General features: G+C 56.8%; 53 protein-coding genes and 7 tRNA genes (2 of these 60 cut by a window edge). 10 read left to right on the top strand and 50 right to left on the bottom strand.

Features of this window, described 5'->3' with window-relative positions; genetic code table 11:
* Nucleotides 1-1,125 carry the 5' portion of a sugar ABC transporter ATP-binding protein gene (locus L2I46_RS13995; RefSeq protein ID WP_236947962.1) on the bottom strand. It extends 378 nt beyond the left edge of the window, so the window shows 1,125 of its 1,503 coding nt (coding positions 1-1,125); it begins with the start codon at nt 1,123-1,125; its stop codon lies off the left edge, out of view.
* 44 nt (nt 1,126-1,169) lie between these two features.
* On the bottom strand, nt 1,170-2,150 hold the full coding sequence (locus tag L2I46_RS13990) for a sugar ABC transporter substrate-binding protein (protein ID WP_023288813.1): 981 nt from the start codon (nt 2,148-2,150) through the stop codon (nt 1,170-1,172).
* Between the two features lie 408 nt (nt 2,151-2,558).
* Here L2I46_RS13990 and L2I46_RS13985 point away from each other — a divergent pair, with 408 nt between their 5' ends.
* A complete protein-coding gene (locus tag L2I46_RS13985) occupies nt 2,559-4,868 on the top strand; it encodes a molybdopterin-dependent oxidoreductase (RefSeq protein WP_236947954.1) in 2,310 nt (769 codons plus the stop codon).
* A 107-nt stretch (nt 4,869-4,975) separates the two neighbouring features.
* On the opposite strand, the gene L2I46_RS13980 is transcribed toward L2I46_RS13985, so the two are convergent.
* Together L2I46_RS13980 and mtnC are read right to left on the bottom strand one after the other, a co-directional pair.
* Entirely contained in the window at nt 4,976-5,518 is a 543-nt protein-coding gene (locus tag L2I46_RS13980; protein WP_023288815.1) for a 1,2-dihydroxy-3-keto-5-methylthiopentene dioxygenase, read from the bottom strand.
* Nucleotides 5,515-6,204, bottom strand: a complete 690-nt coding sequence (gene mtnC, locus L2I46_RS13975) for an acireductone synthase (protein WP_236947953.1) — start codon at nt 6,202-6,204, stop codon at nt 5,515-5,517. Before mtnC ends, L2I46_RS13980 begins: the two co-directional genes overlap by 4 nt.
* 141 nt (nt 6,205-6,345) lie before the next feature.
* Here mtnC and L2I46_RS13970 point away from each other — a divergent pair, with 141 nt between their 5' ends.
* The gene (locus tag L2I46_RS13970) at nt 6,346-7,491 is read left to right on the top strand and encodes a pyridoxal phosphate-dependent aminotransferase (protein WP_074186690.1); all 1,146 of its coding nucleotides are present in this window, start codon (nt 6,346-6,348) and stop codon (nt 7,489-7,491) included.
* On the opposite strand, the gene L2I46_RS13965 is transcribed toward L2I46_RS13970, so the two are convergent.
* The 4 genes from L2I46_RS13965 to dsbG all read right to left on the bottom strand — a co-directional run bounded on the left by L2I46_RS13965 (nt 7,492) and on the right by dsbG (nt 11,302).
* On the bottom strand, nt 7,492-8,118 hold the full coding sequence (locus tag L2I46_RS13965; protein WP_236947952.1) for an IbrB-like domain-containing protein: 627 nt from the start codon (nt 8,116-8,118) through the stop codon (nt 7,492-7,494).
* On the bottom strand, nt 8,103-9,326 hold the full coding sequence (locus tag L2I46_RS13960; protein WP_101861807.1) for a phosphoadenosine phosphosulfate reductase: 1,224 nt from the start codon (nt 9,324-9,326) through the stop codon (nt 8,103-8,105). The genes L2I46_RS13965 and L2I46_RS13960 overlap by 16 nt, the downstream gene beginning before the upstream one ends.
* A gap of 113 nt (nt 9,327-9,439) precedes the next feature.
* Nucleotides 9,440-10,372 carry a DNA-binding transcriptional repressor CitR gene (gene citR, locus L2I46_RS13955; protein WP_139620555.1) on the bottom strand — a complete coding sequence of 311 codons (933 nt, stop codon included), beginning with the start codon at nt 10,370-10,372 and terminating at the stop codon, nt 9,440-9,442.
* A gap of 180 nt (nt 10,373-10,552) precedes the next feature.
* Nucleotides 10,553-11,302 (bottom strand): thiol:disulfide interchange protein DsbG, encoded by a 750-nt coding sequence (dsbG, locus tag L2I46_RS13950; protein WP_023288821.1) that lies wholly within the window; start codon nt 11,300-11,302, stop codon nt 10,553-10,555.
* A 410-nt stretch (nt 11,303-11,712) separates the two neighbouring features.
* On the opposite strand from dsbG, the gene ahpC reads away from it, so the two are divergent.
* Nucleotides 11,713-12,276, top strand: coding sequence for an alkyl hydroperoxide reductase subunit C (ahpC, locus tag L2I46_RS13945; RefSeq protein ID WP_002894394.1), 564 nt, complete (start codon nt 11,713-11,715; stop codon nt 12,274-12,276).
* 369 nt (nt 12,277-12,645) lie between these two features.
* Entirely contained in the window at nt 12,646-14,211 is a 1,566-nt protein-coding gene (gene ahpF, locus L2I46_RS13940) for an alkyl hydroperoxide reductase subunit F (protein WP_017899084.1), read from the top strand.
* Nucleotides 14,212-14,287: 76 nt separating this feature from the next.
* Here ahpF and uspG read toward each other — a convergent pair whose 3' ends face one another.
* The 4 genes from uspG to dcuC all read right to left on the bottom strand — a co-directional run bounded on the left by uspG (nt 14,288) and on the right by dcuC (nt 17,753).
* The gene (gene uspG, locus L2I46_RS13935; RefSeq protein WP_002894401.1) at nt 14,288-14,716 is read right to left on the bottom strand and encodes a universal stress protein UspG; all 429 of its coding nucleotides are present in this window, start codon (nt 14,714-14,716) and stop codon (nt 14,288-14,290) included.
* 185 nt (nt 14,717-14,901) lie between these two features.
* Nucleotides 14,902-15,312 (bottom strand): nucleoside diphosphate kinase regulator, encoded by a 411-nt coding sequence (gene rnk / locus L2I46_RS13930; protein WP_032455114.1) that lies wholly within the window; start codon nt 15,310-15,312, stop codon nt 14,902-14,904.
* A 177-nt stretch (nt 15,313-15,489) separates the two neighbouring features.
* A complete protein-coding gene (gene rna / locus L2I46_RS13925) occupies nt 15,490-16,287 on the bottom strand; it encodes a ribonuclease I (RefSeq protein WP_064794473.1) in 798 nt (265 codons plus the stop codon).
* A gap of 92 nt (nt 16,288-16,379) precedes the next feature.
* Entirely contained in the window at nt 16,380-17,753 is a 1,374-nt protein-coding gene (gene dcuC, locus L2I46_RS13920) for an anaerobic C4-dicarboxylate transporter DcuC (protein ID WP_085551134.1), read from the bottom strand.
* 335 nt (nt 17,754-18,088) lie between these two features.
* Between dcuC and pagP the strand changes: the two genes are divergently transcribed.
* Both pagP and cspE read left to right on the top strand, forming a co-directional pair.
* Nucleotides 18,089-18,610 (top strand): lipid IV(A) palmitoyltransferase PagP, encoded by a 522-nt coding sequence (gene pagP, locus L2I46_RS13915; protein WP_223171797.1) that lies wholly within the window; start codon nt 18,089-18,091, stop codon nt 18,608-18,610.
* A gap of 194 nt (nt 18,611-18,804) precedes the next feature.
* Nucleotides 18,805-19,014, top strand: a complete 210-nt coding sequence (gene cspE / locus L2I46_RS13910) for a transcription antiterminator/RNA stability regulator CspE (RefSeq protein WP_002439184.1) — start codon at nt 18,805-18,807, stop codon at nt 19,012-19,014.
* Nucleotides 19,015-19,081: 67 nt separating this feature from the next.
* Here cspE and crcB read toward each other — a convergent pair whose 3' ends face one another.
* Nucleotides 19,082-19,465 (bottom strand): fluoride efflux transporter CrcB, encoded by a 384-nt coding sequence (crcB, locus tag L2I46_RS13905; protein WP_002894459.1) that lies wholly within the window; start codon nt 19,463-19,465, stop codon nt 19,082-19,084.
* A gap of 89 nt (nt 19,466-19,554) precedes the next feature.
* Between crcB and L2I46_RS13900 the strand changes: the two genes are divergently transcribed.
* Complete coding sequence (locus L2I46_RS13900) at nt 19,555-20,343, top strand: deaminated glutathione amidase (protein ID WP_236947951.1); 789 nt, start codon at nt 19,555-19,557, stop codon at nt 20,341-20,343.
* A 242-nt stretch (nt 20,344-20,585) separates the two neighbouring features.
* A complete protein-coding gene (gene tatE / locus L2I46_RS13895) occupies nt 20,586-20,792 on the top strand; it encodes a twin-arginine translocase subunit TatE (RefSeq protein ID WP_023288827.1) in 207 nt (68 codons plus the stop codon).
* A 190-nt stretch (nt 20,793-20,982) separates the two neighbouring features.
* On the opposite strand, the gene lipA is transcribed toward tatE, so the two are convergent.
* The 15 genes from lipA to leuS all read right to left on the bottom strand — a co-directional run bounded on the left by lipA (nt 20,983) and on the right by leuS (nt 36,340).
* Nucleotides 20,983-21,948: a lipoyl synthase gene (lipA, locus tag L2I46_RS13890; RefSeq protein WP_236947950.1), complete on the bottom strand. Its 966-nt coding sequence runs from the start codon at nt 21,946-21,948 to the stop codon at nt 20,983-20,985.
* A 180-nt stretch (nt 21,949-22,128) separates the two neighbouring features.
* A complete protein-coding gene (locus tag L2I46_RS13885; RefSeq protein ID WP_071997598.1) occupies nt 22,129-23,088 on the bottom strand; it encodes a YbeF family transcriptional regulator in 960 nt (319 codons plus the stop codon).
* 129 nt (nt 23,089-23,217) lie between these two features.
* Nucleotides 23,218-23,862 carry a lipoyl(octanoyl) transferase LipB gene (lipB, locus tag L2I46_RS13880; RefSeq protein ID WP_023288830.1) on the bottom strand — a complete coding sequence of 215 codons (645 nt, stop codon included), beginning with the start codon at nt 23,860-23,862 and terminating at the stop codon, nt 23,218-23,220.
* Nucleotides 23,863-23,966: 104 nt separating this feature from the next.
* On the bottom strand, nt 23,967-24,230 hold the full coding sequence (gene ybeD / locus L2I46_RS13875) for a DUF493 family protein YbeD (protein ID WP_002894474.1): 264 nt from the start codon (nt 24,228-24,230) through the stop codon (nt 23,967-23,969).
* A 112-nt stretch (nt 24,231-24,342) separates the two neighbouring features.
* Nucleotides 24,343-25,542, bottom strand: coding sequence for a D-alanyl-D-alanine carboxypeptidase DacA (dacA, locus tag L2I46_RS13870; RefSeq protein ID WP_023288831.1), 1,200 nt, complete (start codon nt 25,540-25,542; stop codon nt 24,343-24,345).
* A gap of 139 nt (nt 25,543-25,681) precedes the next feature.
* Nucleotides 25,682-26,713 carry an endolytic peptidoglycan transglycosylase RlpA gene (gene rlpA / locus L2I46_RS13865; protein ID WP_236947949.1) on the bottom strand — a complete coding sequence of 344 codons (1,032 nt, stop codon included), beginning with the start codon at nt 26,711-26,713 and terminating at the stop codon, nt 25,682-25,684.
* 11 nt (nt 26,714-26,724) lie between these two features.
* On the bottom strand, nt 26,725-27,837 hold the full coding sequence (gene mrdB / locus L2I46_RS13860; protein WP_004885876.1) for a peptidoglycan glycosyltransferase MrdB: 1,113 nt from the start codon (nt 27,835-27,837) through the stop codon (nt 26,725-26,727).
* Nucleotides 27,837-29,738: a peptidoglycan DD-transpeptidase MrdA gene (gene mrdA, locus L2I46_RS13855; RefSeq protein ID WP_023288833.1), complete on the bottom strand. Its 1,902-nt coding sequence runs from the start codon at nt 29,736-29,738 to the stop codon at nt 27,837-27,839. Before mrdA ends, mrdB begins: the two co-directional genes overlap by 1 nt.
* A 27-nt stretch (nt 29,739-29,765) precedes the next feature.
* Complete coding sequence (gene rlmH / locus L2I46_RS13850) at nt 29,766-30,233, bottom strand: 23S rRNA (pseudouridine(1915)-N(3))-methyltransferase RlmH (RefSeq protein ID WP_002894620.1); 468 nt, start codon at nt 30,231-30,233, stop codon at nt 29,766-29,768.
* Nucleotides 30,234-30,236: 3 nt separating this feature from the next.
* Nucleotides 30,237-30,554, bottom strand: coding sequence for a ribosome silencing factor (rsfS, locus tag L2I46_RS13845; RefSeq protein ID WP_023288834.1), 318 nt, complete (start codon nt 30,552-30,554; stop codon nt 30,237-30,239).
* A gap of 222 nt (nt 30,555-30,776) precedes the next feature.
* Entirely contained in the window at nt 30,777-31,406 is a 630-nt protein-coding gene (locus L2I46_RS13840) for an adenosylcobalamin/alpha-ribazole phosphatase (protein WP_072421312.1), read from the bottom strand.
* Between the two features lie 72 nt (nt 31,407-31,478).
* On the bottom strand, nt 31,479-32,129 hold the full coding sequence (gene nadD / locus L2I46_RS13835) for a nicotinate-nucleotide adenylyltransferase (RefSeq protein ID WP_032455122.1): 651 nt from the start codon (nt 32,127-32,129) through the stop codon (nt 31,479-31,481).
* On the bottom strand, nt 32,122-33,153 hold the full coding sequence (gene holA / locus L2I46_RS13830) for a DNA polymerase III subunit delta (RefSeq protein WP_032428664.1): 1,032 nt from the start codon (nt 33,151-33,153) through the stop codon (nt 32,122-32,124). The genes nadD and holA overlap by 8 nt, the downstream gene beginning before the upstream one ends.
* A complete protein-coding gene (lptE, locus tag L2I46_RS13825; RefSeq protein ID WP_236947948.1) occupies nt 33,153-33,743 on the bottom strand; it encodes an LPS assembly lipoprotein LptE in 591 nt (196 codons plus the stop codon). The genes holA and lptE overlap by 1 nt, the downstream gene beginning before the upstream one ends.
* Before the next feature lie 14 nt (nt 33,744-33,757).
* A complete protein-coding gene (gene leuS, locus L2I46_RS13820) occupies nt 33,758-36,340 on the bottom strand; it encodes a leucine--tRNA ligase (RefSeq protein ID WP_032455124.1) in 2,583 nt (860 codons plus the stop codon).
* A 228-nt stretch (nt 36,341-36,568) separates the two neighbouring features.
* Here leuS and L2I46_RS13815 point away from each other — a divergent pair, with 228 nt between their 5' ends.
* On the top strand, nt 36,569-37,051 hold the full coding sequence (locus L2I46_RS13815) for a zinc ribbon-containing protein (RefSeq protein WP_032455125.1): 483 nt from the start codon (nt 36,569-36,571) through the stop codon (nt 37,049-37,051).
* Nucleotides 37,052-37,325: 274 nt separating this feature from the next.
* On the opposite strand, the gene L2I46_RS13810 is transcribed toward L2I46_RS13815, so the two are convergent.
* The 11 genes from L2I46_RS13810 to miaB all read right to left on the bottom strand — a co-directional run bounded on the left by L2I46_RS13810 (nt 37,326) and on the right by miaB (nt 50,496).
* Complete coding sequence (locus L2I46_RS13810; RefSeq protein WP_236947947.1) at nt 37,326-39,104, bottom strand: filamentous hemagglutinin N-terminal domain-containing protein; 1,779 nt, start codon at nt 39,102-39,104, stop codon at nt 37,326-37,328.
* A gap of 63 nt (nt 39,105-39,167) precedes the next feature.
* Nucleotides 39,168-40,838 carry a ShlB/FhaC/HecB family hemolysin secretion/activation protein gene (locus L2I46_RS13805; protein WP_236947946.1) on the bottom strand — a complete coding sequence of 557 codons (1,671 nt, stop codon included), beginning with the start codon at nt 40,836-40,838 and terminating at the stop codon, nt 39,168-39,170.
* Nucleotides 40,839-41,138: 300 nt separating this feature from the next.
* A complete protein-coding gene (locus L2I46_RS13800; RefSeq protein ID WP_032455128.1) occupies nt 41,139-41,864 on the bottom strand; it encodes an amino acid ABC transporter ATP-binding protein in 726 nt (241 codons plus the stop codon).
* Nucleotides 41,864-42,538: a glutamate/aspartate ABC transporter permease GltK gene (gltK, locus tag L2I46_RS13795; RefSeq protein WP_002894707.1), complete on the bottom strand. Its 675-nt coding sequence runs from the start codon at nt 42,536-42,538 to the stop codon at nt 41,864-41,866. The genes L2I46_RS13800 and gltK overlap by 1 nt, the downstream gene beginning before the upstream one ends.
* Nucleotides 42,538-43,278 (bottom strand): amino acid ABC transporter permease, encoded by a 741-nt coding sequence (locus L2I46_RS13790; RefSeq protein ID WP_032455129.1) that lies wholly within the window; start codon nt 43,276-43,278, stop codon nt 42,538-42,540. The genes gltK and L2I46_RS13790 overlap by 1 nt, the downstream gene beginning before the upstream one ends.
* 164 nt (nt 43,279-43,442) lie before the next feature.
* Nucleotides 43,443-44,354, bottom strand: coding sequence for an amino acid ABC transporter substrate-binding protein (locus L2I46_RS13785; protein ID WP_023288842.1), 912 nt, complete (start codon nt 44,352-44,354; stop codon nt 43,443-43,445).
* Between the two features lie 355 nt (nt 44,355-44,709).
* A complete protein-coding gene (gene lnt / locus L2I46_RS13780; RefSeq protein WP_065804702.1) occupies nt 44,710-46,248 on the bottom strand; it encodes an apolipoprotein N-acyltransferase in 1,539 nt (512 codons plus the stop codon).
* 128 nt (nt 46,249-46,376) lie between these two features.
* A complete protein-coding gene (gene corC, locus L2I46_RS13775) occupies nt 46,377-47,255 on the bottom strand; it encodes a CNNM family magnesium/cobalt transport protein CorC (protein WP_004197606.1) in 879 nt (292 codons plus the stop codon).
* A gap of 146 nt (nt 47,256-47,401) precedes the next feature.
* Complete coding sequence (gene ybeY, locus L2I46_RS13770; RefSeq protein ID WP_023288844.1) at nt 47,402-47,875, bottom strand: rRNA maturation RNase YbeY; 474 nt, start codon at nt 47,873-47,875, stop codon at nt 47,402-47,404.
* Nucleotides 47,872-48,918 carry a PhoH family protein gene (locus L2I46_RS13765; RefSeq protein ID WP_004176871.1) on the bottom strand — a complete coding sequence of 349 codons (1,047 nt, stop codon included), beginning with the start codon at nt 48,916-48,918 and terminating at the stop codon, nt 47,872-47,874. The genes ybeY and L2I46_RS13765 overlap by 4 nt, the downstream gene beginning before the upstream one ends.
* Nucleotides 48,919-49,071: 153 nt before the next feature.
* Nucleotides 49,072-50,496, bottom strand: a complete 1,425-nt coding sequence (gene miaB / locus L2I46_RS13760) for a tRNA (N6-isopentenyl adenosine(37)-C2)-methylthiotransferase MiaB (RefSeq protein ID WP_004885906.1) — start codon at nt 50,494-50,496, stop codon at nt 49,072-49,074.
* A gap of 179 nt (nt 50,497-50,675) precedes the next feature.
* Between miaB and ubiF the strand changes: the two genes are divergently transcribed.
* On the top strand, nt 50,676-51,851 hold the full coding sequence (ubiF, locus tag L2I46_RS13755) for a 3-demethoxyubiquinol 3-hydroxylase (protein ID WP_101861814.1): 1,176 nt from the start codon (nt 50,676-50,678) through the stop codon (nt 51,849-51,851).
* A 118-nt stretch (nt 51,852-51,969) separates the two neighbouring features.
* Here the strand turns inward: ubiF and L2I46_RS13750 are convergent.
* The 11 genes from L2I46_RS13750 to nagA all read right to left on the bottom strand — a co-directional run.
* Nucleotides 51,970-52,044 (bottom strand) — tRNA-Gln (locus tag L2I46_RS13750).
* Nucleotides 52,045-52,120: 76 nt separating this feature from the next.
* Nucleotides 52,121-52,195: transfer RNA gene (locus L2I46_RS13745), tRNA-Gln, on the bottom strand.
* Nucleotides 52,196-52,242: 47 nt separating this feature from the next.
* A tRNA-Met gene (locus tag L2I46_RS13740) sits at nt 52,243-52,319 on the bottom strand.
* Nucleotides 52,320-52,342: 23 nt separating this feature from the next.
* Nucleotides 52,343-52,417 (bottom strand) — tRNA-Gln (locus L2I46_RS13735).
* A gap of 36 nt (nt 52,418-52,453) precedes the next feature.
* Nucleotides 52,454-52,528 (bottom strand) — tRNA-Gln (locus L2I46_RS13730).
* Between the two features lie 23 nt (nt 52,529-52,551).
* Nucleotides 52,552-52,636 (bottom strand) — tRNA-Leu (locus L2I46_RS13725).
* Nucleotides 52,637-52,645: 9 nt separating this feature from the next.
* Nucleotides 52,646-52,722 (bottom strand) — tRNA-Met (locus L2I46_RS13720).
* A 237-nt stretch (nt 52,723-52,959) separates the two neighbouring features.
* The gene (gene asnB / locus L2I46_RS13715; protein ID WP_032455135.1) at nt 52,960-54,624 is read right to left on the bottom strand and encodes an asparagine synthase B; all 1,665 of its coding nucleotides are present in this window, start codon (nt 54,622-54,624) and stop codon (nt 52,960-52,962) included.
* A gap of 278 nt (nt 54,625-54,902) precedes the next feature.
* Nucleotides 54,903-55,655, bottom strand: coding sequence for an HAD-IIA family hydrolase (locus tag L2I46_RS13710; RefSeq protein ID WP_023288846.1), 753 nt, complete (start codon nt 55,653-55,655; stop codon nt 54,903-54,905).
* 120 nt (nt 55,656-55,775) lie between these two features.
* Nucleotides 55,776-56,996 (bottom strand): DNA-binding transcriptional regulator NagC, encoded by a 1,221-nt coding sequence (gene nagC / locus L2I46_RS13705; RefSeq protein ID WP_032455136.1) that lies wholly within the window; start codon nt 56,994-56,996, stop codon nt 55,776-55,778.
* Nucleotides 56,997-57,004: 8 nt separating this feature from the next.
* A protein-coding gene (gene nagA / locus L2I46_RS13700) for an N-acetylglucosamine-6-phosphate deacetylase (protein ID WP_032455137.1) crosses the window boundary here: on the bottom strand, nt 57,005-57,038 show its 3' portion. The gene runs 1,115 nt beyond the window's last position; the window shows 34 of its 1,149 coding nt (coding positions 1,116-1,149); its start codon lies off the right edge, out of view; the stop codon is at nt 57,005-57,007.

Below are 57,038 nucleotides of genomic sequence, written 5' to 3'. Positions count from 1 at the left end.
TTTCTGCTCGGCAAGCCCCCGCCGCTCCCAGCCAAAGGTGGCGGTCTCCGGCAGCGAGGCGAGATTAATGTTGTCAGCGGTGGTGAAAGGCAGGATCAGCCCCTGATGACGGCGGTCACGCGGGACCAGCGCCATTCCGGCGCGGATCGCCTGCTTTGGCGTACGGATACGTCGCGGCTGGCCGTCGAGGTGGATCGTACCGCGCTCCGCCGGGCGTAAGCCGTAGAGTAAGTCAACCAGCACATCGCGCCCGGCGCCGAGCAGACCGGCGACGCCGACGATCTCCCCCGGGTGAATATCAAAAGAGAGGTCCTGTAGCTGCCGTCCGTCGCTCAGCTGGCGCACCGAGAGTAATGGAGCCGCCCCGTTGTCTGCCGCCGGGCGCTGGCGCGGGGTATACAGCTGGTCGATTTCCCGGCCGACCATCATGGCGATCAGCGCCTCGGTATTCTGAAGCAGGTCGCGGTCCGGGTAGCCGACCACTTCCCCGTTGCGCAGCACGGTGCCGCGGTCGCAGAGGGTGGCTATCTCATTGAGGTAGTGGGAAATATACAGAATGGCAATGCCCTGGTCGCGCAGGCGCAGAATGGCGGAGGAGACCAGACTGGCCTCCTGGGCCTCGAGGGGGGCGGTGGGCTCGTCGAACACCACCAGCCGCGCCGCGCCGTCGATCAGCGCGCGGGCGATTTGCACCAGCTTGCGCTCGGCCAGGCTCAGATCCCGCACCAGGCGTTCGGGGTCGATCGCCAGCTGCCAGTTTTGCTGGAAAAATTGCGCCGTGGCGGCCTTCATCCGTCGGCGATCCAGCGCCCACCAGCGGGTGCGATACTCCTGACCCAGAAACACCGATTCCGCGACGGTAAAGTGCGGGATCAGGTTGAGCTCCTGGTGGATCACGCGGATGCCGGCGGCTTCGATGGCTGCCGGGTTGCCGAGGGGCAGCGGGCGACCGTCGAGGGTCGCGCTGCCGCTGTCGGCCTGATAGACGCCGGCGAGGATTTTGATCAGCGTCGATTTACCGGCGCCGTTCTCGCCAATCAGGCCATGAATTTCCCCCGGATTGAGGCGCAGGGTAACCGCATTAAGCGCCGTTACGCTGGCAAAACGTTTGCCGATCTGGTCCATGACCAGACCCGCGGCGGGGCGCTCCCCGCCAGGGTGTTGATTTATCACTGCAGTTCGCCGTATCCCAACTGTTTATACACCGCTTTCGCTTCCTGCGGACCTTTCACCGGTATGACCGGGATAAAGGTTTGCACCGGCAGTTTCTGACCGGCAAAGTAGCGGGCCACGTTATCGGCGGAGGTCTGGCCGATCAGATGCGGCTGCTGCGCGACGTTAGCCACGAAGGGGCTGCCGGGCTCCGCCATGATCTCCAGTGTCTCCGGGCCGGCGTCGATGGCCGTCACTTTCACGTCCTTATCACGACCGGTCTCTTCCAGCGCCTGGACGATACCGATGGCCGGTTGATCCCAGCAGGCGACATGGATGGCATCCAGTTTGCCTTTCGGATACTGGCTGAGTAATTCGAGGGTTTTCTTCCGCGCGTCTTCCGGCGAGTTGGCGAACTGTTCCGCGAGCTCAGGCTGGATAATATGAATATCCGGATAATCCTTAAGGACATATTTCCACTGATCGTAGCGAATTCCGCAAATACGCAGCGCGCTGGAGAACGCGTTAAATACAGCCACATTACCTTTGCCGCCTAATTCGTCCGCCATGTAGCGACCGATGGTGGAGCCCAGAGTGTAGTTATCGGAGGTGGAATTGTTGACCGAATATTGTGAAACATGATCCACGGTGAATACCGGGATGCCGGCATCACGTAATGCTTTAAATTTGGGTTCGACGGCGCTGTCACCGAGAATACTAATTACCGCGTCCACCTTGCGTGACAGTAAAATATCGTGATTATTGGCATGAACCTGATTATCCCGGCCGCCATCGACGCCAATGACTTTGCCCCCCAGCTTCTCCACTTCCTCTGTCGCGCCTTTGAAAGCCTCGCGATCCCAGAAATGCTGGGTGCCTACGACGGCAACGCCAATGGTTTTTCCCTGTAAGGAAAGGGCGTCAGCGGCGGTGACGCTCAGCGAGGCAAGGGAAAGCAGTCCCAGCGCGGCAGGCAATAATTTTCTCTTCTGCGACATTGTTATTATGATCCTGTGATGAAGGTGGTTGCGGACCGGTAGCATGACAAGAAGCACCTCGCCACCTCAAATACAAAATAAGTCTAAGTTATGCCGGCAATGTTATATCGCGGAAACGCCAGAGAAAAAGTTTATTTTGTCATGAAGAACCTGAAAATATTTCATGATGCCGGGTAGGCCTTTTTATTTTGTGGTTTTATTTTTGGTTTGTTCTGTGTTTATTTAGCGGATAAAGACAATTTTCTTAATATTATGAGTGCATGGGAAATACGGCCTCTACTGCTAAAAAGAGAAGATTGCGCGGGCTAACGCTTTTTTTAGCAGAGCAATATCTGGCCGGGTAAGAAATATTACCGCATTTCCCCGCTTTATTTTAACGAACCTTAGGCTGAGAAGAACGCGGGCGCTATGAAGAAACAGCATAATTATACGGTGATGCACTGGGGAACCTGGCAGGTGGAGAGCCGCGAGGGCGAGATCGTGGCGGTTAAGCCGGTGCCCTGGGATAAAAACCCCTCACGCATCGGTCAATCGCTCCCCGACGCGGTGACCAGCCAAACGCGCATTCGCCGCCCGGCGGTGCGCGTCGGCTATCTGCAGCACGGGCCGACGTCACGAGAAGGGCGAGGCAAGGAGCCCTTTGTCGAAGTCAGCTGGGAGGTGGCCCTGGACCTGGTGGCTCGCGAGCTGCGCTCGGTCAAGGCGCGCTGCGGCAATGAGGCGATTTACGGCGGCTCCTACGGCTGGGCCAGCGCCGGGCGCTTTCACCATGCGCAGAGCCAGCTGCACCGTTTTCTTAAGGGCTTTGGCGGGTATACCGCCAGCACCAATACCTATAGCAGCGCCGCGGGCGAGCGCATTCTGCCGCATATTCTCGGGCCGCTGAGCCCGCTGCACCGTCAGCATACCCATTTTTCCGAGCTGGCGCGGGAGTGTCAGCTGTTTGTCGCGATTGGCGGTCTGCCGCTGCGCAATGCCCAGGTCAACGGCGGCGGCGCCAATGACCATATGCTGCCGTACTGGCTGGATAAGATGCAGGCCAACGGCACGCGGTTTATAAACATCAGTCCGGTGCGCAATGACCTCAGCGCGGTGGCCGACGCCGAGTGGCTGGCTATTCGGCCGGGCACCGATACCGCACTGCTGCTGGCGCTGAGCTATGTGCTGATCGCTGAGTCCCTCTACGACCAGGCGTTTGTCGCCAGCCATACCGTCGGGTTTGCCCCCTATCGCGCCTATCTGTTGGGCGAGCATGACGGTGTGGCGAAAACCCCGGCGTGGGCGGCGGCGATAACCGGCCTGGACGCGCAGCGCATCGCCGACCTGGCGCGGGAGATGGCCCACCACCGGACGATGGTGAATATCTCCTGGTCTATCCAGCGCGCCCGTCAGGGGGAGCAGGCCTACTGGGCGACGGTGGCCCTGACCGCGCTGCTGGGACAGATCGGCACGCCCGGCGGCGGCCTCGGGTTTGGCTATGCCTGTACCAACCTGGCGGGCGCGGTGCGAAAAGCGTTTTCCGGCCCGCGCTTGCCCGCCGGGGAGAATGCGGTGGACGGCGTCATCCCGGTGGCCCGGCTGTCCGATATGCTGCTGCACCCGGGAGAAGCCTATGAGTTCGACGGTCAGCAGCTGCATTATCCCGACATCCGTCTGGTCTACTGGGCGGGAGGCAATGCGTTTCATCATCATCAGGATATTAACCGACTGTGCGAGGCCTGGCGCCGTCCGGAGACGGTGGTGGTGCATGAGCAGTACTGGACCGCCCAGGCCAAATTCTCCGACATCGTTCTGCCGGCTACCACCTCGCTGGAGCGAGAGGATATCGGCAGCGGCGGTCACGACGGGTTTATGATTGCCATGAGCGCGCAGATCCCGCCGGTGGGCGAGGCGCGTGATGATTACGCTATTTTCCTCGATCTTGCCGGGCGGTTGGGCTTCGGAGAACAGTTCAGCGAGGGGAGGGACGCCGGGCAATGGCTGCGCCATCTCTATGAGGAGTCAAGACCGCGGGCGCAGGAGGAGGGCATTGCGCTGCCCTCGTTCGAGGATTTCTGGCAGCAAGGGGTGCTGGAGTACAGCGCGCCAGCGCGGCCGCAGGTCTTTCTCGCCGATTTTCGCGCCGATCCGCAGCGCTATCCGCTTTCCACGCCCTCCGGCAAGATTGAACTCTTTTCCGCTACCGTCGCCGGGTTTGGCTATCGCGAATGCCCTGGCCATCCCTGGTGGGATGAGGAAGAGGCCGCCCGGCAGCGACAGGAGGCGGCGCGCTGGCCGCTTCATCTGCTCTCCAGTCAGCCGCGCGCCCGCCTGCACAGTCAGTACGACCACGGCAGCGTCAGCCGGGCGACGAAAATTCAGGGACGCGAGCCGTTGTGGATGCATCCGCAGGATGCGCAGGCAAGAGACATTCGCGAAGGCAGCGTGGTGAAAGTGTATAACGACCGTGGGGCGATTCTCGCGGGCGTGCACCTGAGCGAGCAGATTTTGCCGGGGGTGGTACAGATGTCCACCGGCGCGTGGTATGACCCTCTGGATCCGAATGAAAAAGGATCCCTCGATAAGCACGGTAATCCCAACGTGTTAACCGCGGATCGCGGCAGTTCGCGCCTGGGACAGGGCTGTAGCGCCCAGAGCTGTTGGGTGGAGATCGCCCCGTGGCGAGAGGAACTGCCGCCGATCACCGCCTTTGACCCGCCGAAGTTTATTGCGGTTTAGGTGTCAGGGATCGCCGGCGGCGGGTCGGCTATCCCGGAGAAGGCGCGGTATGCGCCGCCTCCGGGAAAGCGCGCGCCAGGCGTTTTAAGGCTGATGACAGGGCGACGTTACGCCAGCCGTGGGTAGGCGCTGGCGATATCGTCGCCGGTAAACTGGGCGATCCAGCCTTCCGGGTTATCAAAAATGCGAATGGCGGTGAAGTTCGGTTCTGAACCCATATCAAACCAGTGCGGAGTGTGGGCGGGAACCGAAATCAGATCGTTCTTTTCGCACAGCACCTGGAACACCTCGTCGCCAATGTGCAGGCAGAACAGGCCGGCGCCCTCGACAAAAAACCGCACCTCGTCTTCGCCATGAGTGTGTTCGTTCAGGAATTTTTCCCGCAGCGCCTCTTTCTGCGGGTTATCGGCGCGCAGGCTGATGACGTCCCAGCTCTGATAGCCCTTTTCGGCCACCAGTTTGTCAATCGCATGCTGATAGGCGGCAATCACTGTTTCTGCGCTGGGGGCCGCGCCGAGATCGCGGTCAGCCTGCCAGCGCTCAAAACGGACGCCTTTGGCGTTTAGCTGCTCCTGAATCGCTTTGGCGTCGGTGCTGTGCCAGACCGGCGTTTGCGGATCTTTCACGGAAAAAAGGGTTAATGCGCTCATGCTGGGATCTGCTCCGGATGAATGTCGTCAAAACGCTGAACCTGAGGGTGACGGCTTGCCGGGTCGCGGTCGCCGCGTACCAGCTGGACAGTGCGCAACCCCGCGGCTTCGGCGGCGTCGAGTTCCTGATGGATATCCGACAGGAACAGGATGGCCCCGGGGGCGTGGCCCAGGTGTTCAGCAATATTGCGGTAGGACTGCGCTTCGCGTTTGGCGCCTACCAGGGTATCGAAATAGCCCGTAAACAGATGAGTAATATCACCTTCATCGCTGTAGCCAAATAACAATTTCTGCGCTGCCACGGAGCCAGAAGAAAATACATACAGATCAATGCCCTGTGCTTTCCATTTCTCCAGCGCCGGCAGCACGTCCGGGTAGAGATGGCCGGTAAAGTCGCCGTTGAGGTAGCCATCGCGCCAGATGATCCCCTGCAGCGCCTTCAGCGCAGTGGATTTCCGATCTTCGTCCATAAAAGCGAAGAGGGTAGCAATCAGGTCGGCGGTGCTGGCGGCGGGGGCGTCTGTCTCGCGGCGCAAGTTGTCGAGGATCGTTCTCACCGGTTCAGCGTGCTGCTGAGCGGTCACAAAGCCGGCCAGTCGTTCGCGGGCGTAGGGGAACAGCACGTTATGCACGAAGCGGATATCGCTGGTGGTGCCTTCTATGTCGGTCACGATGGCGCGGATCATGGTTTCTCCAGAGTGGGCGTAGCGTGGAATAACATTAGCATTTAGACGTCTAAGCGTCTTGATTGCCAAATATTAACATCGTGTTATAGTGGCTTCAACAACAGCATTACAATCGGTACAAAAAGAATGAGTAATAACCCATTGATTCCAGAGAGTAAACTTCCGTCACTTGGCACCACCATTTTTACCCAGATGAGCGCTCTCGCCCAGCAGCATCAGGCCATAAACCTGTCGCAGGGCTTTCCCGATTTCGACGGCCCGCGCTATCTTCAGGAGCGTCTGGCGTACCACGTGGCGCAGGGGGCGAATCAGTATGCCCCGATGACCGGCGTGCCGGCGCTGCGTGAGGCGATCGCTGACAAGACGGCGGAGCGGTATGGATATCGACCCGACGTCAACAGCGATATTACGGTCACCGCCGGGGCGACGGAGGCCCTGTACGCGGCGATTACCGCTCTGGTGCGCCGCGGCGACGAGGTGGTCTGTTTCGATCCCAGCTACGACAGCTATGCTCCCGCGGTGGCGCTGGCCGGCGGCGAATTACGCCGTATTGCCCTTCAGCCGCCGCATTTTCGCGTCGACTGGCAGCAGTTTGCCGCGACGCTGAGCGACAAAACCCGGCTGGTGATCCTCAACACCCCGCACAACCCCTCGGCCACGGTCTGGCAACGCGAGGATTTTGCCGCTCTGTGGCAGGCGATTGCCGAACGCGAGATCTATGTTCTCAGCGACGAGGTCTATGAGCATATCAACTTTGCCGAAGACGGCCACGCCAGCGTGCTGGCGCATCCGCTATTGCGCGAGCGGGCGGTGGCGGTCTCTTCGTTTGGCAAAACGTTTCATATGACCGGCTGGAAGGTTGGCTACTGCGTGGCCCCGGCGGCCATCAGCGCGGAACTGCGCAAGGTGCACCAGTATCTGACCTTCTCGGTAAATACCCCGGCGCAGCTGGCGATCGCCGACATGCTGCGCGAGGCGCCGGATCACTACCGAGAACTACCGGCCTTTTACCGTGAACGCCGCGATCTGTTTATTGAGGCGCTGCGCCCCAGCCGGCTGGAGCTCCTGCCCTGTGAGGGGACCTATTTCCTGCTGGCGGACTACAGCGCCATCTCCGACCTTGACGACGTCAGCTTCTGCCGCTGGCTGACGACAGAGGTTGGGGTGGCGGCGATCCCGCTCTCCGTCTTCTGCGCCGACCCGTTCCCGCACAAGCTGATCCGCTTGTGCTTCGCCAAACAACCGGAGACCCTGCTGGCCGCGGCGGCGCGTTTGTGCGAGCTGTAGTTACTTTATGGTCCACGCCTGAGAGAACTGGCGGTCGGCGAACATCTCTGCCAGGCCGCTAATTTGCTTCAGGCGCAGCACCTCATCGGCATCCATTCCCAGCTCTTTGCCGATCTTCTGCGGCGTCCAGCCGAGGCGGGTTAGCTCGCGGACAATATCTGACATGGCGTGGATTTGGTGGCGTCCGCGCGCCCGGTTGTGGCGTATTGTCGCTGCCATCAGCCCGTCGCGTGTGGCGTTTTCATGCGTCAGGCAGGTGACCGGTAGATAGCCTTTCAGCTTTTTTTTCAGCGACGCTTTGCTGCAGGCCAGCTCATGGCGGTGAAAACCGTCGACAATCGCGTACCCCTGCGGTCCCTGCCTGATGACCACCACCGGCTGGGTAAAGCCATCGGCCTCCAGCGAGGTCTGCAGCAGGCGCTTCTCCGGCGGCGCCACGTTATTCGGATTATAGTCGTTGGGGATAACCTGCTCCTGTTTGACCCACAGCACACAGTCAACGGGCTGCGAGCGGAAGGGGCTGTGTTGGTGGAGCACCTGGCGAAACGCGTTGATAGCCTCGATACGCGCTTCGTCATCCAGCATTTGCAGGAAATCCTCCAGCGCCTGCGTTAGTTGTTGTTGCATAATATCCCCCATTGTTGGCGATGTTTTTCCATACGTTTTCGGTAGCGCTGATAGTGGCTGCTTTTGGTTGGGCTGAAGGAGAGCTGGCGGCACCAGTAGTCATTATTGAGTAGCACTTTGCAGATCCGTCGCCAGGAGGGGATATCTTTGGTGCCAACGTCCGCGGGCTGAGTATCGGGGATCTCTTCCATGCCTTTTTTCTGGTACCAGCGCAGGTAGACGGCGATCTTATTACGGTAATGCTCGGCGGTGGTTTCCGGCATGCTGTCGAGCAGAAACAGCGCATAGCTTTTCCATGTCAAATGGTCCGGTTTGTCGATTTTTCGGTGACCGTAGAATTGATTATCATGCCCGGCATAGACGCCGCCGCTGTGCGCGCCGCTCACCCGCTGGCACATCGCGGCCCAGCGCTCCGGCTCCAGCACATGGTACAACCATAGCCCCTGGCGCTGCTCCGGACCGAAGGGTTCGCAGATGCGCATATAGCGCAGCGGCACACCGGCCTGATACATCAGATCGTAAAGCGGGTTATAGGGCTGGCCGCTTTTAGCAAACCAGGTCCAGATATCGGCGGTTTTCCAGTCATAGATCGGGTAGATGTACCAGGCGTGGCCGCCCGGCGCCGAGGTGGTCCACGGTTTATCGTCGGCGAAGCGCTGTTTTCGCTGAGAAGAGATGGTCATAAAGCGATTCAGCGACTCATCTGCCCGAATACCCACCAGCACGGCGGCGGGACGGCGCTGTGAAAACCACTCGGCAAAGTGGCTGACGAAGGCTTCAAAGCTCATCCCCGGCTGATAAAACGAAAAATAGCCCGGGTGGGTAATGGCCCAGGAGGGGGGCTGGCGGACCCAGGCGGTGCCGGGCTGCCAGCATTGCCATTGCGGCTTATACTGCGTCAGGGCATTTTGGGTAGTGAGCGGCAGGGCGACCCAGTAAAAGGTATCGATAACATCCTGATAGAGGGCGCGCAGTTTTTCACAGTGAGCGATGGTGCAGGAGAACTGCGCTTCCCAGTCAATAAACAGCACGCTGATTTTCTTACCCTGTAACCGCGCTGCCTGCGCGGTTAAATGGAGCATAACGGTAGAGTCTTTTCCGCCAGAGAAAGAGACGCAAATGCGTGAAAAATTATCCATAACCCAATCGATCCGCTGCTCCGTCGCCTGCAGCACCGATTCCGGTAAGGGATATTTGATAAACGACATGACCATTAATCCTTTAATACTAGAGATTCCCGTTCGCTCAGTATAAACGATGATGCGTGGGAAATTAATGGTCGACTTTCCCTTCCTTTGGGGAGGGGCAATAAGTCGGAACGTTATTTGCTGTTATTGAGTAGGGGGCGTGATATCTCTCTGTCATTCATTAAAATGGTGATTAATTCAGATAAAAAATGATTTTGTGCGGATGATTGATGGTAGTTAATATATATCGTAATGTCTGGAAAAAGTTCGTTTATATCGAGGACGTGAAGTTGCATGGCTGGCGAAATAAAATCATATAAATAGGACGGCAAGAAGCCAATCAGATCGGTTTTATTGATCATGTTAAGAATGGTCATAAAAGAGTCGCTGCGAAAGGCAATATTACGCGGGTTCAGCCAGGGCGTGCTGCTTTGCTGAACGCGCTGGATAACGGGATCGTTGGTAATATAGTGGGTGAAAAACTCCTGCGCCAGCGCGTCAACTGAAGTGAGCGCCTCGCGCCGCGGATGGTTCGTCCGACACACCGCGAGGGTCTGCACCGTCTGATAGGGCTGACAGATGGTGGCGCGGTTGGTGATGGGCATTCGGGTGAACACCAGGTCAGCCTGGCGATATGCCAGCAGCTCCTCTGCCGATTCGGTGGTGGTCAGGTTATGGTGTTCAATTTGCAAGTTGGCCTGATGACAAAGCTGGTTAATCATAAAGTGGCTGTTTACTGAACAGAACAGCGGGGGGCCATATATTACAATACGTTTACGCAGATCGGAGCGGTTATTGAGATTGATCGTTTTTTCCAGCTGCTCCAGATTTTGCTGCAGGTGGTAATGAAGATTCACGCAGGCGGTGGTGGGCGTCATTCCCTTCCCGACGCGCACAAATAGCGGATCGTCTAACTGCTGACGCAGACGCTGCAATGACTGACTTACCGCTGACGGGGTGATAAATAACATCGCCGCCGCTTTGCTGATGCTTAAATGCTGATAGATACATTCAAAAATAACCAATAAATTTAGATCGAACTTTTTCAGATCGTAAAGATTTGCCATTAACACAGTCCTGTTTATTGCCAGTGTAAGTTAAAATATTTCTAACGATAATATCTTGCGTCTTAGTATTTGCGGTGTGAATTTAATTGTGGGCAAATAAAATTAAGTTTTGCTTAATATATCTTACTATCGGCAGTGGCACCAGCGGTCGGATTCGCCAGGCGCCACACCGGGACGAAATTACTCTTTTTCACCCATCATAATAGACAGCTTCTCTTTATCCGGCAGGCCGACCACCTGCTGCAGCATATTATCCTTATTCATATAATAAATAGCTGGCGTGACGTTGGCCCCCAGATCGTCCATCAGCTGCTGATTGACGTTGAGCATTTTCATCTTCTCCGGCGGGATAGCCTTCGGTATCGTCAGGGCCATTTTGCCGTTCGATTGCTCGTAATCGTGCCAGGTTTTCGCCGGATCTTTACTGGCGAGGATCGCCGCGGCGGTGGCCGGGCTCTCCGGCTTGATCACGCCCACCAGCAGGGTGCGGATCTGCACTTTACCGGCCTCCACCCAGGGACGGGACTGCTGCCAGAACTGTTTGCAGTAAGGGCAGAAGGGATCGGCAAAGACATACAGCACGATGGGGGCGTCTTTGTCGCCATCCTGCAGCCAGTGGGCGCTGGCCATCTTCTTCCACATCTCCTGTCCCGCCGGCGTGTAGAGCGCTTTTTGAAATAACTGCTCGCTGAGGTTGTTGCCGTTTTCGTCGTACATATAACCGGAAATGGCATGTTTGCCGTCAGGCGTGAGGTAGATGGCGACGCCCATATCCTGGTATTTCCCCAGCCAGCCCTTCATTCCCCCCGGCGCGTCAAAGGGTTTGATGATGGTAATGCCCTGTTTTTCAATTGCTTTTACCGGGGCGGGCAGTTCTTCCGCATAGCTACAAAAAGGCAAAAGGCTGAGCAACAGCAGACGTTTTAACATGAGTATTCCTTGTAAAATCAGCAGGAAAGGAAGAAACATTGCCAAACCTATTACAGTTATAGGCAGGATCAGCAGAACGACGGATTGCCCTTTCCTGGCGTGGGTGATGTAATCCTGGATGCTGTTACATTAAGGTAATGTAGAGCGCAACACATAGCCAGTCTGACTGGCGCTGAACCTACCTTCGGGTATTTCAGGTAACGGGGCCGCCTGAAAGGGTGGCCTTTTTACTTTTGTCGCGGCAAATGATGCGAAAAACAGCGAACTGCGCTGAACGCGTCGACAGGTTCACATTGTTGTCTTGTTCCGGTTGTTAGATAACACTTATTGATTCGATAATGTAAACGCATTGGTCGGGTCAGGAAAAATTCGTTAACTTAGACCTCAACGAAAACACGGAGGAAGTATAGATGTCCTTAATTAACACCAAAATCAAACCGTTCAAAAACCAGGCATTCAAAAATGGTGAATTCATCGAAGTCACCGAGAAAGACACCGAAGGCCGCTGGAGCGTCTTCTTCTTCTATCCGGCTGACTTCACCTTCGTCTGCCCGACCGAACTGGGCGACGTGGCTGACCATTACGAAGAACTGCAGAAGCTGGGCGTAGACGTTTACTCTGTTTCTACCGATACCCACTTCACCCACAAAGCGTGGCACAGCAGCTCTGAAACCATCGCGAAAATCAAATACGCGATGATTGGCGACCCGACTGGCGCCCTGACCCGTAACTTCGACAACATGCGTGAAGATGAAGGTCTGGCTGACCGCGCCACCTTCGTGGTTGACCCGCAGGGTATCATCCAGGCGATCGAAGTTACCGCTGAAGGTATCGGCCGTGACGCGTCTGACCTGCTGCGTAAAATCAAAGCGGCGCAGTATGTTGCTTCCCACCCAGGCGAAGTGTGCCCGGCGAAATGGAAAGAAGGCGAAGCGACGCTGGCTCCATCCCTGGACCTGGTCGGCAAAATCTAATAATCACGGCGTCTTTCGCATCATAGCGGCGTTGGCTGCGCTTAATCACCCCGGTCACTTACTCGTGTAAGCTCCCGGGGGTTCATAAGCTTGCCGCCTTGCTCTAACGCGAAATACTGGTGAATTAAAATTTCCGTCGTTTTTCATGCCATAGCTGCGTTGGCGTCGCCTGCTCACCCCGGTCGCTTACTTCAGTAAGCTCTCGGGGATTCTCAGGCTAGCCGCCTTGCTCTGACGCGAAATACTTTGGAAATTACTTCAGTCATGGGCGCACCTGCGCCCATTTCATTCCAACACCATGATGCAAGCGCATTCAGGCAGCCTGACAAGGCTGCTTGCATGATGATGTTTTAAGCCCAGGAGATAACAATGCTCGACACCAACATGAAAACCCAGCTCAAGGCCTATCTTGAGAAGCTGACCAAGCCTGTTGAGCTGATTGCCACGCTGGATGACAGCGCTAAATCGGCAGAAATCAGGGAACTGCTGGCTGAAATTGCTGAACTGTCAGACAAAGTCACCTTTAAAGAAGACAATACGCTGGCGGTACGCAAGCCATCGTTCCTGATTACTAACCCCGGTTCCGACCAGGGCCCACGCTTTGCGGGCTCCCCGCTGGGCCACGAGTTTACCTCGCTGGTGCTGGCGCTGCTGTGGACCGGCGGTCATCCGTCGAAAGAGGCCCAGTCTCTGCTGGAGCAGATCCGCGATATCGATGGCGACTTCGAGTTTGAAACCTACTACTCGCTCTCCTGCCATAACTGCCCGGACGTGGTCCAGGCGCTGAACCTGATGGCGGTGCTCAACCCGCGTATCAAACATACGGCGATTGACGGTGGTACTTTCCAGAATGAGATCACCGAGCGCAACGTGATGGGCGTGCCGGCGGTGTTCATGAACGGCCAGGAGTTTGGTCAGGGGCGGATGACGCTGACGGAAATCGTCGCCAAAGTGGACACCGGTGCGGAAAAACGCGCAGCGGAAGAGCTGAATCAGCGTGACGCTTACGATGTGCTGATCGTCGGTTCCGGCCCGTCCGGCGCGGCGGCCGCGGTCTACTCTGCGCGTAAAGGGATTCGTACCGGCCTGATGGGCGAGCGCTTCGGCGGCCAGGTGCTGGATACCGTGGATATCGAAAACTACATTTCGGTGCCGAAAACCGAAGGCCAGAAGCTGGCCGGGGCCCTGAAAGCGCACGTTAGCGACTATAACGTCGATGTGATCGACTCCCAGAGCGCGACCAAACTGACGCCAGCGGCGACTGAGGGCGGCCTGCATCAGATCGAAACCGCCTCCGGCGCGGTGCTGAAGGCGCGCAGCGTCATCATTGCCACCGGGGCGAAATGGCGCAACATGAACGTGCCGGGCGAAGATCAGTATCGCACCAAGGGCGTAACCTACTGCCCGCACTGCGACGGCCCGCTGTTTAAAGGTAAGCGCGTGGCGGTGATCGGCGGGGGAAACTCCGGCGTGGAAGCCGCCATCGACCTGGCGGGCGTCGTGGAACACGTGACCCTGCTGGAATTCGCACCGGAGATGAAGGCCGACCAGGTGCTGCAGGATAAAGTCCGCAGTCTTAAGAATGTCGACATCATTCTCAATGCGCAGACCACGGAAGTGAAAGGCGACGGCAGCAAGGTCACCGGTCTGCAGTATCGTGACCGGGTGAGCGGCGATGAGCATCACGTCGCGCTGGCGGGCATCTTCGTGCAGATCGGCCTGCTGCCTAACACTACCTGGCTGGAAGGCGCGGTTGAGCGTAACCGCATGGGCGAGATCATCATCGATGCGAAGTGCGAAACCAACGTTAAAGGCGTATTCGCCGCCGGTGACTGCACCACCGTGCCGTACAAGCAGATTATCATCGCGGCAGGGGAGGGGGCGAAAGCGTCGCTGAGCGCCTTCGACTACCTGATCCGCACGAAAACCGCATAACAAGTCAGACAATAGACCTGCATAACAAAGAGGCTACCCAGGGGTAGCCTCTTTTTTTATGCGCTTTTCCTCAGCCTTACCTGACGACCATCACCGGGATATGGGCGTGACGGATGACGCTCGAGGCGTTGGAGCCCAACAGGTGGGTACTGATGGAGGGATTGCGTGAGCCAATCACCACCACGTCGGCGTTTATTTCGCTGGCCAGTTCGTTGACCATGTCGCGCACGCTGCCGAAACGCACATGCAGCTTGATCCGCGATGGGTCAATGCTGAAATGGCTGACCATGGTCTGCAGGCGGGTTTCCGCCTCGTGCTGCAGATGTTCCTCAAAACGCCGCAGGTCGGCGGTAAAACGGCTCATCGTGAAGCTCGCTGAACCGGGTAAGACGTGGAGCAGATGGATCACCCCGTCCTGCTGGGCCAGAAACTCCGCATGCCGGACGGCTTTATCGCTCAGCGCCATCTCAAAGACATCAACCGGCATAATGATAGTCTTATACATATGCAATCCTCCTTGTTCGTTTGCGTCTATATCAACATATTATATGCGGATATTGTGTCATTCAGGTCGCAAAACTGTCAGTCAGGCAGGCGCAAAGCGTAAAAAAAGTTAGCGGGGGAAGACAGCAGAAAGAGGATGTGTGGACATCCTCTGAATAAAGCGCGATACGCCTCAGGCAGCGGGGATTAACGGTGGAATTCGCCAGCGGCTTCCGGCTGGTACAGCAGCGCCAGCACTTCTAGGTGCGTCGACGCCCCGCCCGGCAGCTCCCAGTGAATGGTGCTGCCGACCTTGAGGCCGAGCAGCGCGGCGCCCACCGGCGCGAGGACGGAGAGCTGGCTGGCGCTGTCGGTCACCTGCGTCGGAAACACCAGCGTCCGCACGCGCTCTTCGCCGCTGGTCAAATCGCGGAATTTAACCGTACTGTTCATGGTGACGACATCGTGCGGCATCGCTTCCGGCGCCAGCATTTGCGCACGGTCGAGCTCGTCGTTCAGGGCATCGGCAACCGGCGAGCTGGCGAAAGCCGGCTGCTCCAGCAGCCTGTCGATACGTTCGGCATCCAGTTCGTTAATGATGATTGCGGGTCTGGTCATTGCATACTCCATGTTATCCAGGAACCTGTCCGTAAAAGAAAACCCTCGCCGAAAAAGGCAAGGGTTAAGGTTCCCCCATCATACTGAGAGTTGCCGGCAGTTTGAAGTGATGAAACGCACAATCAGCGCGCAACGCCTCCGGCGAAGGGCGTTTTCTGAACAGTATGCCGCGTTGCGCTAGTGGCCAACCTTATCGAGGATAAACTGCGCGCCGCAGTTACCCGGGTGAGGCTGGGGCAGAAAGGCGGAGGTGGCCAGTGGGGCGTTGATGGTCGCGGCGTTGAGCGAGATTTGCATCTCGGTCAAATAGGCAGGATTACCGTTACAGGTTAATTTAAACGCCTTCACGCTCTGCGGACCCCAGGCGCGGGCCACGGCGGCGTCGAAGTCGGCCCGACTGACGGTTTGGCCATAGTGTTTGGCAAGGAAATCACCAACCGGGCTGCGCTTAATTTCCCCGTTCAGGCGCACCATGGCGCCAAAATAGCTGTCGGGATCGAAGCCGAAGCAGACGCCATGTTTGGCATATTCGTAACGTTCGAGGCAGGAGGTGCCGCCCGCACCCGGCATTACGCTATTCAGTTTGTTGGCCATCTCCAGCGACAATCCCGTCTCCGCCGCCTGACATTTGCGGTTCGCCTTCACCTCCGGCATGTCGGGTACCGGGCGCGTGGCGCAGCCGTAGCGCATCCAGCGTCGTTCATCCACTCCGCGCGCGGCAATGGACTTTGGCAGCCCGGGCCACAGACCGTGCACGGTCAGAAAATCGGCTTTATTCGCGGTTTCCTGCTGCAGGCGGCACTCTTCCGGTTCGTTGCGGTTACGGTCATACATGCTCTGACAGAATCCGGTTTGCCAGGAGAGGGCCAGGACATAGCGGTCAAAATCAGCGTATCGCGTCGCGGTGAGCGGTTCAGCGCCGGCCTGAGTGGCGGTAAGCACAAGGGCAAGCGCGGCGAATTCCTTCCTGAACATGTTTATTCCTGATTGTGGATGGCAAAAGATAACGGGGAGTTATTAAAGCATAAAAAAGGCGCCTGCTGGCGCCTTTTCACGTGGTTAGACCATTAGTGGACCGCGCTGCCCGGGACGAGGATCTCGGTCGCGACAATCACCACCAGCAGGCCAACCATCACCGGCACCGAGGTGCGTTTGACCACTTCGAACGGGGAGATCTTCGCCATCCCGGCGACGGCCACCACTACGCCGGAGACCGGCGAGATCGTGCGGCCAAGGTTAGAGGCCTGCAGCATCGGGATCGACAGATAGGCGGGATTGATGCCGGAGGAGTGCGCCAGCTTGGGGATCATCTCGACAAAGGCGTAGAACGGGGCATTGCCGGAGCCGGTGGTCATCGCCGCCAGCATGGTCAGGATCACCAGCACCAGCATCAGAATAATACTGGCCGAGCCGAAGGAAGTGGCGATGGAGATCAGACCGTTGATGAAGCCGATGGTGCTTAATCCCTGAGCAAAAACGCCGGCGGCGACCAGCAGCATCACCACCCCGGCGAAGGCGTCAGCCATCCCGCGGTAGGCGACTTCCAGTCCGCTGAAGACGTTTTTGGTGTTGAACCCGCGCAGGAATTCGAGGATCGCCGCCAGCAGCATGCAGCCGACGAGGATGGTAATAATGTGCAGTTCCGGCCCCCATTTGCCATCAAAGATCAGTACGCCAATAATCGGGGTAAACGGCAGGATGGCGTACAGCGCCGGGGCATTGGTGGTGATCTCGTTGACGTCGAGCATTTCGTGGGAAATGTTCTCTTTTTTATCCAGGTAGCGCTGCCAGAAGAAGTGGGCGATCGCCATGCAGATGATAGCGGCGATGGAGATCGGCAGCGTGGTCTTGAAGGCAAAGTCGATCAGCGGCATTTCGGCCGCTTTTGCCGCCAGCACGACGTCACCCGAGGTAGGCGAAAGGATAATCGCCGCAGGGGAGGCGCAGATGGCCGCCGCCGCACCGCGGCTGATACCGACGTTTACCATCACCGGGAACAGCGTCGCCATCAGCAGGACGCCGAGGCCGGTCGCGGAGGAGACGGCCAGCGACATCAGGCAGGCGACAAAGTAGGCGGCAATCATCAGCAGATAGGGCGAATTGATATAGCGCAATGGCTTTGAGGCTAATTTCACCACCATATCATTGGCGCCAATATGCGTCATATAGGTGGCGAAGCCGCACAGCATCATGATCATCATACCCAAATCGCCGCCACGGCTCATGAGTAGAATCTTAATGTATTCAATAATGTCAGTGGCGGAGTAACCGGTGCCCTCGGTATTGCCTGGTAAGACTTTATGACCCAGCAGGGCGCTGACGATCAGCAATATTAAGCCGCCGACGAACAGCACGCCGGTGGCTGAATAGCCCTTAATGATATAGCGGGCGACGCCCAAAATGACCGCAATCCCGATCAGGATCTCAACAAACGTCAGCATTCATTTCCCCTAAGCCCAAAGAATATGTAGTTAAAAAGCGCCACACCAAATTTTAATGTGCGAATGTGCCGAAAAAACGGACGAAACTCGCTGATGCAAATCAATAAAGCGATAAGAACTACGCCCCTCCCGTCCCGCCTGGATATAATCACCAGATGGATAGTTAAGCGGTTCTGATGGTCAGCGGGCGAAAATCAGGAGTTTGCCTTATTTCGTTCAACCTGTATTGAGACTATCTTTGCTATCTTAGGTGGCTTTTAAATGAAAGTGGTAATAGAAAAGTGTTGATGTTACGTCGTTTTTCATTGTTTTCTCTTGGTTTTTTAGGATGGTTATTGGTATCCGGAAACGCCAGCGCGTCGTTTTCATCGACCCTTAGCGAAGGTTACCATACCTTAAGTAATAACGTTGCGCAGACCTGGAATGAGCCGGAGCACTATGATCTGTACGTTCCAGCCATCACCTGGCACGCGCGCTTTGCTTATGATAAGGAAAAGACGGACAAGTATAACGAACGTCCGTGGGGGGCAGGCTTCGGCGTTTCGCGCTGGGATGAGAAAGGGAACTGGCACGGCCTGTACCTGATGGCGTTTAAAGACTCTTTCAATAAGTGGGAACCCATCGGCGGCTACGGTTGGGAGAAAACCTGGCGTCCGCTGACGGACCAGAACTTCCGCCTCGGTCTCGGCTATACCCTCGGGGTGACGGCGCGCGATAACTGGAACTACATCCCGATTCCGGTGATCTTGCCCTTAGCGTCAATAGGTTACGGTCCGGCAACGTTCCAGATGACCTATATTCCCGGTACCTACAATAACGGTAACGTTTACTTCGCCTGGGCTCGCATACAGTTTTAATTCGCTAAGTCTTAGCAATAAATGAGATAAGCGATGCGTCTTGTGGAAAAACAAGGACTAAAGCGTTACCCACTAAAAAAGATAGCGACTTTTATCACTTTTTAGCAAAGTTGCACTGGACAAAAGGTACCACAATTGGTGTACTGATACCCGACACAGCATTAGTGTCGATTTTTCATATAAAGGTAATTTTGATGTCTAAGATTAAAGGTAACGTTAAGTGGTTTAATGAGTCCAAAGGATTCGGTTTCATTACTCCGGAAGATGGCAGCAAAGATGTATTCGTACACTTCTCTGCAATCCAGTCCAACGGTTTCAAAACTCTGGCTGAAGGTCAGCGCGTAGAGTTCGAAATCACTAACGGTGCCAAAGGCCCTTCTGCTGCAAACGTAATCGCTCTGTAAGCAACGCGTCAGTAGAATATAAAAACCCGCTAATCAGCGGGTTTTTTTTTGCCTGTTGATTACGCCTTTAGCGGCTGGCGGCCTGCGAGAAGAGCCAGAAGGCGACAGCCGTCATGGCAAACGAGCCCAGCAAGTTCACCGCGACGTTGAGGAGCGCCCAGCTCACTCGCCCCTGCTGCAGAAGAAACACCACTTCCGCAGAGAAGGTGGAGAAGGTGGTCAACCCGCCGCAGAAACCCGTGGTGATCAGCAGTTTCCACATCGGGTCAATGCCGGTCAGTCTATTAAACCACGCCAGCCCGGCGCCGATCACAAAGGCGCCTAACAGGTTGGCAGTCAGCGTCCCAATCGGGATAGCATGGTGCACAGGATTGAGCTTCATGCCGAGCCACCAGCGCAAAACGCTGCCGGTGCCGCCGCCAATAAAAACGGCGCAAAGAAGTTGAAACACGGTCGTTTCCTGCTATTTGATGTAAGAGAGTGTCAAGTGTAGCGCGCAACGGGCGCAATTGGCTATTCATAACCTGACGGGAGAAAAACATGCGGGTAGCGGCAGGGCAGTTTATCGTCACGCCAGTATGGCGGACGAATGCGCAAACTTGTGTGGCGATGATGCAGCAGGCGGCGCGTGAAGGGGCGGCGCTGCTGGTGCTGCCGGAGGCGTTGCTGGCACGTGATGACAACGACCCGGATCTGTCGGTGAAATCGGCCCAAACGCTGGATGGGGAGTTTTTACAGCTGCTGCTGGCCGAGAGCGCGCGTAACGGCCTGACGACGATCCTGACGCTGCATGTGCCGTCGGGGGAGGGGAGAGCAACCAACACGCTGGTGGTATTGCGTGAAGGGAAGGTTATTGCGCATTATCACAAACTTCATTTATACGATGCCTTCGCAATGCAGGAGTCCCGGCGGGTGGATCCCGGCCGGCAAATCCCGCCGGTGATTGAAGTGGCGGGTTTCCGCGTTGGCCTGATGACCTGTTACGATCTGCGTTTTCCGGAGCTGGCGCTGTCGCTGGCGCTGAACGGGGCGCAGCTGCTGGTGCTGCCCACCGCATGGGTGAAAGGGCCGAAAAAAGAGCATCACTGGGCGACGCTGCTGGCGGCGCGCGCGCTGGACACGACCTGCTACGTCGTGGCGGCAGGCGAATGCGGGACGCGTAACATCGGGCAGAGCCGCATCGTCGATCCGCTGGGGACCACCGTGGCGGGCGCGGGGAGCGAGCCGCAGCTGATCTATGCCGATATTTCCGCAGACTACCTTGCGCGGGTTCGCGAGCGTTTGCCGGTGCTGCAGAACCGACGGTTTGCGCCACCGCAATTATTGTGACGTTTTTTTAAACAAGGCTTGATTCACCTTGTTACAGATTGCTATTGTGTCCGCGCGCCAAATACCCGTATTGTTTATCCCAATAATTCGCTGTGCACGTCAGGACGGACACCCCAGCGCTCACTCCCGGAGGGGAGGCCTCGGGCTGAATCACGCAGCCCACGCACAGGTGGATTACAATATGACGGATAAATGCGTGTATGATGGCGTATTCGCAGCTTGTATAGAGAAGAAGGTTAGCTATGGGTGAGATTAGTATTACCAAACTGCTGGTAGTCGCAGCACTGATTATCTTAGTGTTTGGTACCAAGAAATTACGTACGCTGGGCGGCGACCTGGGGTCGGCTATCAAGGGCTTTAAAAAAGCCATGAACGAAGATGACGATAGCGCGAAAAAAACCACCGCTGAAGACGAAGCACCGGCGCAGAAGCTCTCTCATAAAGAGTAATTCTCCGGCTGCGTCCCCTGGCGGGATGCGGGTGGTACGGCGAAGAGGCCGCGACGTTTGACGTTGCGGCCTTTGTCGTTTTTGTCGACGCCGCGCAGGAAAGATGCAACTAACTGTTACGGGAAGGCGAAGCGAATGAAGCGGAGAGCGCCGCTGCGCCAGGACGTGACGCAGCGGGAGAAGCGGCAGGTTATTTAACTTCCATCCCTTTAGCCTGCAGGTCGGCGTGATAGGAAGAGCGAACGAAGGGGCCGCAGGCGGCGTGGGTGAAGCCCATCGCCATAGCTTCCGCTTTCATCTCTTCAAACTCTTCCGGGCTAACGTAACGCTGCACTGGCAGGTGGTGACGGCTCGGCTGCAGATACTGGCCTAATGTCAGCATGGTGACGCCATGACGGCGCAGGTCGCGCATGACTTCGATGATCTCGTCGTTGGTTTCGCCCAGGCCCACCATCAGGCCGGATTTTGTCGGGATCTCCGGGTGCGCTTCTTTAAAACGCTCCAGCAGCTTCAGCGACCAGTTGTAATCCGCGCCCGGACGCACCTGACGATAGAGGCGCGGTACGTTTTCGAGGTTGTGGTTGAAGACGTCCGGCGGGGTCACCGTCAGAATATCCAGGGCGCGATCCATGCGGCCGCGGAAATCCGGGACCAGCGTTTCGATTTTAATCGTCGGGTTTTTCTCGCGAATGGCGCTGATGCAGTCGGCAAAATGCTGTGCGCCGCCATCGCGCAGGTCATCACGGTCCACCGAAGTGACCACCACGTAGCTCAGCCCCATATCGGCGATAGTTTGCGCCAGCTTCTGTGGCTCGTTCGCATCTGGCGCGACCGGGCGGCCATGCGCCACGTCGCAGAATGGGCAACGGCGGGTACAGATCGCGCCGAGGATCATAAAGGTCGCGGTACCGTGGTTGAAGCACTCTGCAAGGTTCGGGCAGGAGGCCTCTTCGCACACGGAGTGCAGGCCGTTCTTACGCATCGCTGCTTTGATTCCCTGGATACGGGACGAGTCTGCCGGAAGTTTGATTTTCATCCATTCCGGTTTTCTGAGCAGAGCTTCACGCTCAGTTGCCACGTTCTTCACCGGGATAAGGGCCATTTTATCGGCGTCGCGGTACTTAACACCGCGTTCCATCACAATGGGTTTACTCATAGCGTGCGTGTTCCAGTTGCGAGTCACGAAGGAAAGCGAATTAATTCAATGAAATGTTGCAATTATCAACTATTTTTGAATCAAGAGCAGGCAGTATACCATTGAAAAGGGGCAGAAAGCAGCCTGCCTGCCCGGCAAATTGTAAAATAGTTGTTGTTTTATCCTTTTCCCTTCCGTGCGCTACGCCTTAAACGCCTGGATCACGGTCTCAATGATCTCTTTCAGCAATGGCTCTTTCCCGCTCTGCTTATTGAAGTGCAGCGCAACATCAATCTGCTCTTCCCGCAGGGAGGGGAAGTCCAGGGTCTGCAGCGGCCAGAGACGGGATACCATGGCGAACAGGCGCTCGGTGGTCAGCCCCAGCATGTCGCTCTCGGCGATCATTGCCGCCTGGGTTAGCAGGTTGAAGGTGCTGAAACCGCAGCGGCGCTCGCCCATCTCCTCCTGCAGCCGACGGTGCAGCGTAGGGTAGCGCTGGCCTTCCGGCAGCAGCAGCGCAAACTCGTATTGTGCAAGGGCGGATTCATCCTGCGGACCGTCCAGCGCGGGATGCCCAGCGCGGCAGTACATCTGCACCCGTTCCTGATACAGCACGTGATGGCTTATCGCCTGGCCGCTGTGCAGATGGGTATCAATCAACAAATCCACCTGGCGCTGGTCAAGCTGCCGCGCGGCGTCGGTGAGGGCGATGTTGTGCAGCAGGATCTGCGGAAAGACCGGCTTCAGCGCGCTGGCCAGGCCAGGCATCAGCAGCGCCCCCATGGCTGGCGTGGTGGCGATAGTGATCACCCGCTGCTGATGCGGGCTGCCGGTGATATCCAGCGCGCTGAGGAAAGCCTCCATACCGCGGCTGATGTACTGGTGAAGATGGGTGGCATAGGCGGTGGGCGTTACGCCCTGGCCTTTACGGATAAACAGCGGATCGGGGAACAGTGCCCGCAGTTTGTTTATTGACTGGCTAATGGCCGACGGCGTGATATTGAGTATCTTCGCGGCATTGACGATACCTTTGTGTACGTACACGGCTTCGAAGATGGTCAACAGATTGAGGTCAATATTACGCAGGATGCGAAACATCTGACGGTCGTAACGTTCGTCCTGTCGGTCAGGAGATTCTGACGGCGGCGTATTCTCTGGCACGCGATGAGTCCGGTTGGGAATGATAGGCCAAGTATAGCGGCCCACCGCGTTGCCGTGCGTGACAATTGATTGCAAAAATAATGTGTTACTCGTTCAGCACCCCGCCGTCAGCGGGGCGCTGGTGTGCCCTTAACCCTGAGGAAGGTATTCGTGCGGGGGATTGTTCAGCAGCGCCAGCAGATGGGCGACCAGCCGCGGAGCCACTGTCTCCGGAGTGGCTTCCGGCTGCCACTGGCGCATTTGCGTCATCTCCATACCGGCATAGCCGCAGGGGTTGATACGCAGAAACGGCGTCAGATCCATCGCGATATTGAGCGCCAGGCCGTGGAAAGAGCAGCCTTTACGGATCCGCAGCCCCAGAGAGCATATTTTGCGATCGCCGACGTAGACGCCAGGGGCGTCGGCGCGGGGGTGCGACTCAATACCGTATTCGGCAAGGGTATTGACGACCGTTTGCTCCAGCAGCGTCACCAGTTCACGCACGCCCAGCTTGCGGCGCTTGAGGTTCAACAGGACGTACATTACCTGCTGTCCCGGGCCGTGATAGGTTACCTGGCCGCCGCGATCGCTCTGGATCACCGGAATATCACCGGGCACCAGCAGGTGTTCCGCTTTGCCGGCCTGACCCTGGGTGAAAACCGGGTGATGTTCCACCAGCCAGATCTCATCGAGGGTATCTTCATCACGGGCGTCGGTAAATTCGTGCATCGCCTGCGAGACGGGTTCGTAAGGTTGCAGGCCAAGCTGCCGGATTAGAATTTTATTGTGCTGCAAAACAACATCTCCGCCGGGAAGAGAGAATTCAGGTCGGGGAGTATATCACAGCCGTGCGGGAGGGAATGAGAAGACCCGGCACGGCGGCCGGGTCAGGGAAAAGGTTACAGCACCATCCGAACGATATCGATATTGCCTAACTCTTCGTACAGCGTTTCCACTTGTTCAATGTGAGTGGCGTTGATGGTGATGGAGACCGAGTGGTAGTTACCTTTGCTGCTCGGTTTTACTGACGGCGAGTAATCACCAGGCGCATGGCGCTGTACCACTTCCACCACCTGATCAACCAGCTCAGGCAACGCCTGCCCCATTACTTTGTAAGTAAATGGCGTAGGGAATTCAAGCAGTTCGTTAAGTTTGGTTTTCATGTCAGCTCCGGTGTTACGACAAAATAATAACTCCCACCAAGGGCGGGAGTTATCAGGTTACTTGGATGAATAGTATATGGGGATGGAAATCACACTTTCAAGTGTTCGATTTTTAACCAAACCAGTGGTGGAACATTAATTTAATGTAATCAATAATTTTACCGAAGAAATTACCTTCCGGAATTTCCTGCAGCACCACCAGCGGGCGCTGGTCAATGGTTTTACCATCCAGCTGGAAGTTAATGGTGCCGACGACCTGGTTTTTCTGCAGCGGGGCGTGCAGCTCAGTATTATTCAGCACGTAGCTGGCTTTCAGATCTTTCATCCGGCCGCGCGGGATGGTCAGGTAGACGTCTTTATCCACCCCCAGCGAAGCGCGATCGCTGTCGCCGAACCAGGCCGGTTCGGAAGCAAACTCTTTGCCGGCTTTAATTGGGTTGACGGTTTCGAAGAAGCGGAAGCCCCAGGTCAGCAGTTTTTTGCTTTCCGACTCACGCCCTTTGAACGTCCGGCCGCCCATTACCGCCGAGATCAGACGCATCTGCCCTTCGGTGGCGGAAGCGACAAGGTTGTAGCCCGCTTTGTCGGTGTGGCCGGTTTTGATGCCGTCGACGTTCAGGCTGTTATCCCACAGCAGGCCATTACGGTTCAGCTGGCGGATACCGTTGAAAGTGAACTCTTTCTCACGATAGATGGAGTACTCGTTCGGCACGTCGCGGATCAGCGCCTGGCCAATCAGCGCCATGTCGCGCGCCGAGCTGAACTGGCCGTCAGCATCGAGGCCGTGAACAGTCTGGAAATGGGTGTTTTTCAGGCCGAGGGCGTTGACGTAGTTGTTCATCAGGCTGACGAAGGCGTCCTGGCTGCCGGCGACATAGTCGGCCATCGCCACGCAGGCATCGTTACCGGACTGCAGGTTGATACCGCGGATCAGCTGGGAAACCGGCACCTGCATCCCCGGCTTGAGGAACATCAGGGAAGAGCCTTTGAATACCGGGTTGCCGGTGGCCCAGGCGTCGTTGCCGACGGTGACCAGATCGGACTCTTTGAATTTGCCCGCTTTCATCGCCTGACCGATAACATAGCTGGTCATCATTTTGGTCAGACTGGCCGGGTCGCGGCGGGAGTCGGCGTTGTTTTCAGCCAGCACCTTGCCAGAGTTGTAATCGATAAGGATCCAGGATTCGGCGTCAATCTGCGGGGCGCCTGGGATCATCGTTTTGATATTCAGGTCATCGGCGCGGGCAGCGGAGGAGAGCGCTGCAACGGAGAGCGCCGTGATGAGTAAACGAGCGGTGAAAGAGGTCTTCATGGTCAGAACAACGGCATCCGTGATGGAGTTAAAAAAAGTGCCTTACTATAGCAAATGCTCTGCGGGCCAGCATCCGACATTGCGCATGAGTTTGTTAATGACTTTTACATGCGCAAGATGAACGGGCTGCCCGCGGCCTTTAGTTGGCGCGAGTAATAAAGGACTGCAGCTGCGCTTCGCTTTGCAGGCGCTGCTGAACGGCGCTGGCCTGCGCCTTGTCGGCAAACGGCCCCAGCTGAATACGCCACACCGCGCCGTTTTGCATGACCCGGCCTGGCACAGAGAACTGCTGGCTCAGACGCTGCTGATACTGCTGCGCCCGCGCCTGGTCGCTCACTGCGCCCACCTGCACGACAAAGCTACCGCTGGCGCCGGCGGCAGGTGCCGTCGCGGCGGCGGCTGCGGGTTCGCTGCTCTCCAGCACGCCGCTGTTCAGCGGCGTCGGGGCGCCGAGGAAACCGCCGCTGTTCACCGGTGCGCCAACGCTGTCTTCCGGCTTCAGCGTGCTGTTGCTGATCGGGCGAACGTCAGTGGGCGCGGGCTGGCTCATGCCAGCGGCGTCACCGCCGTCCAGATTCGGACGGGCGGGCAGGGCGTAAGTCTGTTTGGCGACGGTGGTACAAGCCATTCCCGGGCCGGAAAGCGAACCGTCAGGCGCGACGATGATCGGGTCGATACGCACTTTGGTGTTATTCGAGGTGTTCAGGCGGTCGGCGGACGCGCGGGAGAGTGAGATAACCCGATCGTTGCCGTAGGGACCGCGATCGTTAATCCGCACGACGATCATGCGCCCGTTGGCGAGGTTGGTGATCCGCGCATAGCTCGGGATCGGCAGCGTCGGGTGCGCCGCGGTCAACTGCGTCGGGTCGAAGGTTTCACCGCTGGCGGTCAGGTTGCTGTTGGGTTCCGCGTCATAGATCGCCGCGAAACCGGCCTGAGTAAAGTTTGCCGGATCCTGGACGATGTTGTAGCGCTTACCGTCGCGCTCATAATCCTGATTCGCCGTCGCGTTCGGCGTTTCATACTGCGGATCGGCGCCGCTGATCTCAACCGTCGGGCCATTACAGACGGCCGGCTGTGGAGTACTGACCGTCTTTTGTTGCACGTCATCACTCGAACATGCCGCCAGCAGCCCCGCTGCTATGCAGATCCCCAGCCATTGCTTACGCATTGCGAACCCCTTTAAACGCTTTTCGACAACATTTTTCTGTGGGTATGGATCGACATCACGATACCAAACCCGGCCATCAATACGATCAGGGCGGAGCCCCCGTAGCTCACCAGCGGCAACGGTACGCCCACCACCGGTAAAATACCACTCACCATACCAATATTTACGAAGACATAAACGAATAAAATCAACATTAAACCACCGGCCATGACCCGGCCAAAGGTGGTCTGCGCCTGGGCGGCGATCCACAGTCCGCGCATGATCAGCAGAATATAGAGCGCCAGCAGGATCAGCACGCCAATCAGGCCCAGCTCTTCGGCGAGAACGGCAAAGATAAAGTCGGTATGGCGTTCCGGCAGAAACTCCAGCTGCGACTGGGTGCCGTGCAGCCAGCCTTTGCCGCGCAGACCGCCGGAGCCAATGGCAATTTTAGACTGAATAATGTGATACCCCGCGCCCAGCGGGTCGGTTTCCGGATCGAGCAGCATCATCACGCGCTGGCGCTGATAGTCGTGCATCAGGAAGAACCACAAAATCGGGATAAAGGCGGCGACCAGCACCACCGCAATGCCGATCAGGCGCCAGCTGAGGCCGGAGAGGAACAGCACAAACAGACCGGAGAGGGCGATCAGAATCGAGGTCCCGAGGTCAGGCTGCGCCGCCACCAGCAGCGTCGGCAGGAAGATCAGCACCAGGGCAATACCGGTATTCTTCAGCGAAGGCGGGCAGACGTCGCGGTTAATAAAGCGCGCCACCATCAGCGGCACGGCGATTTTTGCAATCTCCGACGGCTGAAAGCGGACGATACCGAGATCCAGCCAGCGCTGCGCCCCTTTGGAGATGGCGCCGAAGGCGTCGACGGCCACCAGCAGAATAATACAGAAAATATAGAGGTAGGGCGCCCAGCCCTCATAGACCCGCGGCGGGATCTGCGCCATGACGATCATGATCACCACGCCCATGGCGATCTGGCCGATTTTACGCTCCATCATGCCGACGTCCTGACCGCTGGCGCTCCAGATAACCAGCGCGCTGTAGGTCAGCAGCGCCAGCAGGATCAGCACCATAGTGGGATCGAGATGGATCTTATCCCACAGCGATTTTTTGTTCGGATTATCCGTCATTATTGATCCTCCCCTGCGGTTACCGCCGGGTTTTCGCTTGGCAGCGTGGTGTTATTATCGCCCAGCATGATGTGATCGAGGATTTGGCGCATAATCGTACCGACCGCCGGGCCGGCACCGCCGTTTTCCAGGATCATCGCCACGGCAACCTGCGGGTTGTTATAAGGCGCAAACGCCGTCATCAGTTTATGGTCACGCAGACGCTCAGAGATTCGGTGCGCGTTATAGGTTTCGTTGGCCTTCAGGCCGAACACTTGGGCGGTACCGGACTTGGCCGCGATTTTATACGGCGCGCTGGCGAAATATTTGTGCGCGGTGCCGTTGCCGCGGTTGGCCACGCCGAACATGCCGTCTTTGGCGATTTCCCAGTAGCCGGAATGGATGTCGCCTACCGGCGGCTCATGAGGCTGGACCCACGGAACGGGCTTGCCGTCTTCCACGGTGCTTTGCAGCAGGTGCGGCACTTTCACCACCCCGTCGTTAATCAGGATCATCAGCGCTTTGTTCATCTGGATCGGCGTGGCGGTCCAGTAACCCTGGCCGATGCCCACCGGAATGGTGTCCCCCTGGTACCAGGGTTTCTTAAAGCGTTTGAGCTTCCATTCGCGGGTCGGCATGTTGCCCGAGCGCTCTTCGGCGAGGTCGATACCGGTATAGTGGCCGTAGCCGAACTTGCTCATCCACTCCGAGAGGCGATCGATGCCCATGTCATAGGCGACCTGATAGAAATAGGTATCCGCGGACTCCTCCAGCGCTTTGGTGACGTTCAGGTGGCCGTGGCCCCATTTTTTCCAGTCACGATAGCGTTTTTCCGAGCCGGGCAGCTGCCACCAGCCAGGGTCGAACAGGCTGGTATTGCGCGTGATCACCCCGGCGCTCAGCGCCGAGACGGCGACGTACGGTTTGACCGTCGATGCCGGCGGATAAACCCCTTGCGTCGCACGGTTGACCAGCGGCGTGTTGGGATCGTTGAGCAGGCCGGAGTAATCTTTGCTGGAGATGCCGTCGACGAACAGGTTCGGGTCGTAGCTCGGCGTCGAAACCAGCGCCAGAATGGCGCCGGTACGCGGGTCGGTGACCACCACCGCGGCGCGGCTACCGGCCAGCAGCGTTTCGATATACTGCTGTAGCTTGAGGTCGAGGGTGAGGTAGATGTCGCGTCCGGCCTGCGGAGGCACTTCTTTGAGCTGACGAATAACGCGGCCGCGGTTGTTCACTTCAACCTCTTCGTAGCCGGTCTGACCGTGCAGGACGTCCTCGTAATAACGCTCAATACCCAGCTTACCGATGTCATGGGTCGAGGCGTAGTTGGCCAGTTTGCCCTCTTTATCGAGGCGGTCGACGTCTTTATCGTTAATTTTCGACACGTAGCCGATGACGTGCGTCAGCGCCGAGTTATAGGGGTAGTAACGGCGCTTGTAGCCTTTGACTTCCACGCCAGGAAAGCGGTACTGGTTGACGGCAAAGCGGGCCACCTGCACTTCGCTGAGGTTGACCTTGACCGGAATCGAGGTAAAGCGATGGGAGCGGGCGCGCTCCTTTTTGAAACCGGCGATATCATCGTCGGTTAAATCGACGACGTCGCGTAGCGCATCAAGCGTCTGCTGCACATTATCGACTTTCTCCGGCATCATCTCCAGCTGATAAATGGTGCGGTTAAGCGCCAGCGGGGTGCCGTTGCGATCGTAAATAATGCCGCGGCTCGGCGGGATCGGCACCAGCTTGATGCGGTTTTCGTTCGAGCGCGTCTGATAGTCGTCGAAGCGAACGATTTGCACATTGTACAGGTTGGCGATCAGAACGCCGGTAAGCAGCAAAATCCCCAAAAAAGCGACCAGCGCCCGGCGCACGAACAGCGAGGATTCAGCCGTATAGTCGCGGAAAGAATTCTGTAATTTCATTCGCTGCTCAGTCTACCCTGATCATCATTACTCACGGTGGTACGGATGGTTGGTGGTAATGCTCCACGCCCGATACAGGCTCTCGGCCACCAGTACGCGCACCAGCGGGTGAGGTAAGGTGAGGGTGGAGAGCGACCAACTCTGTTCCGCCGCTGCTTTACAGGCTGGAGAGAGGCCTTCCGGGCCGCCGACCAGCAAACTGACGTCGCGCCCGTCCTGTTTCCAGCGTTCCAGTTCGCGCGCCAGCTGCGGCGTATCCCATGGTTTACCCGGAATATCCAGGGTCACGATGCGGTTTTTACCGGCAGCGGCTAACATCATCTCGCCCTCTTTTTCGAGGATGCGCTTGATATCAGCGTTCTTGCCGCGCTTACCGGCAGGGATCTCCACCAGTTCGAACGGCATATCTTTGGGAAAACGGCGCAGATACTCGCTAAAGCCGGTCTGTACCCAGTCCGGCATTTTGGTGCCAACGGCCACCAGCTGCAACTTCACGCATTAACTCCAGAGTTTTTCCAGCTCGTACAGACGACGGCTCTCTTCCTGCATGACGTGAACCATCACGTCGCCGAGGTCGACGACGATCCAGTCGGCGGCGGCTTCCCCTTCAACGCCCAGGGGCAGCAAGCCGGCGGCGCGGGATTCCTGAACCACGTGGTCGGCGATGGACATCACATGACGCGTGGAGGTGCCGGTGCAGATAATCATGCAATCGGTGATGCTGGATTTGCCATGTACATCAATGGCAACGATGTCCTGACCTTTCAGGTCATCAATTTTGTCGATAACAAAATCCTGGAGTGCTTTACCCTGCAAGTGTTCCCCCTGGGTGCGTGAAGATTGATAATTATAAAGAGCCTGACAGTATACCTGAACTAATGAAAAAGTCGGGTGAAATGTCTGTCGGCAGGCGTTCGCGGCGGAGTATCATCCCATCCCTCGCCGAGGATTGCATCGCCATTTTTGTAAAACAATTTCTGCAAACCTGCTTTGGCGGATGCTGCCTGGCAGCGGAGAATAGCAGCCTGCTCTGGCCTGTCAATGGTTCGGCGGGAATTCTTCTTGCGGCTGCCAGACGGCCTGGCTATTTAATACCCGCAGGGTGGTGAAATCGTCGCGAATGTCGAGGAGACTCCAGGCGCCATGGGCTATCGGAAAGTGCCACATCGCCGCGGCGGGCATCTGCAACAGCAGGGCGATCAGCAGGCTCAGAACGCCCTGATGGCCGACGATCAGCAGGTGGTCAAGATGGCGGCAGTCGGTCAGCGTGGGGGTAAACTCGCTGACGCGGCGGGCAAAACGCTGAAAGCTTTCGCCGTTGGTCGGGGCCGCGTGCTGCCAGTCAGCGCACCACGCGGCATAGTTTTCCGCATCTTCTCGCTGGAGGTCGCGATGATGGCGCATCTCCCAGTCGCCGAAAAACATCTCATTGAGCGCGGCATGGCATTCGCGCGGGATAGCGCGATCGCCAAGCAGCAGATCGGCCGTTGTCCCGGTCCGCGCCAGCTCGCTGCAGAAGACTTTATCGAAAGGCACCGCGCGCAGTCGTTCACCGAGCGCTCGCGCCTGAGCGACGCCGCGCGGCGTCAGAGGCGTGGGGGCGTGGCCGCTGTATAACCCGGCAACGTTGGCTTCGGTTTCGCCATGGCGTACTAACCACAATTTCATGAACAGGCTCTGACAGGCGATGGAGAGGTGGCGTTACGATAGCGCTTTTTTCGCGCCAGGCCCAGGCCGGGGTCAGCAATAGAGACCCTGCTCGCGGATGTAGTCCAGCACCGCGGCCGGCAGCATCTCGGCGCAGGATTCGCCGCGCTCAAGGCGCTGGCGAATGATCGTCGCCGAAATATCGAACCACGGGGTCTCAGCCAGGTAGATCACGCCGGAAGGGCGGTGATGCAAAGACTCCACGTCGTGGGTTAAATGGCGATCCAGCCAGCGCTGATCGGCCTCATGGGCCATGGTCAGCGGGTAACCCGGCCGGCGGCAGACAATCAGGTGGACATTGTCGAGGATGGTTTCATAGTTATGCCAGGTGGGAAAGGTGAGCAGCGAATCCTGGCCAATGATAAACGCCAGCGGCTTGTGCGGCCCCTGCTCCTGGCGCCACTCCTGCAGCGTTTGCGCCGTCCAGGAGGGGGTATCGCGCCGCAGTTCGCGTTCATCAAGCGTGAACAGCGGCTTATCGGCAATCGCCAGCTTCAGCATGTGCACGCGCTGGGCGCTGGTGGCTTCCGGCTGGGGACGATGCGGCGGGACGTTATTAGGCATGATGATGACCTTGCTCAGGCCAATCTGATTCGCCAGGATCTCGACCGGCTTGAGGTGACCATAATGCACCGGATCGAAGGTGCCGCCATAGATTGCCTGTAAGTGAGTCATATCAACCATCAATAAAAACGTCCGCCAGGGCTTTGTGGCAGAGCAACAACGAAAGACTTTCCAGTTCGGGCCAGACGTCGTACCCGTAATCCTGTTTAAAGGTCAGTTCCGCGCGGGTCAGAAGGGTCACCGCCTGGCGCAGCTGTTCGCCGCTGAGTCGGGCGAGGGCGTCGCTGAGCAGCTGACGGCGGTTTTGCCAGACCCGATGTTTATCAAACAGCGAACGCAGCGGCGTCTGTGCCGACTGGCGCTTGAGGGTGACCAGCAGCAGCAGCTCCCGCTGTAGCGTACGCAGCAGGATCGCCGGCTCGCAGCCTTCAAGACGGAGCTGCTGCAGAACGTGCAGCACGCGCTTACTTTTGCCTGCCAGTAGGGCATCGACCCAATGGTAAGGGGTAAAGTGCGCGGCATCGTTCACCGCCTGCTCAACGCGGGGCAGGGTCAGCTTACCGTCCGGCCAGAGCAGCGCCAGACGCTCCAGCGCCTGCGCCAGCGCCAGCAGATTGCCTTCGTAACAGTAGCACAGCAGCTGGCTGGCCGCGTCGTCGAGCTGCAGCTGATGCTGTTTGGCCCGCGCGGCCAGCCAGCGCGGCAGCTGCGCGTATTCCGGCGTCTGGCAGCTGACCTGGACGGCGCGCTGAGCCAGCGCGGTGAGCCACGCGGCATTCTCCTGGGCTTTGGTCAACTTACTGCCGCGAACGATCAGCAGCAGGTCGTCGTGCAGCAGACCGACCAGCGTCGCCAGCTGTTCGTTGATCGCCGCGTTGGGGCCGTTTTCCGGCAGGATCAACAGCAGGGTTTGCCGGCTGGCAAACAGGCTCATCGCCTGGCTTAAGGCGAAAAGCGCCTGCCAGTCGGTGCTGCTATCGATAGTGAAGGTGTGGTGTTCGGTAAAGCCCTGCGCGGCAGCGGCTTCGCGAATAGCGTCCTGGCTTTCCTGCAACAGCAGAGGATCGTTGCCAAGCAGCAGATAGGCCGCGCGCAGCCCTTCAGTGAGCTGCGCGCGGAGCTGTTCCGGGTACAACCGAATCATCATTGACCCAGCGTGGTGGAGACGCGGTTACCCGAGGACGCCGGCGCGGTGCTGCCCGCGACCGGTTTTTCTTCCTGCTGGGTGGCTTCAACATCCGCTACCTGAACGCTTGGCAGTTTACGAATCAGCTGTTCCGCCGCTTTATCGTACATTTCCTGGATAATCATATCCTGCTCGGCGTCTTTGGCTAGCGCCGCCTGCGGGTTATCAAAGAACGAACGATAGACCTTGGTGGTTATCGGATAGATATCGTGACCCGGGATCAGGACGCTGGCATGGACGGTCATGACCATCTGATATTCCGCCGTACGACCGTCCTGGAACACCGATGCCGTATCTTTCTGAATCGACGATCCATCGAGGCGCAGAGAAGGGACATCTTTACGCAGCGTGCTGGCGTCGATCAGTTCCACGCCGTTAAGACGCAGCTGATTACGCACCGCGCGGCTTAACGGCCCGTACGGATCGCTCGACTGGAAGATCATGGTTTTCATGGTGGTGGGCACCATGGTAGTGCTACGCAGATGCCAGCCACAGCCGGCGGTGGCAAGCACCGCCAGAGATAACAACATTGTTACCAGATATCGCACGCTTCCTCCCGCGCTTAGCCAACGACCAGATTGAGCAGTTTACCCGGAACGTAAATCACTTTACGCACGGTTTTGCCATCGAGATACTTCGCCACCAGATGCTCCTGGCCGGCGCGCTCGCGGACCTGCTCTTCAGTTGCGTCTACCGCAACGGTAATTTTACCACGAACTTTGCCGTTGACCTGGACGACGACGAGGGTGCTATCTTCCACCATCGCGCTTTCATCTGCCACCGGCCACGGCGCGTTGTCGATATCGCCTTCACCGTTCAGCTCACGCCACAGGGTGAAGCTGGCGTGTGGGGTGAACGGGTTGAGCATACGCACGACCGCCAGCAGGGCTTCCTGCATCAGAGCGCGATCCTGCTCATCTTCCTGCGGCGCTTTCGCCAGCTTGTTCATCAGCTCCATGATCGCCGCGATGGCGGTGTTGAAGGTCTGACGACGACCGATGTCATCGGTCACTTTGGCGATGGTTTTGTGGATATCGCGACGCAGCGCTTTCTGATCTTCACTCAGCGCCGCCACGTTCAGGGCCGCAACCTCCCCTTTGGTGGTGTGTTCGTAGACCAGCTTCCAGACGCGTTTCAGGAAGCGGTTCGCCCCTTCGACGCCAGATTCCTGCCACTCGAGGGTCATATCCGCCGGGGAGGCGAACATCATGAACAGACGCACGGTATCCGCGCCGTAGCGCTCAACCATGACCTGCGGGTCGATGCCGTTGTTTTTCGACTTGGACATCTTGCTCATGCCGGTGTACACCAGCTCGTGGCCCGCCGCGTCTTTCGCTTTCACGATACGGCCTTTTTCGTCACGTTCGACGATGGCGTCAACCGGGGAGACCCAGTTACGTTCGCCGTTTTCGCCTACGTAGTAGAAAGCGTCAGCCAGCACCATGCCCTGGCACAGCAGCTGTTTCGCCGGCTCATCGGAGTTGACCATGCCCGCGTCGCGCATCAGTTTGTGGAAGAAGCGGAAGTAGAGCAGGTGCATGATCGCGTGTTCGATACCGCCGATGTAGATATCGACCGGCAGCCAGTAGTTGGCCGCTTGCGAATCCAGCATCCCTTCCTGATACTGCGGGCAGGTGTAGCGCGCATAGTACCAGGAGGATTCCATAAAGGTGTCAAAGGTGTCGGTTTCGCGCAGCGCCGGCTGGCCGTTAACCGTGGTCTTGGCCCATTCAGGATCGGCTTTGATCGGGCTGGTGATGCCGTCCATGACCACGTCTTCCGGCAGGATCACCGGCAGCTGATCTTCCGGGGTCGGCAGCACGGTGCCGTCTTCCAGGGTGACCATCGGGATCGGCGCGCCCCAGTAGCGCTGACGGGACACGCCCCAGTCGCGCAGGCGGTAGTTAATTTTACGCTCGCCGACGCCCATGGCTGCCAGTTTGTCTGCAATGGCGTTGAAGCCCGCTTCATAATCGAGGCCGCTGAACTCGCCGGAGTTAAACAGGACGCCTTTCTCGGTCAGCGCCTGCTCCGAGAGATCTGGCTCAGAACCGTCGGCGGCGAGGATCACCGGCTTGATGTTCAGCCCGTATTTGCTGGCGAACTCGTAGTCGCGCTGGTCGTGACCCGGAACGGCCATCACCGCGCCGGTGCCGTACTCCATCAGCACGAAGTTAGCCGCCCATACCGGAATTTCTTCGCCGGTCAGCGGGTGGATAGCTTTAAAGCCGGTATCGACGCCTTTTTTCTCCATCGTCGCCATGTCGGCTTCCGCCACTTTGGTGTTGCGGCATTCGTCGATGAAGGTGGCCAGCGCCGGATTGTTGGCCGCAGCCTGCTGCGCCAGCGGGTGACCCGCAGCGACCGCCAGGTAGGTACAGCCCATAAAGGTGTCCGGGCGGGTGGTGTAGACGGTCAGCTTGTCGGCGTAATGGTTAACGTCAAAGGAGATTTCCACCCCTTCAGAACGGCCGATCCAGTTGCGCTGCATGGTCTTCACGGTGTCCGGCCAGTGGTCCAGCTTATCCAGATCGTTCAACAGCTCATCGGCGTAGGCGGTGATTTTAATAAACCACTGCGGGATCTCTTTACGCTCGACTTTGGTGTCGCAGCGCCAGCAGCAGCCGTCGATAACCTGCTCGTTGGCCAGTACGGTCTGGTCGTTCGGGCACCAGTTCACCGCGGAGGTTTTTTTGTACACCAGGCCTTTTTTGTACAGCTCGGTGAAGAACTTCTGCTCCCAGCGGTAGTATTCCGGGGTGCAGGTCGCCAGCTCGCGGCTCCAGTCATAGCCGAAGCCCAGCATTTTGAGCTGGTTTTTCATGTAGGCGATGTTGTCGTAGGTCCACGGCGCTGGCGCGGTGTTGTTTTTTACCGCCGCGCCTTCCGCAGGCAGACCGAACGCATCCCAGCCAATCGGCTGCAGGACGTTTTTACCCAGCATGCGCTGATAGCGGGCAATCACGTCGCCGATGGTGTAGTTACGCACGTGACCCATGTGTAGTCGACCAGAAGGATAAGGAAGCATCGACAGGCAGTAATACTTCTCTTTGCTCTCGTCTTCAGTTACTTCAAATGTACGATTTTCGTCCCAGTGAAGCTGGACTTTCGATTCTATCTCTTCCGGGCGGTATTGCTCTTGCATGGCAGCCAGTGGTCCTGTTTTCAATACAGCTACAAAATGTAGCCAATGGATGTGTTATTTCAGATCGGCATAGCATAGCCCAAACGCCAACGTCAAAACAGCTTTTCGCACATTTATACAGAGATGAAAGCGGTGGAGAATATTTCACGACTCTGTGGCTTGGCTGGCAGAGCAATCCGCAGATAACGGCTATCATAAGAAGAAGTTAACCACACCGGAGGCGAAAAGATGAACAAGGTTGCTCAGTTCTACCGAGAGCTGGTGTCGACGCTCAGCGAGCGGTTACGCAATGGAGAACGTGATATTGATGCGCTGGTGGAGCAGGCCAGGGTCGAGATTAGCCAATCCGACGAGTTAACGCAGAGCGAAATCGACAATGTGATCCGCGCTGTTCGACGCGATCTGGAAGAGTTCGCCCTCAGTTATGAAGAGAGTCAGGATGAGCTGACTGATAGCGTCTTTATGCGGGTGATCAAAGAGAGTCTCTGGCAGGAACTGGCGGATATTACCGATAAAACTCAGCTTGAGTGGCGCGAGGTGTTTCAGGATCTCAACCATCACGGTGTCTATCACAGCGGTGAAGTGGTGGGGCTCGGCAACCTGGTCTGTGAGAAGTGTCATTACCATCTGCCGGTTTATACCCCGGACGTGCTGCCGCGTTGTCCAAAATGCGGGCACGATCAGTTCCAGCGTCGTCCGTTCGAGCCCTGATCGATCGGGCCCGGCGCTTAATGATTGCATCGGGCCCGATTAAAAAATATCTCTTCTGGCTTGATACTTATTCTTTTTTCACTAGGTTACGAGTTATCCTGGAGCATGACATGCAGCACATCGCAGGTATCATGGCATATTCTCTTGGGCAAATTAATTTGCAATAAGATGCTGGCGATCGCTTGCTAAAGGTGGGGGGGCTCCGCCTGATGCAAGGCGTTGTCAGTTGTGGTTAATCATTGGCGATGCGCTGTCACCAGCGCATCGCTTATGTTTAACGAATAGTATTTATTTCAGCATATTTATACTGCTGTTGCCCGCCCATGTCAGAGGCGTAGTTATGATAAGAATTGAGGACCAGTTTGTTAGCGGAAATAGAACCTTTACCGCAGGTTGACATATAGAAAAAGCCGCAGCGGTAGCCGCCATTTTTGACATTCCTGGTGCTCATCGTCAGGGTGCCATTAGCTTTAATAGTATTGTAGTTAGTGATGTCAGCATTTGTTTGGGTATACAGCGTCATATCGCCGTTTGCAGAAAGTTGGCCTTCATTAAGAATGCCGTTGACTGCGGTGATGTTTGAAGTATCCCCATCAATTGTTGCTCTGTTGCGAAGGTAATTACTCTCTATATTTAATGACTTCCCATAAATATAATAAACATTGTCTATCACATCACTTTTAATAGACAACGAGTTTTGACCAATAATATCACCTTCCTGATCCAGATTTCCGTTAGTGGTAATCGTTACATCATTACCGGAAATACGTCCAGTGTTATATATTAATCCCGAATTGACTTTATCATCCTTTATAGATTGCACGGTCAGAGTTGAATTGCCCTGGATCTCACCAGTGACTTTAAGTCTATCGCCGCTGAAGGCCACATTCGTAATATTGCCACGGATCGAACCGCCGTTGTCGATATTCACGGCAGACACAGCTAATTGGCCATCGGATCGGATATTTGAGCCATTGCGGGTAGTGATATTGCCATTGCTGGCTACGGATAATGCTTTAGTTCCGCTAATGTTGCCTGTATTAACGAGGTTACCCGTTGAGCTAATCGCTAGCACCTGGCTGCTGGAAATAGTTCCTTCATTGGTCAGGGCATCCATGCTGCTGAGTTGTGTAGCGTAAGCGGTACTATTAATCGTACCCGTATTTTTCATACTCAATGCTGAAACCATGTTTGTCATAAGACCGTTCCCGTTAATGGTCCCTTCATTAACCAGAGAACCATAGCTGGTCATGGCGAGCGCGGCATTTGAGGTAATAGTGCCTTTATTACGCACTCCAAGACCTAAGGTATTACCCACCATGCTAATACTATTGGCCTTGATACCGCCCAGGTTGCTGATATCAATGCTGTATTCTGGAAAGATCATCTGCATAACCGTTGCTGTTTTCCCAAGGGTAGCTATTTTCCCGGTCTTATTGTCAAATGTGAAGTTACCCGCACCTAATATAGCATTGGAGGCAGTTACGCTGCCGTCAATCGCAATGGCATCCGCAAGCAGGGCGGCATAGTTAGTGGATGCGTTCATACCTTTATCACCGATGGTGATTTTCCCTTGCGTGACCGTATAGCTCTCAATTGCGCCTGTGTCGCTCAGGTTGACCTGGCCTGTGGTAAGTATTGCATTGTTGGTGTTGATAAAACTGCACCCGGAGCAGGTGATGCCGTTAGGGTTGGCGATAACGACATCGGCTTTTTGTCCGTTAACTTCGATAAAGCCCTGCAGATTACTCATTTTATTGGAGGTGACTTCATTTAAAATAACGGAAGCGCTGCCGTTGGTCAGATTATTATTCTTAGCAATATTACCGTGAGTGCTGTGGTTCACGTCGCTGGCGCTGTTGTTTAAAATAGTGCCGTTAGGGCCGACGTTGAATTCGCGATATAAGTTATGCGAGACGCCAGCGGCATTAGGCGCTTCGATATCAATAACATTTGCCCCTGATCTATGCGTATAGCTTGACGGATCGGCATATACAACGGATGAACTTAGCGCTGCAGCCAGCGCAACATATGAAACCTTGAATTTAAACATGTAATTTATTCCTTTAAATAGTAAAAAATGAATCAGTAAATTGCAGTAATGTGCTGATGAAAACTAATACCTCCACTGTAATGAAAAGCCCATATTCATGGCATCGCTATGAAAGTCGTCAGGTTTACTGATGGGCGTGCCGATAAAAAAGTCATATTGCGTAGACGCTATTTCTCCGCGGACGCCGCCGACTGCGCCAGAAAGACTTTTTCCTTGCCTGGTGCGCTCGCTACCAATGATCCGGCCGAAGTCAAGACCAAGATATACCTGCCGGTCGGGGGTGGGAATATTCCAGCTAAAATCATTGCGCCAGTACCAGCCTTGATTGGCCGAGTGCGTATTTTCACCGTCAAAGCCGCGAACCGTCCAGCGATTGCCGATATTAAACTGGTTGTCCGAAGATAATCTATCCGGGCTGAACTGGGCATGGAAACGCGGCATCCAGCTAAACTTATCGCCGGTTGCGGCAAACTGCATTAAGGCCTGTATATCGGCGTGAACGATGCGCGAATGGCGGCTATATAAACCGGCTTTTTCCTCCGGCGTAGGCACGGAGCTGAGCCACGGCAGGCTGCGCTGAATACCTACGCTGGCGTCGACAATTTTATTGTTAAAATAGCGCTGGTGGCGCAGGGTAAATTCCCAGACAGGATTTTGTTTACGCATTACATGCAGCTCATCGCCGCCAAAAAAGTAGTGCGAACTGCTCTTTGCTATGCGCAGATCTGCGGTCGTTTTTTGTTGTCGGGTATGCGAAAGCAGGCGGCTAAGGGTCGCGCTGTAATAACGGTTTTTACTTTTATAGTCGATGCTTGACCATCTTCCGTTAAACAGCTGGCGGTACTGGCTGTAGGAGCCGTACAGGCTCAATGACCAGTAACCAAAAGGCACGGAGTAGTAAAGATTGCCGTTTTGGTTGCCGTCGTTGTGCTGGTTGAATTCAACGTCGCCGCCTGCCGAGATGGACAGAATATCGTTCAATGAAGATAAATCGTAAAGGTATAGCGCGCCGCCGCCCTGATAGCGACCGCTGGCGCGGCTGCCTGCGTCATCAAGCCAGGCGCCAACCTGCCACTGTTTATCCATTACCCGGGCGATTTCAATATCACTTTCGCCAATGTGTTCCCCGGGCCGCAGCTTCATATGGGCGCTGGCGCCAGGCAGCCGCTGCAGGTTAGCCATCCCTTGTTCAAGATCGCTGAGGCGCAGGATTTTACCGGTATGGGTGGGCATGGAGGTCCACAGGTTCGTCACGGCACTATTCGGCGCAAAATCAATATGCCCCGTTTTGCCATAAGTCAGCGTTATTTTGAGAATGCCCCCTTCTAGTGACTGAGAAGGGATATCGATCAGGGAAGTAATATACCCTTGCGTTATCAGTTCATTTTGTAAGGCGTTCGTCAGCAGGCGAATCCCTTCTATTCCGAGGCAATGGCCGGGCGCCTGGGCTGCGATCTTCCCGAGGAGGGCGGTGGTTTTTGCGTTGTCCTCGGAGGTAATATCAACTTTCGTGATATACCGACAGGTCGCTTCTTCGGGAAATATCAAGGTTTGCTTTTTCGTATGGGTACGAGAAGATTGGTATTGCTGCTGATGGGGCATTAATGCGCTTTCACGGGCTTTATCCTGTTCAACCTGGTTTACCGTTGCGGCCTCAATACCCGCCCAGGCGGTAAAGCAGGTGAGCAAATTTAAACACAAAATAATGGCCAGTCTGTTAGTGTTAGTCCGCATGAAGCAATATCCGTTTGTTTCAGTGAGTAAGATTATAATTAATGGTTGTGCGCGGCATGAAATAGCCTGCGCGACGTATAGCAAGTCAATTGAAATATTATTTTCAAGAAATTTAAACTCACGGGGATTATTACAAGATGCCGTATGCTAACGATGACGTGGCGGTTAATCTATTCTACGGCCCCTGAATTCTTTGTGAAATTTTTACTTCACGTTGTGAAGCTGTCGCTTTGAGATGAAGCGATTGAAAAGGGGAGGGGCTGACAGGCGCGCACGGTGATATCGTACGCGCCGCAGAAGTTAGTGCAGAATTTTGGCGAGGAAGTCTTTGGCGCGATCGGATTGTGGGTTAGCGAAGAACGCTTCTTTATCGGCGTCTTCGACAATCTTTCCTTCATCCATAAAGATCACCCGGTTGGCCACCTTGCGGGCGAAGCCCATTTCGTGGGTAACCACCATCATGGTCATCCCTTCGTTGGCCAGTTCCACCATGACGTCCAGTACCTCGTTGATCATCTCCGGGTCGAGCGCGGATGTAGGTTCATCAAACAGCATGGCGATCGGGTCCATGCACAGCGCACGGGCGATGGCCACGCGCTGCTGCTGGCCGCCGGAGAGCTGCGCCGGATATTTTTCCGCATGCGCCGCCAGGCCCACGCGCTCCAGCAGCTTGAGACCCTTCTTGCGCGATGACGCTTTGTCACGATTGAGCACCTTAATCTGCGCCAGCGTCAGGTTGTCGATAATCGACAGGTGCGGGAACAGTTCAAAATGCTGAAACACCATTCCGACGTGCGAGCGCAGTTTGGCAAGATTGGTCTTTTTATCGTTAACCACGGTGCCATCGACGATAATCTGCCCCTGCTGCACCGGCTCAAGGCCGTTCACGGTTTTAATCAGTGTGGATTTACCGGAGCCTGACGGCCCGCAGACCACCACGACTTCGCCTTTTTTCACTTCCGTGGAGCAATCGGTCAGCACCTGAAAGTGACCATACCATTTTGAAACATTTTTCAGGGTAATCATTACACAGTCCTTTTCTTCAACCAGCTGACCAACAGCGAGGCGCTGAGGCTAATCACAAAATAGACGCCGCCCGCGAACAGGATCATTTCAACCTGGGTCCCGTCACGCTCGCCAATCGTCGAGGCGGTACGGAAGAAGTCGGCGAGGCTCAATACATACACCAGCGAGGTATCCTGGAAGAGGACGATCCCCTGGGTTAACAGCAGCGGCACCATGGCGCGGAAGGCCTGCGGCAGGATCACCAGCCGCATCGACTGCCAGTGGGTCATTCCCAGCGCCAGCGCGGCGCTCGACTGGCCGCGGGAGATGCTCTGGATGCCGGCGCGGATAATCTCCGAGTAGTAGGCGGCTTCGAACATCGAAAACGCCACCATCGCCGAAATCAGGCGAATATCCGTTTTCGGCGACAGTCCCAACACGTTCTGCAGGAAGCCCGGGACAATCAGGTAGAACCACAGCAGAACCATCACCAGCGGGATGGAACGGAACACGTTAACGTAGGATTTAGCAAACCAGGCCAGCGGCAGAAAGCTGGACAGGCGCATTACTGCCAGCAGGGTGCCCCAGACGATACCGACCACGATGGCGATCACTGTGATCTTCAGGGTGATCACCAGCCCCGCCAGCAGGTAGGGCATGGAGGGAACGATCGAACTCCAGTCAAAATCGTACATTATTTGCCTCCCATATTGCCAGGCAGGCGAACCTTACGCTCGACCACATACATAATCAGCATAATCACCGCGTTAATGAAAACATAGGCCAGGGTGATGGCGGTAAAAGACTCCCAGGCATGAGCGGAGTAGTCCAGCAGTTTGCCCGCCTGCGCGGCCATATCGGCCAGACCGATGGTGGAGGCGATGGCCGAGTTTTTCACCAGGTTCATCATCTCCGAGGTCATCGGCGGCACGATAACGCGATAGGCGTTCGGCAGCAGCACGTAGCGATAGGTTTGCGGCAGGGTCAACCCCATCGCCAGACCGGCGTTCTTTTGCCCGCGCGGCAGCGACTGGATAGCGGCGCGTACCTGCTCGCAGACGCGAGCGGCGGTAAACAGCCCCAGGCACAGCATGGAGGAGACAAAGAACTGAATGTTTGGGTCCAGCTCCGACTTAAACCACATGCCGATATTTTCCGGCAGGAATTCCGGCACCACCAGGTACCAGGTAAAGAACTGCACGATCAGCGGCACGTTGCGAAACAGTTCGACATAGCAGGTGCCAATCCCTGAGAGCAGACGATTGGGCACCGTGCGTAAAATACCGAACAGCGAGCCGACGAGAAAAGCGATGATCCAGGCCGAGATGGAGAGGGCGACGGTGATCTGAAAACCGCTCCACAGCCAGCCCAGGTAGGTAGTGTTGCCGAAGGGGGCCTGTTGCAGGAATATCCCCCAGTTCCAGTCTATTGACATACATGACTCCTGGAAAAAAAAGGGTAGCCATTGCTACCCTCGAAGACGGTTGTCCAGCTTGTTTCGGTATTCGCGGCGGCTGGGGAACGACCAGCCGCCGTATAGTCTGTCCGTGCTGTGACAACCATCGGGAGGGCAGGATATCCCGCCCCTGGTTGTTATAATTAGTTCAGTGCTTTGTCATTAGGTGATTTGAACAGCGCTTTCATGTCGTCCGACAGCTCGAAGTTCAGGTTAAGATTTTTTGGCGGAATCGGGTTTTTGAACCATTTATCGAACCACTTCGCCGCTTCGCCAGAGGTCTGGGCCTGGGCAACGGTTTCATCGACCAGCGCCTTGAAGGCCGGATCGTCCTTACGCAGCATGCAGCCATAGGCTTCTTTCGACTGCGCGGTGCCGACGATTTCCCAGTTATCCGGTTTCTTCGCCTTGGCGCGTTCGCCGGCCAGCAGAGCGTCATCCATCATAAAGGCCACCGCGCGTCCGCTCTCCAGGGTGCGGAAAGAGTCGCCATGATCTTTGGCGCTGATGATGCGCATATTCATTTTTTTCTCATCGTTCAGCTTATGCAGCAGGATCTCTGAGGTGGTCCCGGAGGTGACGACGACCGCCTTATCCTTCAGGTCCGGGAAATCTTTGATCGGGCCGCCTTTCTTCACCAGCAGACGAGTGCCGACGACGAAGATAGTATCGGAGAAGGCCGCCTGTTTCTGGCGCTCGAGGTTGTTGGTGGTTGAGCCGCACTCGAAATCAAAGGTGCCATTCTGCAGCAGCGGGATACGATTCTGCGAGGTAACCGGGATCAGTTTGACCTGCAGATCGGGTTTGTTCAGTTTTTTCTTGATGGCATCGACGATGGCGTTGGAGTAGTCCTGAGAGTAACCCACAACCTTCTGTTGGTTATCGTAGTAAGAGAAAGGGACGGAAGATTCGCGATGGCCGACAACGATAACGCCGTTTTTCGCGATTTTATCCAGAGTGCTCTGGCCAGCCGCCGGGGCAGCATCTTCCGCCTGCGCCAGACCAGCGGTCATTCCCATTACCAGCATTGCCGTGGCCAGTTTACGTAATTGCATATCCAACTCCTTATCCGCAGCGTCACCGACGCTATTGATACCCATTGTGATTGTGTGTGTTGTTATTGGGGGCACGCATCCACGTGCCGCATTTGTATGTGTTTGTTAGCATTTAGTTTGGCTTAATGTAAAGATTTTGCTGTTTTATTGTTTATTTTTGCGAAGCGCTCCGCACCAATCGGAGGCAAATATCTTCCATTGCACCAAAATAGCGCGACCGCCGATCGTTTATGGTGCAACCCGGTTGCACTGGGCCAGAGGACGGCGCTACCCGATTAAATAAAGCAATGACTGTGCCAGGGTGGCAAGTGACGGGAAGAAAAAAAGCCGACGACGGGCGTCGCCGGCAGAGCATTTATCGGCGACGCTGACGCAGGCTCATCAGCAGCGCGCCGAAGCCGAGCAGCGCCGTCAGCGCCCACAGCGGCCAGTTGCCAGTGCGGGCGTAAGGGGTCAAGCCGCTGGTGGGCGTCACGGTGGTGGTCAACACCTCGCGGGTAAACTGCGGGATCATCTTCTGAATCTCGCCGCGCGGGCCGATGACGGCGGTAATGCCGTTGTTGGTGCTGCGCAGCAGCGGGCGGGCCAGCTCCAGGGCGCGCATCCGCGCCATCTGGAAGTGTTGCCACGGGCCGATGGACTTGCCGAACCAGGCGTCGTTGGAGATGGTCAGCAGGAAGTCGGTGTCCGGACGGAAGTTATCCCGCACCTGTTCCCCGAGGATGATCTCGTAGCAGATGGCCGCGGTCAGCTTGAGGTTATGCGCCATCAGCTGCGGCTGCACGTAGGGACCGCGGCTGAAGGAGGACATCGGCAGGTCGAAGAATGGCGCCAGCGGACGCAGAATCGACTCCAGCGGTACAAACTCGCCGAACGGCACCAGATGGTTCTTGTTGTAGCGGTTGGTCGAGTCGTAGCGGTACGGGTTATCTTTGCCGAGGGTAATGATGGTGTTGTAGGTGTCGTAGCGGTTCTGCTTATTGAGACGCGCGTCGACGATGCCGGTGATCAGTGAGCTGTCTTTTGCGCGCAGCAGATCGTCCATCATGCTGAGGAACTGCTGCTGGTTGATCTCGAGATCCGGGATCGCCGATTCGGGCCAGATAATCAGCTGCGAGTGGCCGATATGCGGCTGGGTCAGCGCCAGATAGGTTTTCAGAGTGTTAACCAGCTGCTTCTCGTCCCACTTCATGGCCTGCGGGATATCGCCTTGCACCAGCGAGACCTGCGTCGCACGCGCCGGCAGCAGCTGATACCACTGGATATAGCGCAGCGGGAACGGCAGGGCGAACAGCAGCGCGGCAATGACCAGCGGCTTCCCGTTGCGCTGTACGAGGGCCAGGGCCAGCAGGCCGCTAACCATCATCAGCAGGAAGTTGATCGCCTCGACGCCCATCACCGGCGCCAGGCCTTTCAGCGGGCCGTCAATCTGGCTGTAGCCGAACTGCAGCCACGGAAAACCGGTCAGCACCCAGCCGCGCAGGAACTCGGTGATCTGCCAGACGACGGGAGCGGCGATCGCCACCCGCAGCCAGCTGGTTTTGGGCCACAGACGGGCGAGCAGGCCGGCAAACAGGCCGGTGTAGAGCGAGAGATAGGCCGCCAGCAGCACGACGAGGAAGACGTTAACCGGGCCCGGCATACCGCCAAACTGCGCGATACTGACATAGACCCAGTTGATACCCGTGCCGAACAGGCCGAGACCCCAGAAATAGCCGATGCCGGCGCTTTGCAGCGGGCGGCGGTTGAGGGTTAACGCCTGCAGACCGACCAGCGAAATAATCGCCGCGGGCCAGAAGTCATAAGGTGAAAAAGCCAGCGTTCCGCTGGCTCCGAATAGCAGCGCCAGCAGCAGACGTACGCGCTGACGTTCAAGAAGAGAGGCAAATACCATTTAGGCTAATCGTCCCGTTAATTAACGCCTGTTGCCACAGGCTATGCTGTTTGCCAGCCGGGGGAGGGGACAACCGGGGATCGCCCACGGTCTGTCTCCCGGCTGGCCGTGACCTTCAGCGCCGCCGCTTACTCTTCCAGCTTCGGCTGGGGAGCGTCATCCGGCAGCTTAACATGCACCTGAATGATACGACGACTATCTGCCATTGCTACCTTGAATTGGTAACCATCAATGTCGATAGATTCGCCGCGAGCCGGCAGGTGGCCAAAGGCCTGCATTACCAGTCCGCCAATGGTATCCACTTCTTCATCGCTGAAGTGCGTATCGAAGGCGTCATTGAAGTCTTCGATGGAGGCCAGAGCGCGCACCGTCCAGGTATGGCGGCTCAGCTGGCGGAAATCGATATCTTCTTCTTCGTCGTATTCGTCTTCAATTTCCCCGACGATGAGCTCAAGGATATCCTCGATGGTCACCAGACCGGAGACGCCGCCGAATTCGTCAATAACGATCGCCATATGGTAGCGCTGTGAGCGAAACTCTTTCAGCATGCGGTCGACCCGCTTGCTTTCCGGAACGACAACCGCCGGCCGTAACACTTTTTCCATGCTGAAAGCTTCGGCATCGCTGCGCATAAACGGCAGCAGATCCTTGGCCATCAGAATCCCTTCGATGTGATCTTTATCTTCACTGATGACCGGGAAGCGCGAGTGGGCGGATTCGATGATGACATCAAGGCACTCGTCCAGCGTCTGATTGCGTTTCAGGGTAATCATTTGTGAACGGGGGATCATAATGTCGCGGACCCGCTGGTCGGCGATATCCATTACCCCTTCGAGCATGTCACGGGTATCTTCATCGATAAGGTCGTTCTGCCCGGAATCACGGATCAGCGCCAGCAGTTCATCGCGGTTTTTCGGTTCCCCGTGAAAGAGCTGGCTGAGTAACAGGGAGAAAAATCCCTTTTTGCTGTTTACTGTGTCACTACTGTGTGAATTGTCGTCGCTCATGGCGTCGTTTGGGTTCTCATGTTGATTTAATGTCGCTCGTCGCGCGTACACTCAGCGCCGGACGGCATGGGTTGCCTGAGGTTCAGGCGGGTAAAATGCATGAACAGCGGCCGGATGAGACGCAAGCGCCGCCATCCGGCAGGGGGCTATTCAGCAATCTTCTCGGAAATGTACGGGTCCTCATAGCCCAGAGCAAGCATTATCTCTGTTTCGAGGGCTTCCATCTCTTCCGCTTCGTCATCTTCGATGTGATCGTAGCCCAGCAGATGGAGGCTGCCGTGAACCACCATATGCGCCCAGTGCGCCTCCAGCGGCTTCCCTTGCTCGCTGGCTTCCTGCTCCACCACCTGACGGCAAATGATCAGATCGCCGAGCAGCGGCATTTCAATCCCCGGCGGCGCTTCAAACGGGAAAGAGAGGACATTGGTCGGTTTATCCTTGCCGCGATAGGTCAGGTTCAGCTCATGGCTTTCTGCAACGTCGACCAGACGAATCGTTAACTCTGACTCCTCCTGAAACGGCGGAATGACGGCGTCGACCCAGCGTTGAAAAAGGGCTTCGTCCGGCAGGCCGCTGGTCTCTTCGCAGGCCAGCTGTAAATCGAGGATCACCTGACTCATTTTTGCTCCTGTTCCTGGGCTTCGCGTTTGCGCTCGGCGGCCAGTTCTGCTTTACGTTTCTGGTCTGCGGCTTCCCATGCCTCATAGGCGTTCACGATGCGGGCGACCACCGGATGGCGGACCACGTCTTCGCTATGGAAGAAGTTAAAGCTGATCTCATCGACTTCCGCCAGCACTTCGATGGCGTGGCGCAGACCGGATTTGGTGCTGCGCGGCAGGTCAATCTGCGTGATGTCGCCGGTGATCACCGCCTTGGAGTTAAAGCCGATGCGGGTCAGGAACATCTTCATCTGCTCGATGGTGGTGTTCTGGCTTTCATCAAGAATGATAAAGGCGTCATTCAGCGTCCGTCCGCGCATATAGGCCAACGGAGCCACTTCGATGACGTTACGCTCAATCAGCTTTTCCACCTTCTCAAAGCCGAGCATCTCGAACAGCGCGTCGTACAGCGGGCGCAGATACGGGTCGACCTTCTGGCTCAGATCGCCGGGCAGGAAGCCGAGCTTTTCGCCCGCCTCGACGGCCGGACGGGTCAGCAGAATGCGGCGGATCTCCTGGCGCTCCAGCGCATCGACCGCCGCCGCCACCGCCAGATAGGTTTTCCCGGTACCTGCCGGACCCACGCCGAAGGTGATGTCGTGATCGAGGATATTGGCGATGTACTGCGCCTGGTTCGGCGTACGCGGTTTGATCACCCCGCGCTTGGTCTTGATATTGACGGCTTTTCCGTACTCCGGCACGCTCTCGGCGCTCTGCTCCAGCACGCGCGCCTCTTTGATCGCCAGATGGATCTGCTCTGGTTCAATATCCTGAATCTGACCGCGCATCGGCGCCGTGTCGACATACAGGCTGCGCAGAATATCGGCGGCGGCGTGCACGCAAAGGGCGCGTCCGGTCAGTTTAAAGTGATTGTCACGGCGGTTGATCTCAATGCCTAACCGACGTTCCAGCTGTTTGATGTTGTCGTCAAACGGGCCGCACAGGGCTAACAGGCGTGCGTTATCCGCTGGCTCCAGGGTAATTTCACGAGTGTCTATGTTCAAACTGTTCCTCTTTACGCAGGTGGCCGGACGCGGCGCGTGGCCGGCTAATCAGGAAATTATTTACGTCACAGGAGAATGGCGCAAGCGTTGCTGTAGATATAGGGACGGAGAGAGGAATTACAAGGCCTGCCGGAACCGACAGGCCTGAAGGGATCACGGCTGATAGATACCCACGCCAAGATCGTTCTCTTTACGGGTGCGGGCAATCACTGATTCAGGTGATTCAGCGATACGCAGACCCATCTCCGCTTCGGTGCGCACGATTTTGCCGCGCAGCGAGTTGGTGTAAACATCGACAATTTCGACATCCACAAACTTGCCGACGAGGTCCGGGGTGCCTTCAAAGTTGACCACCCGGTTGTTCTCCGTACGTCCGGAAAGCTCCATGATGTTCTTGCGCGACGTGCCTTCCACCAGGATGCGCTGTACCGTGCCGAGCATGCGACGGCTCCAGGCCATCGCCTGTTGGTTGATGCGCTCCTGCAGAATATACAGACGCTGTTTCTTATCAGCATCCGGCACGTCGTCTACCATATCGGCCGCCGGGGTGCCCGGACGGGCGGAGAAGATAAAGCTGTAGCTCATATCGAAATTGACGTCGGCGATAAGCTTCATTGTCTTTTCGAAATCTTCCGTAGTTTCGCCGGGGAAGCCGACGATAAAGTCGGAGCTTATCTGAATATCCGGACGCGCTTCACGCAGCTTGCGAATAATCGCTTTATACTCCAGCGCGGTATGGGTGCGTCCCATCAGGTTCAGCACGCGGTCGGAGCCGCTTTGCACCGGCAGGTGCAGGAAGCTCACCAGCTCCGGCGTATCGCGATAGACATCGATGATATCGTCGGTAAATTCGATCGGGTGGCTGGTGGTGAAGCGAATGCGGTCGATGCCGTCGATAGCGGCGACCAGGCGCAGCAGATCGGCAAAGCTGCCGGTAGTGCCGTCGTAGTTCTCGCCGCGCCAGGCGTTCACGTTCTGGCCCAGCAGGTTGACTTCACGCACGCCCTGCGCCGCCAGTTGGGCGATTTCAAACAGGATATCGTCGCACGGGCGGCTGACTTCTTCTCCGCGGGTGTAGGGCACCACGCAGTAGGTGCAGTATTTGTTGCAGCCTTCCATAATCGAGACAAAGGCGGTCGGGCCTTCGGCGCGCGGTTCTGGCAGGCGATCGAATTTTTCAATTTCCGGGAAGCTGATATCAACCACCGGGCTGCGGTTGCCGCGCACGGAGTTAATCATCTCCGGCAGGCGGTGCAGGGTTTGCGGCCCGAAAATAATATCGACATAGTGCGCGCGCTGACGAATATGGTCGCCTTCCTGGGAAGCCACGCAGCCGCCAACGCCAATAATCAGGTCCGGGTTCTTCTCTTTCAGCAGCTTCCAGCGGCCAAGCTGATGGAAAACTTTTTCCTGGGCCTTCTCACGAATTGAGCAGGTATTGAGCAACAGCACATCTGCTTCTTCCGCCACTTCGGTCAGTTGATACCCATGTGTCGCATCCAGCAGATCGGCCATCTTTGATGAATCATACTCGTTCATCTGACAGCCCCAGGTTTTAATATGGAGTTTTTTTGTCATTGACTTGCTCATGCTCAGTAATAGATATCCAAAACGCGGGGATATATACAGGGTGAATTTCGCATTCCAGGGCGCGTATTGTAATGCTTTGGTCGCCCCCTGACCAGTGCGAGCGTTATCACCGCAAGAGGGCGAAAAATCCGGTAAACTTAACGGATTCTGCTTTAAGGATAATAGCCATGACAATTCACGCAACAGATGTCGCCATCGTGGGCGGCGGCATGGTCGGCGGCGCCCTGGCGTTGGGGCTGGCGCAACAGGGATTTACCGTGACGGTGCTTGAGAAAACGGCGCCTCCGGCTTTCGATCCGGCATCCGCCCCGGATGTGCGGATCTCGGCGATCAGCGCGGCCTCGGTCGGCCTGCTGAAAAGCCTTGGCGTCTGGGATGCCGTGCGGGCGATGCGCGTCCACGCTTACCGTCGACTGGAGACCTGGGAGTGGGAGAGCGCCCACGTCGCCTTTGACGCCGCCGAGCTTAAGCTGCCGGAGCTGGGCTATATGGTCGAGAACAAGGTCCTGCAGTGGGGCCTGTGGCAAGCGCTGACGGCGCACGAAGGGGTTACCCTGCGCGTTGGCGGCGAACTGGAGACGATGCAGCGCGGCGAGGCGGAGACGGCGTTGCGTTTACGCGACGGGGAGACGATCCACGCCCGGCTGGTTATCGGCGCCGACGGCGCCAGCTCTCAGGTGCGGGAGATGGCCGGCATCGGCGTGCATGCCTGGCAATATCAGCAATCCTGTATGCTCATTAGCGTCCAATGCGCCGACGATCCCGGCGACAGCACCTGGCAGCAGTTTACCCCCAGCGGACCGCGCGCTTTCCTGCCGCTGTTCGACAACTGGGCCTCGCTGGTGTGGTATGACGCCCCGGCGCGGATCCGTCAGCTGCAGGGCATGTCCATGCCCCAGCTCCAGCAGGAGATCGCCCGCCATTTCCCGGCGCGTCTCGGGCGGGTGACGCCGCAGGCGGCCGGCGCCTTCCCGCTCACCCGGCGTCATGCGCTGCAGTATGTTCAGCCTGGTCTGGCGCTGGTGGGCGATGCGGCGCACACCATTCATCCGCTGGCGGGGCAGGGGGTTAACCTTGGCTATCGTGATGTCGACGCCCTGCTGGAGGTCCTGGCGCAAGCGCGCGGCCGCGGCGAAGAGTGGGCCAGCCTGCCGGTGCTCAAGCGCTACCAGGGGCGGCGGCGGGCGGATAATTTTATTATGCAGTCGGGGATGGATCTGTTTTACGCCGGATTCAGCAATGACCTGGCGCCGGTGCGGATGCTGCGCAATATTGGCCTGATGGCGGCCGAACGCGCCGGGGTGCTGAAGCGTCAGGCGCTGAAGTATGCGTTAGGCTTGTAAACCGGCGTCGCGGGCAGGGGCGTCGTGGAAAGCGCCTGCCCGGCAGTCAGCGCTGCGCCAGGATGGCAAAACGCCAATAACAAAAAAGCCCACCGAGGTGGGCTTTTTTGCATTGAAGTGGCTGGGGTACGAGGATTCGAACCTCGGAATGCCGGAATCAGAATCCGGTGCCTTACCGCTTGGCGATACCCCAATTGTCTGTTGCATTTAACCGTCACTATCCCGGTTTTAGCGCAACAGTGCGTTCATTGCTGAACGACTTTTTAATTTGGCTGGGGTACGAGGATTCGAACCTCGGAATGCCGGAATCAGAATCCGGTGCCTTACCGCTTGGCGATACCCCAACAAATTGTTTGCGGATTTATCGATGTGTATCGATACGTCCCGAATATGGTGGCTACGACGGGATTCGAACCTGTGACCCCATCATTATGAGTGATGTGCTCTAACCAGCTGAGCTACGTAGCCAAATTGTCTTACTGTTTCTTCGATGGCTGGGGTACCTGGATTCGAACCAGGGAATGCCGGTATCAAAAACCGGTGCCTTACCGCTTGGCGATACCCCAATACCGTCGCGGTGAACCGCAAATATCGAAGAAATATGGCTGGGGTACCTGGATTCGAACCAGGGAATGCCGGTATCAAAAACCGGTGCCTTACCGCTTGGCGATACCCCATCCGTACAACGCTGACTGGTGAATGGTGCGGGAGGCGAGACTTGAACTCGCACACCTTGCGGCGCCAGAACCTAAATCTGGTGCGTCTACCAATTTCGCCACTCCCGCAAAAAAAGATGGTGGCTACGACGGGATTCGAACCTGTGACCCCATCATTATGAGTGATGTGCTCTAACCAGCTGAGCTACGTAGCCATCTTTTTTTCGCGTAACCTTATCGGCGTTGCGGGGCGCATTATGCGTATTGGGCCTGCGAGCGTCAACCTCTTTTTCAAGGAAAATCGTTGTAATGTGACTGTTTGGTTAGGTTGCGAACAGCTCGCTGCAATAATCGGCAATTATTGGTTATTTATCGTTTTTCAGCGGTATAAATCCCGCAAAAAGAAAACGGACCCCGGAGGGTCCGTTTCGCGTTTCATCGCCTGTCAGGGCTTATTTATAGGCCGACTGGTGGACGCCCACCGCGCGGCCTGACGGATCGTTCATGGTTTTGAACGCTTCATCCCATTCAATGGCTTTGGCAGAAGAGCAGGCCACCGACGGACCGCCAGGGACACACTCCGCCGCGCTTGGCAGCGGGAACAGCTCTTCGAAGATCTCGCGGTACAGATAGCCTTCTTTGGAGGTCGGCGTGTTGTACGGGAAGCGGAAGCTTGCGGTTTCCAGCTGCTGGTCGCTGATCTGTTTCGCAGCCACTTCTTTCAGCGTATCGATCCAGCTGTAGCCGACGCCGTCAGAGAATTGCTCCTTCTGACGCCACGCCACGCTGGCCGGCAGATAGGATTCAAAGCATTCGCGCAGGATATGTTTTTCCATTTTGCCGTTGCCGCACATCTTATCCTGCGGGTTGATGCGCATCGCCACGTCGAGGAACTTCTTATCGAGGAACGGCACGCGGGCTTCCACGCCCCAGGCGGACATCGCTTTGTTGGCGCGGGCGCAGTCAAACATATGCAGCGCCTGCAGCTTACGCACCGTCTCTTCGTGCAGTTCTTTAGCGTTCGGCGCCTTATGGAAGTAGAGGTAGCCGCCGAATACTTCGTCCGAGCCTTCGCCGGAAAGCACCATTTTGATGCCCATGGCTTTTATTTTACGCGACATCAGGTACATCGGCGTCGAAGCGCGAATGGTGGTCACATCGTAGGTTTCGATGTGATAGATAACGTCGCGGATCGCATCCAGCCCTTCCTGAACGGTAAAGTGAATTTCATGGTGCACGGTGCCGAGGTGGTTAGCCACTTCCTGCGCCGCTTTCAGGTCGGGAGAGCCTTCCAGACCGACCGCGAAGGAGTGCAGCTGCGGCCACCAGGCTTCGCTACGCTCCTGATCTTCGACGCGACGGGCGGCGAATTTCTTGGTGATGGCGGAGATGACCGAAGAATCAAGGCCGCCGGAGAGCAGCACGCCGTAGGGCACGTCGGACATCAGGTGGCTTTTCACCGACTCTTCCAGCGCCTGGCGCAGCTCGTTCTTATCGGTAACGTTGTCTTTTACCGCGTCGTAATCGAACCAGTCGCGCTGATAGTACTGGCGAATTTCACCGTCTTTGCTCCACAGGTAGCTGCCCGCCGGGAACTCTTTAATGGTGCGGCACACCGGCACCAGGGCTTTCATTTCTGAGGCGACGTAGAAGTTGCCGTGTTCGTCATGGCCCATATACAGCGGAATAATGCCGATATGGTCGCGACCAATTAAGTACGCGTCTTTTTCGCTGTCGTACAGGGCGAAGGCGAACATCCCCTGCAGGTCGTCGAGGAACGCCGGGCCTTTTTCCTGATACAGCGCGAGGATCACTTCGCAGTCGGAGCCGGTCTGGAACTGATAGCGATCGCCATATTCCGCGCGCAGCGCCTGATGGTTGTAGATTTCGCCGTTAACGGCCAGCGCATGGGTTTTTTCGGCGTTGTACAGCGGCTGGGCGCCGGCGTTGACGTCGACAATCGACAGGCGCTCGTGCGCCAGAATCGCTTTGTCGCTGGCATACACGCCAGACCAGTCCGGACCGCGATGGCGCATCAGGCGGGAAAGCTCCAGCGCCTTTTTACGCAGCTCGCCTGCGTCAGTTTTAATATCCAGTACGCCAAAAATAGAACACATAGCCTTCTCCATTACCCTGTCGTGTTTGATGTTGTGCTGGCTTCGTCTCGTGGCGAAGCCTGAGTGCGTGCTTAAGAAAATGCCGTAAAGGGGGAGCCGGCGCAAGGGTTTTACGGCCGGAAAAAGAAAAAACGCAACTGCGATTGTTGAATAGTAAAAAAAGAGTATCTTTTGAACGGCTTTATTGAAGAATACGCAATTACAAGCCGTTTTTATTAGATGGGGTGCTTTTAGCAGGCGTCAGAAATGAACAACCACGTCCTGAGACGTGGCTGGCATTAGAAAATATCGATTTCCGCGACGGAAGGGTAGATCCACGACGGGCGGAACGGCATGCTGTCGATGTCGTCGAGGGTCGAGACGCCGGAGAGCACCAGAATGGTCTCCAGCCCCGCCTGGAAGCCGGCCAGAATGTCGGTGCGCAGATTGTCGCCGACGATCACCGTCTGTTCGGAGTGGGCCTGCATTTTGTTCAGCGCTGAGCGGATGATCCACGGGCTGGGTTTACCGACGTAAAACGGCTTACGGCCGGAGATCTTCTCGATCCCGGCGCACAGGGCGCCGCAGGCCGGGTAGAAGCCGCGACCGTGAGTATCCGGGTTGGTGGCAATGAAGCGGGCGCCATTGGCGACAAAGAAGGCCGCCTTATGCATCATCTCCCAGTTAAAGGAGCGGGTTTCCCCGACGATGACAAAATCCGGGTTGACATCGGTAATGGTAAAGCCGGCTTTATACAACTCGTGGATCAGCGCCCCTTCACCCACCACATAGGCTTTCTTGCCTTCCTGGCGGCGCAGAAAATCGGCCGTCGCCATCGCCGAGGTGTAAAAGGCGCTATCCGGCACTTCAATCCCGGCGGTGGCGAAACGGTTCGCCAGATCCTGGCCGGTTTGCGACGGGTAGTTGGTCAGCATCACCAGCGGCATGCCTTTATCGAGGATGCGCTTGATAAACTCGGCAGCGCCGGGAACGGCGACGTTATCGTGCATCAGCACGCCGTCAATATCACAAATTATGTTTTGAATGGTCATGGTGGGTCCAGAATCATTAACAAAGACGAAACTATACGCGTCATCGATGCGGTTTCACACCTCTGACGGGCGATGCCCGCCAGTGACAGAGCGACGCGCTTATCTGTAAAGGGGGGGCGATTAGCTCTCAAGCAAGCGCTGCAGCAGCGTGCCATTGAGCATGGCGCGTTTGACCAGCGCGAAGGCGCCAATCGCTGAGCGATGATCGAGGGTGGAGCGCACCACCGGCAGGTTCTTACGAAACGCCTTCAGCGCCTGGGCGTTAATGCAGCCCTCAATGGCCGGGAGCAGCACTTTCTCGGCTTCCACAATTTCGCCGGCGACGACGATTTTTTGCGGATTGAACAGGTTGATGGCGATGGCGATCGTTTTTCCGAGGTGACGCCCTACGTACTCGATCACCTCGCAGGCCAGGGCATCGCCCTTGTTGGCCGCTTTGCAGATGGTTTTGATCGTGCAGTCATCGAGGGTCAGGCGGCTCTGGTAGCCCTGGTCCAGCAGATGGCGAACGCGATGTTCGATGGCGGCGTTCGCCGCGACGGTCTCCAGGCAGCCGAAGTTGCCGCAGTGGCAGCGTTCGCCCAGCGGATCGACCTGAATATGGCCAATTTCGCCCACGTTGCCGTTACGGCCAATAAAAATGCGTCCGTTGGAGATGATCCCCGCCCCGGTGCCGCGGTGCACGCGCACCAGAATGGAGTCTTCGCAGTCCTGGCTTGCGCCAAAATAGTGCTCGGCCAGCGCCAGACTGCGGATATCGTGCCCGACAAAGCAGGTAACGTTGAAGCGTTTTTCCAGCGCCCCGACCAGGCCCCAGTTTTCCACCGCAATGTGCGGCATATAGCGGATCACGCCGCTTTCCGGATCCACCAGCCCCGGCAGGATCACCGAGATGGCGATCAGCTCGCGGATTTTGCGCTGACAGTTTTCGATAAAAGTGGCGATGATATTCAGCAGGGCGTGTTCCAGCGTTTCCTGGGTGCGCTCGGGCAGCGGGAAATGCTCCTCCTCCAGGGTCTTGCTGCTTAAATCATAGAGGGTCAGGGTGGCGTCATAGCGGCCAAGGCGCACGCCAATGGCGTTGAAGTTACGCGTCTCCGCAATGATGGAGATGGCGCGGCGCCCCCCGGTGGAGGCCTGCTGATCGACTTCTTTGATCAGGCCGCGCTCAATAAGCTGACGCGTGATTTTGGTCACGCTGGCAGGGGCAAGCTGGCTTTGTTCCGCGATCTGAATGCGCGAGATAGGCCCATGCTGGTCAATCAGGCGGTACACGGCCGCGCTGTTCAGTTGTTTTACGAGGTCAACGTTACCAATTTGAGCTTGTCCGCCTGCTGTCATACTTTTACTTACTCAGTGACGACCTCGTTACCATTAACGATG

This window comes from Klebsiella sp. 2019SCSN059 (assembly GCF_021739525.1).
GTDB lineage: Bacteria > Pseudomonadota > Gammaproteobacteria > Enterobacterales > Enterobacteriaceae > Klebsiella > Klebsiella quasipneumoniae.
The sequence above is the reverse complement of the archived record's forward strand: the minus strand, read 5'-3'. Positions and strand labels throughout refer to the sequence as shown.

What these genes read in the sequence shown, in the direction of transcription:
- dacA (WP_023288831.1), bottom strand. Translation starts at nt 25,542, where the DNA reads ATGAAGACCTCTTTCACCGCTCGTTTACTCATCACGGCGCTCTCCGTT.
- L2I46_RS13710 (WP_023288846.1), bottom strand. Translation starts at nt 55,655, where the DNA reads ATGACCATTCAAAACATAATTTGTGATATTGACGGCGTGCTGATGCAC.
- ybeY (WP_023288844.1), bottom strand. Translation starts at nt 47,875, where the DNA reads ATGAGTCAGGTGATCCTCGATTTACAGCTGGCCTGCGAAGAGACCAGC.
- L2I46_RS13805 (WP_236947946.1), bottom strand. Translation starts at nt 40,838, where the DNA reads ATGCGGACTAACACTAACAGACTGGCCATTATTTTGTGTTTAAATTTG.
- leuS (WP_032455124.1), bottom strand. Translation starts at nt 36,340, where the DNA reads ATGCAAGAGCAATACCGCCCGGAAGAGATAGAATCGAAAGTCCAGCTT.
- rna (WP_064794473.1), bottom strand. Translation starts at nt 16,287, where the DNA reads ATGTTCAGGAAGGAATTCGCCGCGCTTGCCCTTGTGCTTACCGCCACT.
- gltK (WP_002894707.1), bottom strand. Translation starts at nt 42,538, where the DNA reads ATGTACGATTTTGACTGGAGTTCGATCGTTCCCTCCATGCCCTACCTG.
- ubiF (WP_101861814.1), top strand. Translation starts at nt 50,676, where the DNA reads ATGACAATTCACGCAACAGATGTCGCCATCGTGGGCGGCGGCATGGTC.
- ahpC (WP_002894394.1), top strand. Translation starts at nt 11,713, where the DNA reads ATGTCCTTAATTAACACCAAAATCAAACCGTTCAAAAACCAGGCATTC.
- nadD (WP_032455122.1), bottom strand. Translation starts at nt 32,129, where the DNA reads ATGGTTGATATGACTCACTTACAGGCAATCTATGGCGGCACCTTCGAT.
- dcuC (WP_085551134.1), bottom strand. Translation starts at nt 17,753, where the DNA reads ATGCTGACGTTTGTTGAGATCCTGATCGGGATTGCGGTCATTTTGGGC.
- L2I46_RS13985 (WP_236947954.1), top strand. Translation starts at nt 2,559, where the DNA reads ATGAAGAAACAGCATAATTATACGGTGATGCACTGGGGAACCTGGCAG.
- dsbG (WP_023288821.1), bottom strand. Translation starts at nt 11,302, where the DNA reads ATGTTAAAACGTCTGCTGTTGCTCAGCCTTTTGCCTTTTTGTAGCTAT.
- L2I46_RS13815 (WP_032455125.1), top strand. Translation starts at nt 36,569, where the DNA reads ATGAACAAGGTTGCTCAGTTCTACCGAGAGCTGGTGTCGACGCTCAGC.
- citR (WP_139620555.1), bottom strand. Translation starts at nt 10,372, where the DNA reads ATGGCAAATCTTTACGATCTGAAAAAGTTCGATCTAAATTTATTGGTT.
- L2I46_RS13990 (WP_023288813.1), bottom strand. Translation starts at nt 2,150, where the DNA reads ATGTCGCAGAAGAGAAAATTATTGCCTGCCGCGCTGGGACTGCTTTCC.
- L2I46_RS13840 (WP_072421312.1), bottom strand. Translation starts at nt 31,406, where the DNA reads ATGAAATTGTGGTTAGTACGCCATGGCGAAACCGAAGCCAACGTTGCC.
- tatE (WP_023288827.1), top strand. Translation starts at nt 20,586, where the DNA reads ATGGGTGAGATTAGTATTACCAAACTGCTGGTAGTCGCAGCACTGATT.
- mrdB (WP_004885876.1), bottom strand. Translation starts at nt 27,837, where the DNA reads ATGACGGATAATCCGAACAAAAAATCGCTGTGGGATAAGATCCATCTC.
- mtnC (WP_236947953.1), bottom strand. Translation starts at nt 6,204, where the DNA reads ATGATCCGCGCCATCGTGACCGACATAGAAGGCACCACCAGCGATATC.
- uspG (WP_002894401.1), bottom strand. Translation starts at nt 14,716, where the DNA reads ATGTATAAGACTATCATTATGCCGGTTGATGTCTTTGAGATGGCGCTG.
- lnt (WP_065804702.1), bottom strand. Translation starts at nt 46,248, where the DNA reads ATGGTATTTGCCTCTCTTCTTGAACGTCAGCGCGTACGTCTGCTGCTG.
- corC (WP_004197606.1), bottom strand. Translation starts at nt 47,255, where the DNA reads ATGAGCGACGACAATTCACACAGTAGTGACACAGTAAACAGCAAAAAG.
- asnB (WP_032455135.1), bottom strand. Translation starts at nt 54,624, where the DNA reads ATGTGTTCTATTTTTGGCGTACTGGATATTAAAACTGACGCAGGCGAG.
- L2I46_RS13810 (WP_236947947.1), bottom strand. Translation starts at nt 39,104, where the DNA reads ATGTTTAAATTCAAGGTTTCATATGTTGCGCTGGCTGCAGCGCTAAGT.
- ahpF (WP_017899084.1), top strand. Translation starts at nt 12,646, where the DNA reads ATGCTCGACACCAACATGAAAACCCAGCTCAAGGCCTATCTTGAGAAG.
- nagC (WP_032455136.1), bottom strand. Translation starts at nt 56,996, where the DNA reads ATGACAGCAGGCGGACAAGCTCAAATTGGTAACGTTGACCTCGTAAAA.
- miaB (WP_004885906.1), bottom strand. Translation starts at nt 50,496, where the DNA reads ATGACAAAAAAACTCCATATTAAAACCTGGGGCTGTCAGATGAACGAG.
- L2I46_RS13980 (WP_023288815.1), bottom strand. Translation starts at nt 5,518, where the DNA reads ATGAGCGCATTAACCCTTTTTTCCGTGAAAGATCCGCAAACGCCGGTC.
- L2I46_RS13960 (WP_101861807.1), bottom strand. Translation starts at nt 9,326, where the DNA reads ATGTCGTTTATCAAATATCCCTTACCGGAATCGGTGCTGCAGGCGACG.
- rnk (WP_032455114.1), bottom strand. Translation starts at nt 15,312, where the DNA reads ATGACCAGACCCGCAATCATCATTAACGAACTGGATGCCGAACGTATC.
- L2I46_RS13900 (WP_236947951.1), top strand. Translation starts at nt 19,555, where the DNA reads ATGCGGGTAGCGGCAGGGCAGTTTATCGTCACGCCAGTATGGCGGACG.
- L2I46_RS13785 (WP_023288842.1), bottom strand. Translation starts at nt 44,354, where the DNA reads ATGCAATTACGTAAACTGGCCACGGCAATGCTGGTAATGGGAATGACC.
- L2I46_RS13965 (WP_236947952.1), bottom strand. Translation starts at nt 8,118, where the DNA reads ATGCAACAACAACTAACGCAGGCGCTGGAGGATTTCCTGCAAATGCTG.
- holA (WP_032428664.1), bottom strand. Translation starts at nt 33,153, where the DNA reads ATGATTCGGTTGTACCCGGAACAGCTCCGCGCGCAGCTCACTGAAGGG.
- ybeD (WP_002894474.1), bottom strand. Translation starts at nt 24,230, where the DNA reads ATGAAAACCAAACTTAACGAACTGCTTGAATTCCCTACGCCATTTACT.
- L2I46_RS13790 (WP_032455129.1), bottom strand. Translation starts at nt 43,278, where the DNA reads ATGTCAATAGACTGGAACTGGGGGATATTCCTGCAACAGGCCCCCTTC.
- lipA (WP_236947950.1), bottom strand. Translation starts at nt 21,948, where the DNA reads ATGAGTAAACCCATTGTGATGGAACGCGGTGTTAAGTACCGCGACGCC.
- cspE (WP_002439184.1), top strand. Translation starts at nt 18,805, where the DNA reads ATGTCTAAGATTAAAGGTAACGTTAAGTGGTTTAATGAGTCCAAAGGA.
- rlpA (WP_236947949.1), bottom strand. Translation starts at nt 26,713, where the DNA reads ATGCGTAAGCAATGGCTGGGGATCTGCATAGCAGCGGGGCTGCTGGCG.
- mrdA (WP_023288833.1), bottom strand. Translation starts at nt 29,738, where the DNA reads ATGAAATTACAGAATTCTTTCCGCGACTATACGGCTGAATCCTCGCTG.
- L2I46_RS13800 (WP_032455128.1), bottom strand. Translation starts at nt 41,864, where the DNA reads ATGATTACCCTGAAAAATGTTTCAAAATGGTATGGTCACTTTCAGGTG.